53 protein-coding genes (1 of these 53 running past the window's edge) are annotated in these 57671 nt (G+C 62.0%); 22 read left to right on the top strand and 31 right to left on the bottom strand.

The window, feature by feature from the left end:
• A protein-coding gene (locus tag PHS32_RS08845) for a biotin synthase (protein WP_301078590.1) crosses the window boundary here: on the bottom strand, positions 1-506 show its 5' portion. It extends 382 nt beyond the left edge of the window; 506 of the gene's 888 nt are visible here — the first part of the coding sequence; its start codon is at positions 504-506; its stop codon lies beyond the left edge, outside the window.
• 40 nt (positions 507-546) lie between these two features.
• Between PHS32_RS08845 and PHS32_RS08840 the strand changes: the two genes are divergently transcribed.
• The 3 genes from PHS32_RS08840 (at position 547) to PHS32_RS08830 (ending at position 2711) form a co-directional block, all read left to right on the top strand.
• The gene (locus PHS32_RS08840) at positions 547-1242 is read left to right on the top strand and encodes a ComF family protein (protein WP_301078559.1); all 696 of its coding nucleotides are present in this window, start codon (positions 547-549) and stop codon (positions 1240-1242) included.
• Positions 1243-1249: 7 nt separating this feature from the next.
• A complete protein-coding gene (trmL, locus tag PHS32_RS08835; protein WP_301078558.1) occupies positions 1250-1711 on the top strand; it encodes a tRNA (uridine(34)/cytosine(34)/5-carboxymethylaminomethyluridine(34)-2'-O)-methyltransferase TrmL in 462 nt (153 codons plus the stop codon).
• A gap of 412 nt (positions 1712-2123) precedes the next feature.
• Positions 2124-2711 carry a hypothetical protein gene (locus tag PHS32_RS08830; protein WP_301078557.1) on the top strand — a complete coding sequence of 196 codons (588 nt, stop codon included), beginning with the start codon at positions 2124-2126 and terminating at the stop codon, positions 2709-2711.
• Between the two features lie 242 nt (positions 2712-2953).
• Here PHS32_RS08830 and PHS32_RS08825 read toward each other — a convergent pair whose 3' ends face one another.
• Both PHS32_RS08825 and PHS32_RS08820 read right to left on the bottom strand, forming a co-directional pair.
• Positions 2954-3409: a MaoC family dehydratase gene (locus tag PHS32_RS08825; RefSeq protein ID WP_301078556.1), complete on the bottom strand. Its 456-nt coding sequence runs from the start codon at positions 3407-3409 to the stop codon at positions 2954-2956.
• Between the two features lie 76 nt (positions 3410-3485).
• Positions 3486-4103, bottom strand: a complete 618-nt coding sequence (locus PHS32_RS08820) for a ParA family protein (RefSeq protein WP_301078555.1) — start codon at positions 4101-4103, stop codon at positions 3486-3488.
• Positions 4104-4144: 41 nt separating this feature from the next.
• Between PHS32_RS08820 and PHS32_RS08815 the strand changes: the two genes are divergently transcribed.
• On the top strand, positions 4145-4873 hold the full coding sequence (locus PHS32_RS08815) for an NAD(P)H-dependent oxidoreductase (protein WP_301078554.1): 729 nt from the start codon (positions 4145-4147) through the stop codon (positions 4871-4873).
• A 2-nt stretch (positions 4874-4875) separates the two neighbouring features.
• Entirely contained in the window at positions 4876-6696 is a 1821-nt protein-coding gene (kefC, locus tag PHS32_RS08810) for a glutathione-regulated potassium-efflux system protein KefC (RefSeq protein ID WP_301078553.1), read from the top strand.
• Between the two features lie 9 nt (positions 6697-6705).
• On the opposite strand, the gene PHS32_RS08805 is transcribed toward kefC, so the two are convergent.
• Together PHS32_RS08805 and pcaF are read right to left on the bottom strand one after the other, a co-directional pair.
• A complete protein-coding gene (locus PHS32_RS08805; protein ID WP_301078552.1) occupies positions 6706-7461 on the bottom strand; it encodes a sulfite exporter TauE/SafE family protein in 756 nt (251 codons plus the stop codon).
• 7 nt (positions 7462-7468) lie between these two features.
• Positions 7469-8671 (bottom strand): 3-oxoadipyl-CoA thiolase, encoded by a 1203-nt coding sequence (gene pcaF / locus PHS32_RS08800; RefSeq protein ID WP_301078551.1) that lies wholly within the window; start codon positions 8669-8671, stop codon positions 7469-7471.
• An 88-nt stretch (positions 8672-8759) separates the two neighbouring features.
• Here pcaF and PHS32_RS08795 point away from each other — a divergent pair, with 88 nt between their 5' ends.
• Positions 8760-9194, top strand: a complete 435-nt coding sequence (locus PHS32_RS08795; RefSeq protein ID WP_301078550.1) for a DUF1841 family protein — start codon at positions 8760-8762, stop codon at positions 9192-9194.
• 13 nt (positions 9195-9207) lie between these two features.
• Here the strand turns inward: PHS32_RS08795 and PHS32_RS08790 are convergent, their stop codons facing one another.
• The 5 genes from PHS32_RS08790 to PHS32_RS08770 are packed head-to-tail and all read right to left on the bottom strand — an operon-like array spanning position 9208 to position 13968.
• Positions 9208-9651 carry a heme-binding protein gene (locus PHS32_RS08790; RefSeq protein ID WP_301078549.1) on the bottom strand — a complete coding sequence of 148 codons (444 nt, stop codon included), beginning with the start codon at positions 9649-9651 and terminating at the stop codon, positions 9208-9210.
• Between the two features lie 16 nt (positions 9652-9667).
• Positions 9668-11185 carry a tripartite tricarboxylate transporter permease gene (locus PHS32_RS08785; protein WP_301078548.1) on the bottom strand — a complete coding sequence of 506 codons (1518 nt, stop codon included), beginning with the start codon at positions 11183-11185 and terminating at the stop codon, positions 9668-9670.
• Between the two features lie 24 nt (positions 11186-11209).
• Complete coding sequence (locus tag PHS32_RS08780; RefSeq protein ID WP_301078547.1) at positions 11210-11719, bottom strand: tripartite tricarboxylate transporter TctB family protein; 510 nt, start codon at positions 11717-11719, stop codon at positions 11210-11212.
• 31 nt (positions 11720-11750) lie between these two features.
• Positions 11751-12773, bottom strand: a complete 1023-nt coding sequence (locus PHS32_RS08775) for a tripartite tricarboxylate transporter substrate binding protein (RefSeq protein WP_301078546.1) — start codon at positions 12771-12773, stop codon at positions 11751-11753.
• Positions 12774-12783: 10 nt separating this feature from the next.
• Positions 12784-13968: an aminotransferase class V-fold PLP-dependent enzyme gene (locus PHS32_RS08770; RefSeq protein ID WP_301078545.1), complete on the bottom strand. Its 1185-nt coding sequence runs from the start codon at positions 13966-13968 to the stop codon at positions 12784-12786.
• 100 nt (positions 13969-14068) lie between these two features.
• On the opposite strand from PHS32_RS08770, the gene PHS32_RS08765 reads away from it, so the two are divergent.
• Entirely contained in the window at positions 14069-14809 is a 741-nt protein-coding gene (locus PHS32_RS08765; RefSeq protein ID WP_301078544.1) for a GntR family transcriptional regulator, read from the top strand.
• Positions 14810-15227: 418 nt separating this feature from the next.
• Positions 15228-16070 (top strand): ABC transporter ATP-binding protein, encoded by an 843-nt coding sequence (locus PHS32_RS08760; protein WP_301078589.1) that lies wholly within the window; start codon positions 15228-15230, stop codon positions 16068-16070.
• Between the two features lie 801 nt (positions 16071-16871).
• Here the strand turns inward: PHS32_RS08760 and PHS32_RS08755 are convergent.
• Positions 16872-17177: a hypothetical protein gene (locus tag PHS32_RS08755; RefSeq protein WP_301078543.1), complete on the bottom strand. Its 306-nt coding sequence runs from the start codon at positions 17175-17177 to the stop codon at positions 16872-16874.
• 521 nt (positions 17178-17698) lie between these two features.
• Between PHS32_RS08755 and PHS32_RS08750 the strand changes: the two genes are divergently transcribed.
• Positions 17699-18475, top strand: coding sequence for a hypothetical protein (locus PHS32_RS08750; RefSeq protein ID WP_301078542.1), 777 nt, complete (start codon positions 17699-17701; stop codon positions 18473-18475).
• 590 nt (positions 18476-19065) lie between these two features.
• On the opposite strand, the gene PHS32_RS08745 is transcribed toward PHS32_RS08750, so the two are convergent.
• From PHS32_RS08745 to PHS32_RS08730, 4 genes are all read right to left on the bottom strand, one after another.
• The gene (locus PHS32_RS08745) at positions 19066-19866 is read right to left on the bottom strand and encodes a hypothetical protein (protein ID WP_301078541.1); all 801 of its coding nucleotides are present in this window, start codon (positions 19864-19866) and stop codon (positions 19066-19068) included.
• 33 nt (positions 19867-19899) lie between these two features.
• Positions 19900-20436 (bottom strand): hypothetical protein, encoded by a 537-nt coding sequence (locus PHS32_RS08740; protein WP_301078540.1) that lies wholly within the window; start codon positions 20434-20436, stop codon positions 19900-19902.
• Positions 20437-21252: 816 nt separating this feature from the next.
• On the bottom strand, positions 21253-22467 hold the full coding sequence (locus PHS32_RS08735) for a fatty acid desaturase (protein WP_301078539.1): 1215 nt from the start codon (positions 22465-22467) through the stop codon (positions 21253-21255).
• A 112-nt stretch (positions 22468-22579) separates the two neighbouring features.
• On the bottom strand, positions 22580-23851 hold the full coding sequence (locus PHS32_RS08730) for an RsmB/NOP family class I SAM-dependent RNA methyltransferase (protein ID WP_301078538.1): 1272 nt from the start codon (positions 23849-23851) through the stop codon (positions 22580-22582).
• Between the two features lie 145 nt (positions 23852-23996).
• Between PHS32_RS08730 and PHS32_RS08725 the strand changes: the two genes are divergently transcribed.
• Positions 23997-25436, top strand: a complete 1440-nt coding sequence (locus PHS32_RS08725) for an ATP-binding protein (RefSeq protein ID WP_301078537.1) — start codon at positions 23997-23999, stop codon at positions 25434-25436.
• A 16-nt stretch (positions 25437-25452) separates the two neighbouring features.
• On the opposite strand, the gene PHS32_RS08720 is transcribed toward PHS32_RS08725, so the two are convergent.
• The 15 genes from PHS32_RS08720 to PHS32_RS08650 form a co-directional block, all read right to left on the bottom strand.
• Positions 25453-27519 (bottom strand): hypothetical protein, encoded by a 2067-nt coding sequence (locus PHS32_RS08720; RefSeq protein ID WP_301078536.1) that lies wholly within the window; start codon positions 27517-27519, stop codon positions 25453-25455.
• A 124-nt stretch (positions 27520-27643) separates the two neighbouring features.
• Entirely contained in the window at positions 27644-28981 is a 1338-nt protein-coding gene (locus PHS32_RS08715; protein ID WP_301078535.1) for a tetratricopeptide repeat protein, read from the bottom strand.
• Between the two features lie 18 nt (positions 28982-28999).
• The gene (locus PHS32_RS08710; protein WP_301078534.1) at positions 29000-29944 is read right to left on the bottom strand and encodes a type II secretion system F family protein; all 945 of its coding nucleotides are present in this window, start codon (positions 29942-29944) and stop codon (positions 29000-29002) included.
• 9 nt (positions 29945-29953) lie between these two features.
• Positions 29954-30928: a type II secretion system F family protein gene (locus tag PHS32_RS08705; RefSeq protein WP_301078533.1), complete on the bottom strand. Its 975-nt coding sequence runs from the start codon at positions 30926-30928 to the stop codon at positions 29954-29956.
• A 4-nt stretch (positions 30929-30932) separates the two neighbouring features.
• Positions 30933-32288, bottom strand: a complete 1356-nt coding sequence (locus tag PHS32_RS08700) for a CpaF family protein (protein WP_301078532.1) — start codon at positions 32286-32288, stop codon at positions 30933-30935.
• 41 nt (positions 32289-32329) lie between these two features.
• Complete coding sequence (locus tag PHS32_RS08695) at positions 32330-33478, bottom strand: AAA family ATPase (RefSeq protein ID WP_301078531.1); 1149 nt, start codon at positions 33476-33478, stop codon at positions 32330-32332.
• A gap of 39 nt (positions 33479-33517) precedes the next feature.
• Positions 33518-33952, bottom strand: a complete 435-nt coding sequence (locus PHS32_RS08690) for a TadE/TadG family type IV pilus assembly protein (protein ID WP_301078530.1) — start codon at positions 33950-33952, stop codon at positions 33518-33520.
• Between the two features lie 71 nt (positions 33953-34023).
• Positions 34024-34512, bottom strand: a complete 489-nt coding sequence (locus tag PHS32_RS08685) for a TadE/TadG family type IV pilus assembly protein (RefSeq protein ID WP_301078529.1) — start codon at positions 34510-34512, stop codon at positions 34024-34026.
• Positions 34513-34520: 8 nt separating this feature from the next.
• Positions 34521-35918, bottom strand: coding sequence for a TadE/TadG family type IV pilus assembly protein (locus PHS32_RS08680; protein WP_301078528.1), 1398 nt, complete (start codon positions 35916-35918; stop codon positions 34521-34523).
• 17 nt (positions 35919-35935) lie between these two features.
• Complete coding sequence (locus PHS32_RS08675) at positions 35936-36184, bottom strand: hypothetical protein (protein ID WP_301078527.1); 249 nt, start codon at positions 36182-36184, stop codon at positions 35936-35938.
• 22 nt (positions 36185-36206) lie between these two features.
• Positions 36207-37781 carry a type II and III secretion system protein family protein gene (locus tag PHS32_RS08670; protein ID WP_301078526.1) on the bottom strand — a complete coding sequence of 525 codons (1575 nt, stop codon included), beginning with the start codon at positions 37779-37781 and terminating at the stop codon, positions 36207-36209.
• Between the two features lie 17 nt (positions 37782-37798).
• Positions 37799-38671: a Flp pilus assembly protein CpaB gene (cpaB, locus tag PHS32_RS08665; RefSeq protein WP_301078525.1), complete on the bottom strand. Its 873-nt coding sequence runs from the start codon at positions 38669-38671 to the stop codon at positions 37799-37801.
• 176 nt (positions 38672-38847) lie between these two features.
• Positions 38848-39447 (bottom strand): A24 family peptidase, encoded by a 600-nt coding sequence (locus PHS32_RS08660; protein WP_301078524.1) that lies wholly within the window; start codon positions 39445-39447, stop codon positions 38848-38850.
• 30 nt (positions 39448-39477) lie between these two features.
• Positions 39478-39672, bottom strand: a complete 195-nt coding sequence (locus tag PHS32_RS08655) for a Flp family type IVb pilin (RefSeq protein ID WP_301078523.1) — start codon at positions 39670-39672, stop codon at positions 39478-39480.
• Positions 39673-39775: 103 nt separating this feature from the next.
• On the bottom strand, positions 39776-39970 hold the full coding sequence (locus tag PHS32_RS08650; RefSeq protein ID WP_301078522.1) for a Flp family type IVb pilin: 195 nt from the start codon (positions 39968-39970) through the stop codon (positions 39776-39778).
• Between the two features lie 314 nt (positions 39971-40284).
• On the opposite strand from PHS32_RS08650, the gene PHS32_RS08645 reads away from it, so the two are divergent.
• From PHS32_RS08645 to PHS32_RS08615, 7 genes are all read left to right on the top strand, one after another.
• Positions 40285-42339, top strand: coding sequence for a hypothetical protein (locus PHS32_RS08645; protein ID WP_301078521.1), 2055 nt, complete (start codon positions 40285-40287; stop codon positions 42337-42339).
• A 117-nt stretch (positions 42340-42456) separates the two neighbouring features.
• On the top strand, positions 42457-42915 hold the full coding sequence (locus PHS32_RS08640) for a GtrA family protein (RefSeq protein WP_301078520.1): 459 nt from the start codon (positions 42457-42459) through the stop codon (positions 42913-42915).
• Positions 42908-44434: an NAD(P)/FAD-dependent oxidoreductase gene (locus tag PHS32_RS08635; RefSeq protein WP_301078519.1), complete on the top strand. Its 1527-nt coding sequence runs from the start codon at positions 42908-42910 to the stop codon at positions 44432-44434. Before PHS32_RS08640 ends, PHS32_RS08635 begins: the two co-directional genes overlap by 8 nt.
• A gap of 399 nt (positions 44435-44833) precedes the next feature.
• On the top strand, positions 44834-46261 hold the full coding sequence (locus PHS32_RS08630) for an efflux transporter outer membrane subunit (RefSeq protein ID WP_301078518.1): 1428 nt from the start codon (positions 44834-44836) through the stop codon (positions 46259-46261).
• Between the two features lie 26 nt (positions 46262-46287).
• Positions 46288-47607 carry an efflux RND transporter periplasmic adaptor subunit gene (locus tag PHS32_RS08625; RefSeq protein ID WP_301078517.1) on the top strand — a complete coding sequence of 440 codons (1320 nt, stop codon included), beginning with the start codon at positions 46288-46290 and terminating at the stop codon, positions 47605-47607.
• The gene (locus tag PHS32_RS08620) at positions 47604-48365 is read left to right on the top strand and encodes an ABC transporter ATP-binding protein (protein ID WP_301078516.1); all 762 of its coding nucleotides are present in this window, start codon (positions 47604-47606) and stop codon (positions 48363-48365) included. Before PHS32_RS08625 ends, PHS32_RS08620 begins: the two co-directional genes overlap by 4 nt.
• Positions 48365-49570: an ABC transporter permease gene (locus tag PHS32_RS08615; protein WP_301078515.1), complete on the top strand. Its 1206-nt coding sequence runs from the start codon at positions 48365-48367 to the stop codon at positions 49568-49570. The genes PHS32_RS08620 and PHS32_RS08615 overlap by 1 nt, the downstream gene beginning before the upstream one ends.
• Before the next feature lie 88 nt (positions 49571-49658).
• Here PHS32_RS08615 and purN read toward each other — a convergent pair whose 3' ends face one another.
• Positions 49659-50252, bottom strand: a complete 594-nt coding sequence (purN, locus tag PHS32_RS08610; RefSeq protein WP_301078514.1) for a phosphoribosylglycinamide formyltransferase — start codon at positions 50250-50252, stop codon at positions 49659-49661.
• A gap of 13 nt (positions 50253-50265) precedes the next feature.
• Between purN and PHS32_RS08605 the strand changes: the two genes are divergently transcribed.
• From PHS32_RS08605 to PHS32_RS08585, 5 genes are all read left to right on the top strand, one after another.
• Positions 50266-50958, top strand: a complete 693-nt coding sequence (locus PHS32_RS08605) for a YceH family protein (RefSeq protein ID WP_301078513.1) — start codon at positions 50266-50268, stop codon at positions 50956-50958.
• A gap of 98 nt (positions 50959-51056) precedes the next feature.
• The gene (locus PHS32_RS08600; protein WP_301078512.1) at positions 51057-52235 is read left to right on the top strand and encodes an acyl-CoA dehydrogenase family protein; all 1179 of its coding nucleotides are present in this window, start codon (positions 51057-51059) and stop codon (positions 52233-52235) included.
• 132 nt (positions 52236-52367) lie between these two features.
• Entirely contained in the window at positions 52368-53480 is a 1113-nt protein-coding gene (locus PHS32_RS08595) for an acyl-CoA dehydrogenase family protein (protein ID WP_301078588.1), read from the top strand.
• 418 nt (positions 53481-53898) lie between these two features.
• Positions 53899-55581 carry a ShlB/FhaC/HecB family hemolysin secretion/activation protein gene (locus PHS32_RS08590; RefSeq protein ID WP_301078511.1) on the top strand — a complete coding sequence of 561 codons (1683 nt, stop codon included), beginning with the start codon at positions 53899-53901 and terminating at the stop codon, positions 55579-55581.
• A gap of 15 nt (positions 55582-55596) precedes the next feature.
• The coding region (locus PHS32_RS08585) for a filamentous hemagglutinin N-terminal domain-containing protein (RefSeq protein WP_301078510.1) at positions 55597-57671 on the top strand (2075 nt) is incomplete at its 3' end.

The following is a 57671-nucleotide window of genomic DNA, read 5'->3' as shown; positions in this document are numbered from 1 at the left end:
AGGCTCTGATAGAAACCGCGCAGTTCCTGCAAGGTATCCGGCCCGAGACAGGAGAACATCAGGAAACCGTCCACCGCCAGTGCGCCATGCCACTGCGCCAGCAAGCCCTGCGGGTCGGCCGTCATGTGCAGTGCCATGTTGGACCACAGCATGTCCACCGTGCCGGCGGCGGGCCTCTCGAAGCGCGTAGTCGCACCGACCCAGCGCGTTGGGCGCCACCACGGTTGGGCCAGCGCCTTGGCCGCGTAACGGGCTCGCTGGCTGGTCGATTCGGTCACGAAACAGCCGGCCCGCGGATAACGTTGCGCCAGCTTGGCATGCGCGTGCAGACCGCCCAGCACCGGCTCCCAATGCGCCCAGTTTTGCGGTTGCAGCTTGATCCACGGCAGCCGCTCCTGCATGCGACTGGCCACCTCCTCATGCAGCCAGGGCGAGGCGCTGGCCGGCATTTGCTGCCAGCGGCGGGCCGCCTGCGGGTCTATGGTGGGGGGGAGCTGGGTCGGCATGGTGTGGCGCGAGGTGAAGTCGCCAGAGTATATTGACTCCATGTTTACCGGATGGATCAGGGGGCTGCTGGAGGCCTTGCCAAGCCAGTGCATGGTCTGCCATGCCTGGCCGGGCCAAGGCGTTTGCGAGGCCTGCGTCAACCGCTTCGCACAGCCGCAGGACCGCTGTCGAAGCTGCGCGCTGGCAGTGCCGCCGGGTGTAGCGCAGTGCGGCCAGTGCATCAGGAATCCGCCGCCGCTGGACCGCTGCCTGACAGCGGTGTCGTATGCCTACCCCTGGTCGGACCTGATTGCGGGCTTCAAATTCCACCAGCATCCCGGGCGCGCCGGCGCCTTCGCCCTGCTGCTGCGCAGCGCGCCCTGGGTCGAGCCGGCGCTGGAGGCTGCCGACAAGGTGCTGCCGATGCCGCTGTCGAGCGCGCGCCTGCGCTGGCGTGGCTTCAACCAGGCCTTGCTGCTGGCGCGGCAGTTGGCGCCCGAGAAAACCGACCCGCACCTGCTGCTGCGCATCAAGGACACGGCGCCCCAGGTTTCGCTGCCCCGCTCCGAGCGGCTGAGCGGCCTGCACGACGCGTTCGCGGTCGATCCCCTGTTGGCGCGCCAGATCAGGGGCGCACGGCTGGTGCTGGTGGACGATGTCATGACCAGCGGCGCTTCGCTCTTTGCCGCCGCCAGGGTGCTGCGCGCCGCCGGTGCGGCCCACATCACGGGCCTCGTGATTGCTCGTACGGAATAATTGCCCCATGTTTCATATCGTTCTGGTCGAACCCGAAATCCCGCCCAACACCGGCAACATCATCCGGCTGGCGGCCAACACCGGCTGCACCTTGCACCTGATTGAGCCGCTGGGGTTTTCGATGGACGACAAGCACATGCGCCGCGCCGGCCTGGACTACCACGAGTACGCGCAAGTCAAACGCCATGCCGGTTGGCCGGCCTTTCTGGCGACGGAACAACCGCGCCCCGAGCGCATGTTTGCCCTCACCACCCGCGCCAGCCGCATCGTGCACGAGGTCCAGTTTGCGCCCGGCGACTGGCTGGTGTTTGGCGCTGAAACGCGCGGCCTGAGCGAGACGGTGCGGCAATCGTTTGCGCAGGCACAATGCCTGAAACTGCCCATGGTGGCCGGTCAGCGCAGCCTCAATCTGTCGAACGCCGTGGCCGTCACCGTGTTCGAAGCCTGGCGGCAAAACGATTTCAAATAGATAGCGCCCCCACGCTTGCCAATTCGTGTGCTGCGTAGCCCCCAGGGGCTGCGCAGGTGCCAAAGATAAATCGGCGCCGACCCATACCCCCAACCTCCGCTGGCGGCAACCTCGGTCGACCTGGCAATTTTGATACGTGAACGACAGGTCTGCAGCGTTGCAGTCATTCGAGACGAGCTCCCAATTGCTTCAGTCCGGCTTGATTGAAACGTAGAATGAACCGAAACGATCTGCGGGGTTTGTCGGGATTTCTATACCTGTACAGAATCCCAAGAGAATCGCTGAAACAAAGGCTGCAAGCCATCTTCAGGAGGATTCAATGTCCAGTTTATCGAGCAGCGCCCAGTATCACGAGCAGGTTTTGCTCTGGACATTACATTAGGCGTCACAAACCAACCACGTCTGCCATCACATGGAAGAGCTGAAGGCCATCACCGAGATCGTCGAGCCAGATGAACGACAGCGCCTGTTTGTGATGTTTGACCAGTCCACTGGCAACCAACGGCCGCTGGAGTTGAGCGACATATACAACCGCGCCGCACACGTCGCTTTGCACGATGGTGTTCCTGTGACCATTCGCTCACACTTCGCCACGGCGCAAAACCTTCTCGCTTACTCCTGGTTCTGCTATCCGTTCAATGTTGTTGCAGAACTGCACGGGTACATCTCGGTCGAGTTCGCCCTTCGTGCCCGTTTCCCCGACCAACCGAGGGCCAACTTCAAGGATCTACTCGATAGAGCCGTTCGCGAAGGGCTACTACGCGCCGAGGGCTTCACATACGGCCGGAATCCGGAGCGGGTTCTATACCCGCCCGAGATGCGCGCCCCGCCGGAGATCCCCGATGTACGCGACTACGTGCGCGACGTCGCCGACGCCATGCGAACGCTACGCAACTCGCTCGCGCACGGCAGCAGCACACTGCACATGGAAGGCGGGACGGCATTGCTGGTGTGCTCAGAAATCATCAACCAACTGTTCCCCCGCGCGAGTGACGCCTAGCCCTTCGCTCGAGCCGACTCGCACCGGCATGGCGCTCGCGGCTCAACTCCAACATTGAGCGTCTCCTCTCTGGAAATCTGAATGTCGGCAATGTCTGAAACGGCAGTCGGCACCGCTGTCCCAATGGCCTGCCAAATCGGATCGGGCAGCAACGCAAGGCGGGGACGGGGCGGACGCCGGGGGCGATTTCAAAGACTCAACACCAACTCAGTAGGTGCTGCGCGCGGCCTTGCGGCCGCGGTTCAGGGGTAGTAGCGCGCTATCGACTCGGCGACACAGGCCGGTTTGGACACGCCTTCGCGCTCGATCGCAACTTCCCAGGTCAATTGGAAGCCGCCCTGGTCGATCGCATCGCTCTTGAGCAGTTTCATGCGCGCCCGCAAACGGCTGCCGACCGGCACCGGCGCCATGAAGCGCACCTTGTTCAGCCCGTAATTGACGCCCATGCGGGTCTCCACCACTTTGATGGAAGACTGAAAAAACTGCGGCAACAGCGACAGCGTCAGGTAGCCGTGGGCGATCGGGCCGCCAAACGGCCCGGTCTTGGCTTTCTCGACATCGACATGAATCCACTGGTGGTCGCCGGTGGCTTGCGCAAACAGGTTGACCTGTTCTTGCGTAATGCTGATCCAGTCGCTGACCGTGATTTCCTGGCCAACCAGACTCGACAGCTCGGAGAGGGTTTGAAATGTTTTCATGCCGCTACTGTAGCCAGAGGCGCTGGCGTCGCTTGTCAGGTAAGCGACAAGACCGGCTGGCCCTGACTTGCACTCGTCAGGCATCCAGCCAGTCGCAGATAGACTGCCACTGTGCCAGGTCTTTTTCGACCCGGCCGGGCGTCACGTCGAACAGCGTCAGGCCGCGCGCCGCCAGATGAATGTAGTTTTGCGTGTCGCGCAGATAGCCCAGCACCGGCAAGCCCAGGGTCGCCACAAATTCATGCAGCTTGTCGGCGGCGATGGTGCGCGCATCGACCCGCATGCCGACGACGCCGATCTGCAGCTTGTCGTAGTGCTTGTTCTTCATCAATTGATCCAGAAAGGCCTTGGTCGCAAAGATGTCGAACACGCTGGGCTGCAGCGGCACGATCACCTTGTGCGCCATCTTCATCACGTCATTGAAGCGCCAGCCGTGCAGACCGGCCGGCGTGTCCAGCACCACATGGGTGGTGCCCTTGGGGGCCTTGGCAATCATGTCGGCATTCACGTCCCAGGTGGCAATCGGCCGCGCGGCGGGTGGGCGCAGCCCCAGCCACAGGCGGGAGGACTGCTGGCGATCGGCATCGCCCAGCATCACGGCATGCCCTTGCGCCGCGAAATAACCGGCGATATTGGTCGACAAGGTGGACTTGCCGACACCGCCTTTTGGATTGGCAACAACGACCACTGGCATGGCTGACTCCTGGGAATTGAACTTTGCGCTATGTTAGCGGTATGGACCCAACAAACCTGACAACACCAGAGCGGCCCTCCGGCCAGCCCATCTACCTCATCGCCGCCCACCCCAACTGGCGCGACTCGCGCGTCAACCGGCGCCTGCTGGCGAGTACGCGCACAGTGGACGGCGTCGACATCAACGACTTGTACTCCCGCTACCCGGACTACTGCATTGACGTCGCCGCCGAGCAGGCCCGGCTGGCCGCCGCGCAATTGATCGTTCTGCTGCACCCGATTCACTGGTATTCGATGCCGGCCCTGCAAAAACTCTGGCTCGACGATGTGCTCAGCTACGGCTGGGCTTACGGAGCCGGCGGCCAGGCCTTGCGCGGCAAGGACCTGTGGCTGGTGGCCAGCACCGGTGGCGCGGAAGACTCCTACCACCCGCAAGGCTACAACCGCTACTTTTTTGACGCCTTTTTGCCGCCTTACGAGCAGACCGCGGCGCTGTGCGGGATGCGCTTTTTACCGCCCATGCTGCTGCACGGCGCCAACAGCGTATCGGAGCAGGAAATCGGGCAGCACGCAGAGACTTTCAGGCAACGCCTGCAAAGCTACCCACTTTGGAGCGAGCTTGACGAACTGGACAAGTGCCCGGACTGCCAGGTACCCGCTGCCGATCGGCCGGACGACTTGCACGCCGGCGCGCCGGGCCACGCGCAGCAAAGTTGGGCCACCGCAGTGGGTAACACAACACACGAAATGTTCGGCCCGGAGACACGATAGCCATGGAACATGCACCCGCCTGGCTGATCAACAGCTTCATCTACCTGAGCGCGGCGGTCATTGCCGTGCCCTTGAGCAAAGCCCTGGGCCTGGGCTCCATCATCGGATATCTGGCCGCCGGCATGGCCATCGGACCCTGGGGGCTGGGCCTGGTGACCAATGTGGAAGACATCCTGCACTTCGCCGAATTTGGCGTCGTGTTGATGCTGTTTCTGGTCGGGCTGGAACTCGAACCCAGACGCCTGTGGAGCCTGCGCCGCCCGATCTTTGGTTGGGGCACGGCGCAGGTGTTGGGTTGTGCCCTGCTGCTGACCGGCGTCGCCATCGGCTTCGGGATCGGTTGGCGCATCGCCCTGGTGGCCGGCCTGGGGTTGGCGCTCTCCAGTACCGCCATTGCGTTACAGGCCATGAGGGAGCGCAACCTGCTGCCCACCGGCAGCGGGCAGGCCGCATTTTCAATTCTGCTGTTTCAGGATGTGGCGGCCATTCCGATCCTGGCCTTGCTGCCGCTGCTGGGCCTGGTTTCGGCACAGAACGAGGTCCAGCCCGCCGCCAACCATGCCTTGGAGGCCCTGAAAATAGTCGCTGTCGTCGCCGCCATCATCCTGGGCGGCAGACTGTTGATGCGACCGCTGTTTCGCTGGATCGCCCGTTCCAACACGCCCGAGATCTTTACCGCTAGCGCGCTGCTGCTGGTGGTGGGCATCGCCGCGCTGATGCAAGGCGTCGGGCTGTCGATGGCGCTGGGCGCTTTTCTGGCCGGCGTGCTGTTGGCGGAGAGCGAGTACCGGCGCGAGCTGGAAACCGATATCGAACCGTTCAAGGGTTTGCTGCTGGGCCTGTTCTTCATCGCCGTCGGCATGAGCATCGACTTTGCCGTACTGCGCCAATCGCCCGGGCTGATGGCGCTCATCGTGCTGGGGTTCTTGACTGTCAAAGGGCTGCTGATTTATGCGCTGGCGCGGCTGATGAAGTTGCCGTTTCAGGAACGGCCCGTTTTCACCCTGCTGCTGGCGCAAGGCGGTGAATTCGCCTTTGTCGTGTTTCAGTCCGCCGCCGTTGGCCATGTGTTGCCGGCGCCCACCGCCTCGCTGCTGATCGGCGCGGTCGCCGTGTCGATGCTGCTCAGCCCGCTGCTGCTGGTGGCAATCGACAAACTGCTGTTGCCGCGCTGGGCCAGGCGGGGCAAGGTCCGGTTAGAAGAAATATCGGAGCCGCAAGAGGCGCCCATCGTGATTGCCGGCTTCGGTCGCTACGGGCAGATCATTGCGCGCCTGATGCTGGCCCAGGGCATCCCCTGCACCGTGCTGGACCACGACGCCGAGATGATAGAGGCGGCGCGCCGCTTTGGTTACCGCGTCTTTTATGGTGATGCGTCACGACTCGACTTGCTGCGCACGGCGGGCGCCGCCAGCGCCAGGGTTTTGGTGGTGGCGGTGGACGATGTGGAGCAGTCGCTGAAAATCGTGGACCTGGCGCATCAACACTTTCCCGCTCTGCAGATCGTGGCGCGGGCGCGTGATGTGACCCACTGGAACCAGTTGCGCGACCGCGGCGTGATGCAGGTGGAGCGCGAGATGTTCGACTCCAGCCTGCGCAGTGCCCGCAGCGTGCTGGAACTGCTGGGCCACGGCGCCCATGAAGCGCGCCAGACCGCCATGCGCTTTCGCCAGCACAACTTGGAATTGTTCGAAAAAATGTACCCGCACCACCAGGACCGGGCCAAGCTGATTGCCGTGGTCAAGCAGGGGCGCCAGCAGCTCGAAGAGCAGATGGCGCAGGAACGCGCGCAGCGGCAACGGCCGCAGGGCTGGGACCGCTGAGAAGCGCAGTCAGCGCAACGCATCCCACACCAGCTTGACGCCGGTGAGGAACATGCCCAGGTACACCAGGCGGTAAAACAGCACCTGGTTGATGCGCCGCGCCAGCCAGACGCCCAACCAGACGCCTATCGGTGCGATGGGCAACAGCAGCAGCGAGGTCATCAGATTGCGCAGGTCCAGCAGGCCCAGCCAGGCGTAGGGAATCCATTTGGACAGGTTGATGACGAAGAAAAAGAAGGCCATGGTGGCGGTGAACTTGACCGGCGACAGGCGCATCGGAATCACGTAGGCACTGATTGGCGGGCCGCCGGCGTGGGCAATGAAACTGGTAAAGCCGGCCGTAGCGGTGAGAATGGCGCCCAGCCATTTGGGCGGCGCCGCACTGTCCGCTTTCGGCGGGAACAACAGCCGCTGGGCCAGAAACGCCAGCGTGAAGGCGCCCACGATACCGGCCACCGTGCTGGCATTGAGCAGCTTGAACAGCAGCGCCCCGATGACGGTGCCGACCAGGCCGCAGGGAATCAGGAACTTCAGCAAGGGGATGTCGAAATCCTTGCGAAACGCGGCCATGCCCAGGATGTCCATCAGCAGCAGCAAGGGCATCAGGATAGCGGCCGCCTGCGGCACCGTCACGACCAGCGCCATCAGGGGCACCGCCAGCGAGCCGAAGCCGGCACCGAAGCCGCTTTTGCTGACCCCCAGCAGCAGCACCGCCGGAACAGCGATGGCGTAAAACCCGGGATCGGTGATGACGGGAACAGTCATCCGGCCATCAGACCCGTTCCAGAATGACGGCAATGCCCTGCCCGACGCCTATGCACATGGTGCACAAGGCGTAGCGGCCGCCGCTCTGTTGCAACTGGTTGACGGCGGTGGTGGCCAGCCGCGCACCGGAGGCGCCTAGCGGATGGCCTAGCGCAATGGCGCCGCCCCAGCGATTGACGCGCGCGTCGTCGTCTCTCAGGCCCAAGGTTCGCAGCACCGCCAGGCCTTGCGCGGCAAAGGCTTCGTTGAGTTCGATCACGTCCATCTGTTCTATCTTCAGACCGGTCAGCGCCAGCACCTTCAGGGTAGCCGGCGCCGGTCCCATGCCCATGATGCGCGGCGCCACACCGGCAGTGGCCATGCCCACCACGCGCGCTCTGGGTGTCAAGCCGTTCCGGGCGGCGGTTTTCTCGTCGGCCAGCAGCAAGGCGCAGGCGCCGTCGTTGACGCCGCTGGCATTGCCGGCGGTAACCGTGCCGTCGGGGCGCACAATCGGTTTGAGTTTGGCCAGCGCCTCCAGGCTGGTGGCGCGCGGGTGTTCGTCTTTGTCGACGACGATGGCGTCGCCTTTCTTCTGGGCAATGCTGACCGGCGTGATCTCGCGCGCCAGGTGACCGGCTCGTTGCGCCGCCACCGCTTTCGTCTGACTGGCCAGCGCCATCTGGTCCTGCGCCGCACGCTCTATTTTGTACTCGGTGGCGACGTTCTCGGCGGTCTCGGGCATGCTGTCGACGCCGTATTTTTCTTTCATCAGCTTGTTGATGAAGCGCCAGCCTATGGTGGTGTCGTAGACCGCATTGCTGCGGCCGAAAGCAGTCTCCATCTTGGGCATGACGAAAGGCGCGCGGCTCATGCTCTCGACGCCACCGGCAATCATCAGCGTCGCTTCGCCGCACTTGATGGCGCGTGCCGCCGTGCCCAGGGCGTCCAGCCCCGAGCCGCACAAGCGGTTCATAGTGGCACCGGGCACTTCCTGCGGCAGCCCGGCCAACAGGGACGCCATGTGGGCGACGTTGCGGTTGTCTTCGCCGGCCTGATTGGCGCAACCAAAGATCACATCGCTGACGGCCTGCCAGTCAACACCGGGGTTGCGTGCCATCAAGGCCTTGATCGGGAGCGCCGCCAGGTCGTCGGTGCGCACGCTGGAGAGGGCGCCGCCGTAGCGGCCGAAGGGGGTGCGGATGGCGTCGCAGATGAAGGCTTGGTTCATGGCAGTGGTCCCGAGGAAAAGATTGCATTTTCGCTGCAACAAAGGCTTGCCGGCTGCAGCGTGCGCGACAGCCAGCGACAATAGACTTATGTTTTCTCCCTCGCAAGCCGACGTCAGGCGCTATTTCTGCGCTGTTTATGCCAAGACCCGCTCCGGACAAGCCCTGGAAGCCCTGGAGACCATCGCCAGTCTGTGGATAGACGAGCATCCCGAGTACCACGCGGCTCTGGCGGACGTCGATCTGGCCCTGGCCGCCATGCAGCAGGCCGAGGACGGCAAGAGCAACCCGTTCCTGCACCTGTCCATGCACTTGTCGATCAGCGAGCAGTGCAGCATCGACCAGCCGCGCGGCATCCGTCAGGCGGTGGAGTTGTTGACGCACCGCCGCGATTCCCTGCACCTGGCGCACCACGAGGCGATGGAATGCCTGGGCCAGATGCTGTGGGAGAGCCAGCGCGCCGGGCGACCGCCCGATGGCGCTGCCTACATCGCCTGCGTACAGCGCCGCGCCACCCAGGATTGAAACGGGCCGCCGCTTATCGGCCCAGCAGTTGCGCCAGCTGGTTGGCGCCGGCCAGCGCGATCTGCTCGTCCTGCGTCGGCAGCACACCCGAGACACCGATGGCACCGATGATCTCGCCGTCGTAAAAAATCGGCACCGCGCCTTGCAATGGCGTGATCCCGGCGACCGCCACCAAGGATGTTCGACCGCCGTTGACCGCCTCTTCCAGTGCCTTGCTGGGACGCTTGTAGCGCATCGCGGTGCGGGCCTTGCCCAGCGCCACCTCGGCGCTGGCGATTTGCGCTCCATCGAGCCGTTCCAGGTAAAGCAGGTTGGCCCCGTCATCGACGATGGCGATGCTCACTTTCCAGTGGTTGTGCAAGGCTTCGGCTTCGGCCGCAAGGGCCATCGCCTTGACCAGTTCCAGGGTCAGGCAACGCTTGCTGACCAGTCGCAGAGTTGGGTGCGTTTCGCTCATGTTGGTTCTCCCGTAGCTAGGCCGCGGTGCCGGGGCCGGCACGCAGCATTTGACGCAATTTGGTCCAGGCAAATGCCAGCATCGGCCAGAACAGCATGAGCAGTGCCAGGGTGGTGATGCTGCCGACCAGCGAGTTGGACCAGAACACGCCCAGGCCGCCTTTGGAGCCCATCATGGTCTGGCGAAACGCCGCTTCGGCGCGGTCGCCCAGCACCAGCGACAGCACCAGCGGCGCCAGCGGATAGTCCAGCTTCTTCAAGACGTAACCCACGATGCCGAACAACAGCATGAACCAGATGTCCAGCATGGCGCTGTGCACCGAATAAGCACCGATGGCACAGACCACAATGATGACCGGCGCAATGATGGCAAACGGAATGCGCAGGATCGCGGCGAACAGGGGCACCGTGCTCAGGACAATGATCAGGCCGGCGATATTGGACAGGTACATGCTGGCGATCAGACCCCAGACAAAGTCTTTTTGCTCGACGAACAGCAGCGGCCCCGGCTGCAAGCCCCACACCATCAACCCACCCAACAACACGGCCGCAGTGGCGGAGCCCGGAATGCCCAGCGCCAGCATCGGCAGCAAGGCGGCGGTGCCGGAGGCATGGGCGGCGGTCTCGGGGGCGATCACGCCTTCCAACTGGCCGGTGCCGAACTTGTCGCCATTTTTCGAAAACCGCTTGGCGATGCCATAGCCCATGAACGAGGCGGCAGTGGCGCCGCCGGGCGTGATGCCCATCCAGCAGCCGATGGCCGCGCTGCGGATCAAGGTGAGCCAGTACTTGGGCAGTTGCTTCCAGGTTTCCAGCACCACTTTCATGTTGATCTTGGCGCTCTTGCCCTCGAAGGCCAGGCCCTCCTCCATGCTGATCAGGATTTCACCGATGCCGAACAGACCGATCACCACAATCAGGAAATCGATGCCGCGCAGCAGTTCCGACCAGCCGAAAGTCATGCGCAACTCGCCGCTGACGGTGTCCATGCCCACCGCCGCCAGGCCAAAGCCCAGCATCATCGAAATGATGGTCTTGAAAGGATCTTTGCCAGTCCCGACAAAGCTGCAGAAGGTCAGCAGATAGACGGCGAAGAATTCGGGCGGACCGAACTTCAGGGCGAACTTGGCCACCAGCGGCGCCAGGAAAGTGATCAACAGCACCGCCACCAGCGCGCCGAAGAAGGAGCCGGTGAAGGATGCGGTGAGCGCCTCACCGGCGCGCCCTTGCTGGGCCAGCGGATAGCCGTCGAAGGTGGTGGCCACCGAGTGCGTCTCGCCCGGGATATTGAACAGCACCGAGGTGATGGCGCCGGCGAACAGGGAGCCCCAGTAGATGCACGACAGCATGATGATGGCCGAGGTGGGCGCCATGGTGAAGGTCAGCGGCAGCAGGATGGCGACGCCGTTGGGGCCGCCCAGGCCGGGCAGCACGCCGATCACGACACCCAGCACGATGCCGATCGCCATCATGCCGATGTTGTACCAGCTCAGCGCCAGCGCGAAGCCCTGGAAGAGTGCGTCAAGTTCGTTCACTGAGGAGTACTCCGGTAGCGGGTTTCAGTAGCCGAACCAGGCTTCAAGAGGGCCTTTCGGCAGCGGCACCTTGAACTGTATTTCGAACATCCAGAACAGCAGCACACTGACGCCCAGACTGACCAGCAAGGTCTTCAACCAACTGCTTTTGTCCATCACCCGCATGAAGGCCGCGATGAACAGCGTGGAGGCGACATAGATGCCCAGAAACTGGATCGCCAGCACATAGACGGCGGTCGGCAGCAACACCAGCAACACCGGCTTGAAGCGTTCCCGGGAGACAAAAATCTCCAACTTGCGCTGCTTGCCCAGCAGCGACCGGAGCGCCACCACCAAGCTGGCAAAACAAAGAATGGCGCCGATGCGAAACGGGAAATAACCCGACTCGGGGCCGTCACTGGCCCAGCCGGCGCCGATCTTGTAGTTGTCGACCATCATCACCACGCCGACGGCAAAGATGACGACCGCCGCGATCGCATCGACAGCGCTGAAAGACCAGCCAGTGGGCTGCGGATTTGGCTGCTTTTGTTCCATCTGTCACCTCGCTGATGGCACCGCTGCGCGCCTATTTGTGGGCGAAGCCGGCTTCCTTCATCAGCTTGTTGTGGAAGGCCTCGTCCTTCTCCAGGAACTTGACGAACTCGGGCCCGGTCAGGAACACATCCTTGAGCGCCTGCTTGTTCAGGTAGTCCTTCCACTCCTGCGTGGCCGCCACCTTCTTCAGCAGGTCGACGTAGAACGCGACCTGCTCCTTGCTGGTGCCGGACGGGATGAAAAAGCCGCGCAGCATCTGGTATTCGACGTCGACGCCGGACTCCTTGCAGGTCGGAATATCGGCCCACGACAGGTCTTTGGTGACCTTGTCCTTGTAGACCATGCGTTGCGCCGAGAAGACGCACAGGGCACGCACCTGGTCGGCGCGCCACTGGGCAATGTTTTCGCTGGGATTGTTGACGTTGGAGTCGATGTGCTTGCCGACCAGCTGGGTCGCCGCCTCGCCGCCGCTCTTGTACGGGATGTAGGTGAATTTGGTGCCCGCCACCTTGTCCAGCATGACGCTGATGATGTGGTCCTCGCGCTTCGAGCCGGTGCCACCCATCTTGAAGGTTCCGGGCGCGGCGGCCTTGACGGCGGCGAGGTATTCCTTGGGCGTCTTGTAAGGCGTCTCGCTATTCACCCAGAGCAAAAATTCGTCCAGCGCGATCAAGGCCACGGGATTGAGGTCGCGCCAGTTGAACGGCAGGTTGACGGCCACCGGCAAGGTGTAGATGGCGGAGAACGCCGTCATCAGCTTGTGCGGGTCGCCCTTGGCGTCTTTCACGTCCATGATGCCCTCGGCACCGCTGGCGCCCGACTTGTTCATGACCATGATCGGCTGCTTCATCAACTGGTGCTTGACGACGATGCCCTGGATCATGCGCGCCATCTGGTCGGCGGCGCCGCCGGCGCCGGCCGGCACAATGATCTCGACCGTCTTGGTCGGCTGCCACTGGGCCAGTGCCGGTGCCGCCAGGGCGCAGGCCAGCAGTGCGCCGGCCAGCGGACGCAGGGAAGTGGTGTTGAATAATTTACCAAGCTGCAATTTCATGCTGTTCTCCTCATTGAAGTTTTGAAGTCAGATAGTCCATGGCGGCTGCGACGCCACCCGGCTGGTGCGGCACACCGGCCAGTTTCAAACCCATCTCGACGCCGGCCAGTGTGCCCATCAGCGTCAATTCATTGAAGTCGCCCAGGTGGCCGATGCGAAACACCTTGCCGGCCAGTTTGGCCAGGCCGACGCCCAGCGACATGTCGAAGTTGTCGAGCACGATTCTGCGGAATTTGTCGGCATCGTGACCCTCGGGCATCAACACCGCAGTCAGCGAGGAACTGAGGGCCGCCGGATTGGCGCAGAACACTTCCAGGCCCCAGGCCCGCACCGCGCAGCGGGTCGTTTCGGCAAAGCGCGTGTGGCGGGCAAAAACATTGGGCAGGCCCTCTTCCAGCAGCATGTCGCAGGCTTCGGACAGACCGTACAGCAAGTTGGTGGACGGTGTGTAAGGCCAGAAGCCGTTCTTGTTGGCTTCCAGAATGTCGGCCCAGGCCCAGTAGGACTTGGGCAGGCCCGAGGTTTTGGACGCGGCCAGCGCTTTCTCGCTGACGGCATTGAAGGACAGGCCCGGCGGCAACATCAAGCCTTTCTGCGAGCCGGCCACGGTGACGTCGACGCCCCACTGGCCGTGCCGGTAATCGATCGAGGCCAGCGAGGAGATGGTGTCCACCATCAGCAAGGCCGGATGCCCGGTGCCATCGATGGCGCGGCGCACTGCCGCAATGTCCGAGGTGACGCCGGTGGAGGTCTCGTTGTGCACCACGCAGACCGCCTTGATCTGCTGCTGCCGGTCTTCTGCCAGACGCTGCGCGATGCGCTCGGCATCAACCCCTTGGCGCCAGTCGCCGGGGATAAATTCAGCGTCCAGGCCCAGGCGCTGGGCCATCTTCTTCCACAGAGTCGCAAAGTGGCCTGTTTCGTACATCAGGATTTTGTCGCCGGCCGACAAGGTGTTGACCAGGGCGGCCTCCCAGGCACCGGTGCCCGAGGCGCCGTAGATGACTACCGGACCTTCGGTCTGGAATATTTTTTGGATGTCGGAGAGCAGCTTCTTGCCGATGACCTGGAACTCCGGGCCGCGGTGGTCTATGGTTGGGTTGTCGATCGCCCGGAGCACACGCTCGGGGACGTTGGTGGGGCCTGGAATCTGCAGGAAGTGGCGGCCGCTGGCCTTGTGCGTGAGCTTCAACATCTGGCTTGCTCCATGATTTTGTATGCAAAACACATGGTATTCGAGATCTACTGCCAGCGCAAGCGGTTGGAACAAGGCAATGAATGTTAAGCTTGTTTGTATGCAAAAACAAATTTCGACCGGAATGGAAGAAAGCCTGGACAAGGCTTCCCTGCACCTCAAAGTGGCCGCCATCCTGCGCGACAAGATCACTTACGGAGCGCTGGCGCCGGGCCTGCGGCTGAACGAAAGAGTGTTGTGCGAAGAGCTGAAGGTGTCGCGCACGCCCTTGCGCGAGGCACTGAAGACGCTGGCCAGCGAGGGTCTGGTGGCGCTGCTACCGAATCGCGGCGCCATGGTGACGCCCATGACGCTGGCCGATACGGCGCAGACCTTTCAGGTGCTGCGGGTGCTGGAGGGCCTGGCCGGTGAACTGGCCTGCGCGCACGCCGATGCTGGCGCGCTGGCAAGACTGCGCGAGCTGCACGAACGCATGCGGCTGTGTCACAAAAAGGGCGACCGCGAGCACTACTTCGAACTCAACCAGGCGATCCACGCCCAGCTCTTTTTGCTGTCCGGCAATCCGGTGCTCGCGGCAACGCACGACAAACTCAACCTGCGTCTGCGCCGGGCACGCTATTTCGCCAACGTCAGCCAGACGCGCTGGGATCATGCCATGCAGGAACACGAGCAAATGATGGAAGCCCTGGAGAGCAAAAACGGCAAGCGCTTGCGCACGCTGCTGGAGGAACACCTCAGCAACAAGTGCGACGCCGTCATCGCGGCGCTGCTCTCCAGCGGCGCCGTCAGCGCCATCGGGACGCCCAATGGCAGTGGGCGGCGGGATAAGTTGAAGTCTTGAAAGACCGGGACTGAGCTTGTCGGGTTATGCGCCCGGCAGGGCATGCAGGCCGGGTCTCGCCCCAGCGGGTGGGTTGGTGTCGGGATATGCGCCCGACTGCGCACTCACTTTTCTTGCTTCGCCAAGAAAAGTAAGCAAAAGAAGGCGAGCCGGATTCGTCGGCCCTGCGGGCACGCTGCGTTGCTCGGCTTCAGCGGGGTGCGCGCAAACTCGCTACGCTCAAACATGCGCGCCCCTGATCCGCCGATGCCTGCGCTACTCGCCTCCTCATAACGGCGAGGGAGCCAAGACAGCCACTGCCGCGTCGATCAAGCGTTTCATCCGATGGCACGGATTGGAGTATTCACGCCACGTGCGCGACTGCCTGTCCCGGATGCCCTATCATTTGGCTGCCCAGCTCTGTCCGGTTCCAGTATTTATGCCAGCTACCCTTAACCCCTCACTTGTCGAATTGCGTAACCTGAGCTTTGGCTACGGGGAGAGCGCCGTTCTGCATGACGTTTCCCTTTGCATACCACGGGGCAAGGTCACGGCACTGATCGGTCCGATGGGCGGCGGCAAGACGACCACGCTGCGCCTGATGGGCGGCCAGAACCGCGCCTGGTCGGGGCAAATGCTGTTTGATGGGCAAGATATTGGCCTGATGGATCAGCAGCAGCTCTTTGCCGTCAGGCGTCGCATGGGGATATTGTTTCAGTTCGCCGCCTTGTTTGCTGACATGAGCGTGTATGAGAACGTGGCCTTCCCGCTGCGTGAACATACCGATTTGCCCGAATCGCTGATCCGCGACATCGTCCTGATGAAGCTCAACGCGGTGGGCCTGCGCAACGCGCGTGACCTGATGCCCAGCGAAGTGTCGGGCGGCATGGCCAAGCGCATCGGCATCGCGCGCGCGATTGCACTGGACCCGGATTTTCTGATGTACGACGAGCCTTTTTCCGGTCTCGATCCGATTTCACTGCTGGTCGCCGCGCGCCTGATTCGTCAGCTCAACGATTCCATGGGACTGACCAGTATTTTTGTCTCGCATGAAGTGACGCACACCCTTGAGATCGCCGACCATGTAGTCATTCTCGACAGCGGCAAGGTGGCGTTCCAGGGGACGGTGGAGCAGGCGCGCAAAAGTACCGATCCGCTGGTGTACCAGTATGTCAACGGACTGCCGGATGGCCCGGTGCGGTTTCATTACCCGGCCGTCACCATTGATCAGGATTTTGGCATCCCCATCCATGCCGCACCCGCGCCCGCCGATTCACCATGACTCGCCCGCCGGGTGCGAGCCCCCGCGGGCGACTTACTTTCTCTTGCAACGCCCAAGAGAAAGTAAGCAAAGAGAAGGCGAGCCGGATTCGTCGGCCCTGCGGGCACGCTGCGTTGCTCGGCTTCAGCGGGGTGCGCGCAAACTCGCTACGCTCAAACATGCGCGCCCCTGATCCGCCGAAGCCTGCGCTACTCGCCTCCTCATAACGGCGAGGGAGTCAAAACAGCCGCTGCCGCGTGCCTTTGCAGCTAACAACTGGTAGCCAACCTTGATATTTATGCAATCACCTGAGCGCCGGGCTCGACCGTCTCAAAGAGACACAATCCCGACTTTTACGCGGTGCTGTCAGAAGTCAAGTACGCAGCGGTTCCTGACATAGGCCTGCCCGAAATGCTCGCTCCAGACCCGACATTCACCCCAGTTGCCTGACCGTCAGCAATATGGCATCGATTTCGAGGATTGCTGCACCCGCCAACGACCATGACCCGACGGCCAAGTTTGTCTTCGATAGCGGTCGTAGACTTGATGCAAAAAAACACCAGCAGTCATTCGACGAACGAAAAGGAAATTTCCCTCTGTGGGGCTCTTGTGCAGCGTTACCCGACGGCCACCAGCGGCAGGTTACGGGAAGTCCAACTCAATGAGAGGTCAACCCATACGTTTACTTCACACTGATTTGTGGATGAGTTTATGAACATGAGCAGCCCCAAAAATGGAGGGTTCTAAGCATGGTTTTGGAGTGTCAACAAATCGACTGATTAACGTACAGCAGAATGAGCTTGTGTGGAGCCTATGGTCGCTCTAGTCTGACCAGAGGTTCGCTGGTGCAGGTGCCTGACTTGAACCGAGACTGCTGGATATAGCAATCATGTTCCCCGTGCGTTTCCAGCAAACGACATTGGTCATGCCTGTCCCAGGCATTCCTGGCTTTCTAATTTCAATCGCATTCCATCCAGTACACGCACCACCAATAGTAGACGGGACATCAAGCGCCGCATATTCGGTACCAGCGTCAATCTTAAAAACACCGGTATAGGCTTTTTCGCTCTCTTGTACTGAACAGCTAGAACACAGAATATCCAAAACCAGGGTGGTGATGATGCGCATTTTCTTGGTCTCTCCATCTTTTGTGGGGGCTACCGCAGTTGTGGATGCTAGCATGGGTTGCGTCAGCGTTTAACGTTTGCCATCGGTGGCATGAACAAGCAAACGAAGCGCTGCGTGTCGCCATATCCCCGGCACGCGGGCCACCATTGTGGGACGACGGTGATGCGCAGATGGATGACGGCGTGCAAATCGAGCCCGACTGGGCAACTGACTGGGATGGGGCGGCGCAAGCGGCACCGGACTTTGAGGTGGACCAGCGCATCAATTGGTGAACAGGGCGAAACTGGTCGATGTCAACTATCCTGACACGCCAAGGTAATTGGCGTCAACCACGAAACGGCGATTCGGATGCGCTGCGGGGTCGCCGTGCGTGTGTCATGCGCGGCGCAGCGGAAATCGCCCTACCCGAAGTGCATTCATCCGGTGGCCATTGACCAAGAGCTTGGGACTTGAGCACTTGGATTTCTAATGATTGTCTATACTGGCACAAAATCAATCAGAAAATAACCAGGAGCGGGGAAGTGGATATCAAACGAGCACTCAGGGTTTTTCTTTCTTTGTTCGTTGCAGTAGTGCTTTCGGCGCTCGCAGGCTGCGGAAAAGGGGCAGAAGAACGTTCTACTTCAACTGCTGTTAACCTTGCAACTCCCCCGCTTTCTCAGACATCAAAAGCCACACCTGATGACTGGAAAAATGCCCTTGAAGCTTCTTTTGTGATGACAGACGTGAAGGATGGCGGTGAAGGAGTTACTGAATTTTCAGCATGCTTTAAGCGGGTCGGGAAAAATTGCGATGCATTTGCATTCGGTTCACGTGATGCCTTTAGAAAACTACGATTTTTTACGGCAGGGACTTCTTCTGCAATGGATGTCTTTACCTATGTGCCAATTTACATTTCGCTCCGTGACAATGAACGACCAAGTTTGTTTCTAGCACCATATTTTTTCAGTAAAGGTGGATGGATATTTTTGAACAAAATCGCCATCATGCTGGATGGAGATGTCGTTTTAGAGCAAGATTTTGAAGGGTCTGCCGTCAAACGAAATCCTGAAGCTGCCGGGGTCGCAGAGAAAGTGCATTTCATCGCGTCAGAACAGCAGATTGCTTCGCTCAGAAAAATCAAACCAGAAAGCACTTTGTTGATACGCTTTACAGGCCAAAATGGTCACATTAGTTTGGATAAAGAACGCATTGAATACTTCAAAAGTGAAATAGCCAATGCCCTGTTCATATACGACACGATCAATCACGCCTTGGACGGAAAAGTTCCAACTGAAGTTGGAACTGGGCCAAAATGAAATTGCAGCTAGAGCACAGCAAGGGTCGGTTGCCGTGGTCGAAATGACGGATAGATGCTATGGATGCCTTCCTCAAGTGAACGACAGCTTTCGAGATTCGGGGACCGGAAAATGCCAAAACTGGATCAGCAGCGCGAATGACCGGTCTGGAGAAATCGACGGAAATTTCTGACTCACGATGACCGACTGCTGCGTTGGAGTCAGTGGCCGACCCTTCCAAAATCGCCGCCTGACTTGACATAACCCCGACGTGCCTACCAAAGACCGCAGAATCGTAGCACCCCAATGCCGGCAATCTGGTGAGCTAGTCGAAAATTTGAATGTCAGCCGTGTGTCTTTTGCGGCTGTAGAACATGAAAACTGATTGACGCAGTCGCCACGGTCAAGACACATTGCCGACTTTCCCGCCGCTCCAAAGCGGTCGTTACGCCTAGCCAAAGGGCACAAATGGAGCGCGGCGGAATTTGCTCCCATTTTGAGCGTCGTGTTAGGGCTGTGCTGATTAAGTCCAACTCATGAAACCTGACCCTTCGTAAATCAATGACTTACAAAGGCCATTTCCGAAATTCAGGTACTTGTTCAGCATAGCCTTAAGTGCATTTCAGCAGAAACTCCGCCGCAAACAACTCGGCTGACTTTAAAATCAAGTGACCGATACCCCACTCCATTTGCTCTTTTTCAATCCACCTTATCATCGCATCAATATCTGATGGTGAATATTTGTTTGCTTGCCTAGTCGCGACAATTGAGTCGCGAATATTAGGGATGAAAAACACCGTGTAATCAAAGTCCACGACTCCACCTGGGCCATTCCATGATGCGGGCCTGCTTGTTTTGTCAATTGTGCACGCCGATAAATGAACATTTGCGTGTCTTAATAGCCTCACAGTATGTAGCCGTGCGTCATCAAGAGACAATATTCCTGACGAACCGGATACTGAACCTTGTGGGCAATCAATTTTCGCAGCATCTTCTAACGATACGAACTCCGCCAATGCGGCTCTTAAATATTTTCTTCTTTGGTCAATCTCGTCACTTTGATGCCCCTGTCCTATCTGGTGACAAAATGCAACACAGCCTTTGATACGCTCATGCACTTCTGGAAATACTTCGATCTCTTTCTCAACCTCTGGCGATATTTTTGTAAATACTCCAGGGGCGAGGTAGGGTTTGAGTTTTTCTAGATTTACATCGCGATATTGCATCACTGCACCTAGCGAGGCTGTAAGAAGACACGTTGCAGCGGGCCATGTTTTGAGAGAAACAATTGTGACAAATCGCAAACGTTTCTGGCAGCACAAGCGATGACCGGAATTGCCTTTAGGCGAGGTTTTTTCACAGCCGCAACGCCCTAGCTCAAGCGCGGATTTGCCGTAGCGAAGCGGAGGCAAATATGTCGCCTGGATCGCCGGGTTGGGCGTGACCTACAGCGCATCATCTTCCATTGCAGCAATCTCTGCTTCGGCCTTGGTCGCATTCTCAAACGAATACTCGATCATGATGTACCCGCTGGATGTGTCGTAAACACCTGCAATAAGAGCGACCGATGTTAAAGAGTCACTGAGCGTGGCGGCCGCATCTTTTCTCCACTCAGACATGAGGACGCGCTCTTTGCTTAGAACCGCCTGCATCCAGTCCCTAGGTTCATTCCAAATGCTTTCATGCATCAAGAAATCAAGTCTCGTTTGCTTCCCATAGGTGGTGGCAAGCTTCTGTTCCATGCTCTCGAATGCCGACTTCAGTTCGACACCATAGCCGCTGGTCTCTATTGTTTTTCCAACAGCCTTGATCCACGACAGCCCCAGCTTCGGAGTGATCTGGCACACATACCTCTCAAATGCTGAGTGTGGTTTCGGTACTGTCGGAATCTGAAACTTGCACGGCGCAATCTCGTCTAATGGCGCACCAAAGTCATGGACCGTCATTCCCACCCAAAGCCCGAACGGACCTTTCCTACTCATTGCTTTCCCCTTCTTTGAGTTGAAACCCTTTACCCCCAACGTAGTGTGTAGGGTGAGGCCTGCTCTATAAACTGGGGGCTGCTCGACAAACTGGACATGAAATCCTTCGTAGAACTACTTGCCGCCTTGATTTCAGCGACTTTGTTGAATCTTCATACAGGTACAAAAATTCCGACAAACCCCGTAGATTGTTTGGGTCCATTCTACGTTTCAATCCAGCCGACCCCAAAAATTGGGATCGCCTCTTGAATGACTGGAATCGCTGCACAAGAGCCCGCCAGTTCAACGAAAACGAACCCGCAATTCGTGTGGCTGCTTTGGCTTCCCGAACCAAGGCCGCGAACGGCCGGTCCTCAGTTTCATCACGGGCGGCTTTGGGCACGTTGAAGTCCGCCACGAAAGGCTTTTGATGGGCAATGAATTGTGCAACCCGTAAGCCGACTGTCATGACCGGCTGCAATCAGCCCTCTGGAGTCATTCCCGGCCGAAACTCCAATGACCCCTGACGCTGCACTGCGGTCCGTGACATCCAAGTGACGGGTCACTGCTTTGGCCGCGTTGCAACTCGGCAGGTTGTCCCGGTTCGGCTGTTGGCTGTTCTGACTCCCCCGCCGTTATGAGGAGGCGAGTAGCGCAGGCTTCGGCGGATCAGGGGCGCGCATGTTTGAGCGTAGCGAGTTTGCGCGCACCCCGGCGAAGCTGAGCAACGCAGCGTGCCCGCAGGGCCGACGAATCCGGCTCGCCTTTTCTTTGGTGACTTTCTTTTGGCGAAGCAAAAGAAAGTTACTGCGCAGTCGGGCGCACCACCCGACAAACTCAGGCCCGGGCCGCCCGCAACCGCATCGAGAACTCCTGCAGCGCCGCAATGCCACTGGCCTCGGCCTGATGGCACCAGGCTTGCAGATCGGCCGCCAACTGCTCACGGGTGTGCTGGCGGTTGAGCCATAGTTGACGCAGTTCTTCCCGCATCACCACCATTTTGTCCAGCACCGGCGAGGCGGCCCGGGCCAGCGCCAGTTGCGGCACCACACCGGCCGGCACGTTCTGCGCATCGCGATGCAGCCAGCGCCGCGCCGCCTGTACCACAGCGGCATCGGCACTGGCCGCCTTCACGGCCGCCAGTTCGTCCTTCAAGGCACGCCGCATGCTCTTGGCGTAACCGGCCATGATTTCATAGCGATTGGCAACCAGGGCTTCCAGGGTCTTCTCATCGGCCACCGGCCGCACAGCGCCGAAAGCCAGTTTCGGCGGCGTCTTCTTGACCGTGGCCAAGCCGGCTTTTTGCAGCAGGCTGATGTAGAGCCAGCCGATGTCAAACTCATACGGCTTGACCGACAGCTTGGCGGAGGTCGGATAAGTGTGGTGGTTGTTGTGCAGTTCCTCGCCGGCAATGATCAGGCCCCAGGGCGAGATATTGGTGCTGGCATCGAGGGTCTCGAAGTTGCGATAGCCCCAGTAGTGCGCCGCGCCATTGACGATGCCGGCCGCCATGACCGGGGTCCAGGCCATCTGCACCGCCCAGACGGTCAGACCCAGCGCACCGAACAGGCACAGGTCAATCATCAGCATCAACGCCACGCCGTGCCAGGAAAACCGGGTGTAGAGCTTGCGCTCCAGCCAGTCAGCCGGGGTGCCATGACCAAAGCGCTCCAGCGTTTCCTGCTTTACGGCCTCGGCCCGGTACAACTCGTAGCCACGCAGCAGCACGGTCTTGATACCATACACATGCGGGCTGTGCGGGTCCTCGGCCTGCTCGCACTTGGCGTGGTGCTTGCGGTGGATGGCGGTCCACTCCTTGGTCACCTGGCCGGTGGTCAACCACAGCCAGAAGCGGAAAAAATGCGCCGCCAGCGGGTGCAGGTCCAGCGCTCGATGTGCCTGGTGCCGGTGCAGGAACACCGTCACGCTGATCATGGTGACATGCGTCAGCGCCAGCGTGAAGAACACGATTTGCCACCAGGCCAATTGCCAGAAACCGTGCGCCAGCCAATCCAGCAGCGCATTCGATGTTGCCCATTCAGGTAAAAACATATTTATCAAATTTTCCAACGATGTAGTAATAAAAGATCCGGCAAGCGCAAACGGCTACCGGGTCCAATAGGCACCTAGATGCGGCCCAAAACGGCAAATGCCAGCGGGGCTGTCAATTTTTTTGCCAGACAGCGGCAAAAAAGCCATCGGTCTGATGGCGGTGCGGCCACAGGCGCAGATAGCGGCGCCCGTCTTCGCCACCACTGCACAGACTGGCGGCAGCCTCCACTTTCAGCCCGGACAGGACTTCAGCCACCTCCAGCGGGGTGAAGTCCGGGTTGGCTTGGGAGAAGGCCTGGGCCACGGCTTCGTTTTCCTGCTGCAACATGCTGCAGGTGGCGTAGACCAGGCGGCCGCCGGGTTTGAGCAACCGCGCGGCGCTCTGCAAAATGGCGCTCTGGGTCAGCGCCATCTGCTCCACCTGCGCCAGCGTTTGCCGCCACTTCAGGTCCGGGTTGCGGCGCAGGGTGCCGAGCCCGGAACAGGGTGCATCCACCAGCACCCGGTCGATCTTGCCGGACAGGCGCTTGATGCGTTCATCGCGTTCATGGGCGATGGCCGCCGGATGCACATTGGACAGGCCGCTGCGCGCCAGCCGCGGTTTCAAGGCATCGAGTCGATGGGCCGAGGTATCGAAGGCGTACAGGCGCCCGGTGTTGCGCATGGCCGCACCAATGGCCAGCGTCTTGCCGCCGGCGCCGGCGCAAAAATCCACCACCATCTCGCCGCGTTTGGCGTCCAGCAGCAGGGCCAGCAATTGCGAGCCCTCGTCCTGCACCTCGAAGGCGCCACGCGTGAAGGCGTCGACCTGGTTCAGGGCCGGCTTGCCGGCGATGCGCAGGCCCCAGGGCGAATAAGCTGTCGGCACTGCCTTGATGCCGGCCTGGGCCAATTCCTTTTGCACCTCGGCGCGCTTGGCGCTGAGCGCATTGACGCGCAGATCGAGTCCGGCGCCCTGGTTCAAACTCTCCACCAGGGGCCAGAATTCGGCGCCCAACTGGTCTTTCAGCGGCTGCACCAGCCACTCCGGCAGGTTGTGCCGATGGCGCTCCATCAGATCGGCCGGATTGATTTTTTCGCACTGATCGAGCCAGCTCTTTTCCTGCTCGCTCAAGGCGCTGCGCAAAAAATCGCCGGGGCCGTAAAACCCCAGAATCGCCAGCCGCCGCTCCTTCGGACCACTGCCCGACGGTGCGCAATGGTCGAACAGCAGTTTCTTGCGCAAGACGGTGTAGACGGTGCCCGAAAGAGTAGCCCGTTCACGCGGCCCCAGACCCCGGTTGTCGCGGAAGAACTTGGCAACAATGGCGTCGCTGGGATGGTCGAATTTGAGAGCCAGCCGGACGAGTTCGGAACAGGCCTCAAGCAGGGCTTTTGGATGCATAGCCGGCTATTTTCCCATGATTGACGAAATATTGCCCACTCGGACCCCAAGCGGCACTGGCCGATGGCGCCGTTCAGGGGAATGCGCTATATCATTGCGGATGGGCCTCGGGGCTCTTGCCGCCCCCGCCACGGAGGGTCAACAAATGAGTGTCTCACTGGGTGAACTGCTGGTCAGGGAGCGGCTGATTACGGCCGAACAACTCAACGCCGCGCTGACGCGCCAAAGAACCCGCGGCGGACGTCTCGGCGACGCGCTGGTTGCGCTGGGCGCCATCAGCGCCGACGATCTCAACCGGCTGTTCCACAGCGTGCCTCCGGTGCCGCGAAAAGTGGTCGAAACCGGCTTGTCCGATACCTTCCTGGTCGATCTGATGCTGAAGATCGTCTACTTCGAAGGCGGCGTGTTCTCGCTGAAGGATTTGTCGCACAAGATTTGCCTGCCGCTGGGGGTCGTCGATGAACTGGCGGAGCTGGCCAAGACCGACCACTTGATCGCCGTGCGCTCGGGTGGCAGCTACAGCCGGCTCAGCTATGTCTTTGAACTGACCGCCCAGGGCCGGGAAAGATCGGAAAAAGCACTGCAACAATCGCAGTACACCGGGCCGGCTCCGGTGCCGCTGCGGCCCTACTGCCTGATGGTGGCGCATCAAACGGTCAGGCAAATCGAGGTCGACGCCGACTGGGTCAAGCAGGCCATGAGCCAGCTGGTCATCAGCAAGACACTGCTGGAGCAGTTGGGGACGGCTTTCAATTCGGGCCGCTCGATCTTTCTCTACGGCCCCGCCGGTACCGGCAAATCATCGATCTCGGAAGCGCTGGGCCGGGCGCTTGCCGGAGACATCTACATTCCCCATGCGATCGAAGTCGATGGCCAGATCATCCGCGTCTTCGATCCGGCCATCCACATGACCGTCGACGGGGACAAGCGCGATGCCAATGCGCCGCTCGACCTGGAATCCGATTTCAAGCACGACCCCCGCTGGTGCCTGTGCCATCGCCCGGTGGTGATGGTGGGTGGCGAACTGACGCTGGACGGCCTGAATCTGGAGTACGACCCGATCAGCAAGTTCTACGAATGCCCGGCGCACATGAAGGCCGCCAACGGCGTCTTCATCCTGGACGACTTCGGCCGGCAACAAGTCCCGCCGCGCCAGTTGCTCAATCGCTGGATGGTCCCGCTGGAGCGGGGAACCGATTTCCTGCAACTCCATAACGGCAAGAAGCTGGAAGTCCCGTTCGATCAGATCACCATCTTCTGTACCAACCTGAGCCCCGGCGAACTGGTTGATCAAGCCTTCTTGCGGCGCATCCGCCACAAGATCCAGGTACCGCATCAGACCGAGGACGAGTTTCTGGAAATTCTCCGGCGCGTCTGCGAGATTCAAGGTCTGCACTATGTGCCGCGGGCGGCCGACTATCTGGTGAAAACCTATTACCGCGCCAAGGGGCGGCCCTTTGTCGGCAGCCACCCCCGGGATCTGATGGAGCACATCATCGACCGCGCCCGCTTCATGCACCAGGTGCCGGACCTGAGCAACGAAGCGATCGACGCCGCTGCCGCCAGCTATTTCGTCGATCTCTGAAAACCCCGGCCGCGTCCTAATTGATTGGCACGCTGGCAGTGGTTTCAATCTTTCTTGGCGTGGTGACCGTGACAAACAGTTTCCCGCTACCGGCACAGGCCAGCGTCACCGGATAGACCGGGACCGGCAGTGTTTCGCCCACGGCAAGAGGAACGTTGCGGACCGTAACGCCGGCGGGGAACACGCCCGCCGTGGCGACCCCGCCGCCAAAGACCGTGTTGAAAGCGATGGTCGTGCCGGCCGGCATGATATTGCCAATCTGGTCGGTAACGCTCACCTGAACATCCACCGTGCTGCCCACCGTGCACAGCAGCGGCGACGGATTGAAGCTTATGTTGGCAAAGCTGCCGGAAAATATCTGCACCAGTTGGCCTGAAACATACAAGGTCTGTGCGCTGGGCAGTTGCGGATTGCGCAGCACCCCGTTGTAGATACCATCGCCAGGCGTGCTGCAACTGCTGTTGCTGTTGGGTCCGATGCACGGCTCGCCGGCGGTCCAGGCGCCGTTTTCATTGTCGTCCCGGAAGATGTCGGGGCTCTTGTCGGTGAAGCTATCGCCGCTGTCGTACACATTGTTGCCGTTGGCATCGAAAAGATTTTCCTCGCCCAAAGCATAGGCAAGAACCGTGACGCGCCCGTTCGCCGACCGTGGGTTGCTCGACCTCAGCACAACACTGCAGCTGCCCGAACCCGGGCCGACTTTGGAGTTGGTGGTCTGACCGGTCGGCGTGACGGCGGCGGAGCCTGTGATGCACGAGGCATCGATGACACCCCCTTCGGCGCTGAAGTTCACCGCCGTCCCATCCGGCACAGGGTTGCCAAAATGATCGCCCAAAGTCGCCGTGACGATGCTGCAGGCCTGGTCGAAGTCCCGGCCTTCGCAGTTTCCGGTTTCGGTGGCCAGCGAGAAGTGCCGCTGATCCGGCACGCCGGTGGAAATCACCAGGATATTGGACAGGGTTGTCAGCGTCGTGCCATGCACCGTGGCGACGACGCGCACCGAGGTCGGTATCGTTCCCGCCGTAACCAGCGTCGTCACCGTGCCGTCGGCAGCGGACGTGGCGGAGCTGGGATTGAGTGTCAGGCCACCCACCGTCGACGCAGCGTTGGAGTCGGAGAACACGAAGTCCACCAGCTTGCCAGCCACCTTGTTCCCGGTATTGTCGGAAACCTCGAACTTGAGGGTCGAGAACTGCTGGCGTCCGAAGCCACCGGCTCCCTTGAGCGCAATGTTGGTCGTGTCCGCGGATACGAATTTGATGGAACCGGCGGTTGCCGGAAGCACCGTGAGGGTTCCCGTTCGTGTCACGCTGACACCACCCAGCGCCACGGAAGCGGTAATGACATCGGCCACGCCACAGCCCTTGTCGGTGTAGCTGGCGGTCGCCACCCCGCTTTGCGTCAGCACCGGTGAGCCGATGCTGGCCTTGCCGGCCGTGATGCAGGGCGAGGTAAAGGCGACCGACAGCGGCGGCGCATAGGGCGATGAATCACTCAACACCGTGACACTGATGCTGGCGTTGCCGCCCGCGGATAGCGTCGCCGGCGCGATGCCCAGCGCACTCAGCGTGAGCGTCGGAAACGTCACCGTATAGCCGACCGTTCCCATGGCCGTCGTGCTGCCGCCGGCAGCGTTGGCCGTGGCGGTGAAGGCGCCGGCTTGCGTGCCTGCCGGCAGGCCCACGCGCGCCACGCCGCTGGCGTCGGTCAGGGCGGTGCCGGAGGCTGGCACAAATGTGCCCGTCTTGTCAGTGCTGGTAAAGGTGACCGCGACATTCGGCGCGGCGGCGCCCCGGCTGTTTTTCACCAGGGCCTGCAGTGTTCCCGCATGCTCGGGAGAAACCGCCGTGATGGCCGCGCCCGACGCGTCGGTCAACGACAGTGTGAGCGACGCCAGCGCAGTGGCAGCAGCCCCCGTGGGGGTGGTGCTGGAAGCGCAGCCGCCCGGGTCCAGCAAGGTATTCACTTTGGCAATGCCGCTGCCACAGACGGCGAGATCACCGCCGCCACCGCAGCCGCCAAGGAGGCCCACTGCGATCAGGAGCGCGGAGGTGCTGAGAAGTTTTATCGCATATGTTTTCACGATTGTTCCTTACATAAGATCTCGGTGGAAACCGCGCCGCCACAGCCCGGAATCAAAGACTCGTCAAGCAGTAGGCTAGTATTTTCAAAAACAAGGCGATTGCGATTTCTCAATTTCGAACCAATCAACCGGCCGATTCAAAGAGCCAGCCCAAAGCCGGGTTGGCGCTGAAGCGCCAGCCGTCGGCGCCAGCCAGTGCCACTGGGGTCTGGCTGCCGGAGTCGAGCCAGGCAACAAGGGTTTTGCCGACCAGATCGTGACCCAGCACCAGCCGCATCTGAAGGTTTCTGACCAGACCGCCGCAGGCCACCGTTCTGACGCTCACCGGCAGTTGCGCCGACAGCGCCTGTGCCGCCTCTTTTTGTCCGGCCACAAACTGGATTTCGGTTGTCGCCTGCCGGAAGCGCGGTTGATTGGTCAAACGCGCCGTCACCCAGCCCGTTTGCGCCAGCCGCTCCGCCGTGCGCCGGGCCAGATAGCGGATACCGACACCGTTGGAGACCTCGATCCGGACACCTTGCAGGGAAGTGCCGGGGGCCAGTTCCTTGACCGTCGCTGCCACCTGCATGGGCGCTGCCACTGGTATGGACACTGCGGCCTGCATGGGCATCGCGACCGGCGTGGACACCGCTACCCGCATGGGCGCTGCCACCGGTAGGGGTGCCACCACGGGCGTCGGCACTGCAACCTGCATGGGCGCCGCGACCGGCATGGACACTGCCACCTGCATGGGCGCCGCGACCGGCATGGACACTGCCACCTGCATGGGCACTGCCACCGGCGTGGATACTGCGACCGGCGTCGGCACTGCCACCTGCATGGGCACTGCGACCGGCATGGGCGCCGCAGCCTGCATGGGCACTGGCCGCGCCGCCGGCGCATCACGCAATTCATAGACGTTCTTGGCCACCGCCACCAATTGCGGGCCTGGCGCAGCAGCCTCGGTGGCACGGGCCAGCAACTCAAGATTCTGGCGCGATTGGGCACTCGACGGATTCAACTCATACGCGCGGGCCAGTTCCGATCCGGCCTCGGCCAGTCGGCCGGCCAGCAACAAGGCGTAGCCCAGGTTGTTGTGCACGTAGGCGGCTTGCGGATCAAGTTCCAACGCCCGTTTGAAGAATTCAAGCGCCTGGTCGCTGCGCTGCGTCTGCGCGTAAATCACGGCCATCGAGTTGAGGGCGCCAAGGTGCGAAGGCTGCATGGCCAGAACCTGCGTGTACCACTGTTCCGCCAGTACCAGGTCACCGGCATTGTGGGCCGAGCGGCCCAGGGCAAAAAGCCCTTCCACAGCCGACACCGGGCGCGCGCCGTTGGCGAGCGGCTGCGCGCCAGGCAGCGCTGGCGTGCCGGCAGCCGGGCCGGCTACTGGCGCCCCCAGCGTGGGGGCCAACGACAACTGGGAACAAGCCAGCAGCGAGGCGGTCGACAGGGCCGATAAGACTTTGACGCAAGGCTTCATGACATCCTCCAAACAGTTTCAATGAACACCGGTCATGGTTGGCAGCAAGACCCGGTAAATGCTGATCACGGCGGGTCCCATCAAGACCACAAACAAGGACGGAAATATGAGAAATATCAAAGGGAACAAAAGCTTCAGCGGAATCTTGGCCGCCCGCTCCTCGGCGCGCACCTGGCGCTGCACCCGCATGGTGTCGGAGAGGATCCTCAGGGACTCGGCCACATTGGTGCCAAAGTGTTCCGACTGAAGCAAGATGGTGACGAAGGTGGCCACATCGTCCACCCCGGTGCGCAAGGCGAAATTCTGCAGGGCACGCTCGCGCGTCGAGCCGACCCGCAGGTCCAGCGCCACCAGCCTGAGTTCGTCGCCCAAGGCGTGGCTGCGCAAATCCATTTCCTCGCCGGCACGGTTCATCGCGGCATCCAGCCCCAGCCCGGCTTCCACGCAGACCCGCATCAGGTCCACGGCATCGGGCAACGCTTCCTGCAACTCACGTTGTCGCCCGTGAATCCTCAACATCAAGGCCAGGTTGGGCAAGTAATAACCCAGCCCCGCCAGCAGCAACAGGGTAGCCACGGTGAATTGGGTTGCGGAGGTCGCACCGACCATGCCGCGATAGGCCAGGTACAGGCCCGGCACGGCCAGCGTGAGGAATGTTTTCAGACCGAAGAAGATTACCGGCCAGCCCGGTCCGCGCAGACCGGCATGCATGAAGCGGACGCGGAAATTGGATGACTCCCAGCCCTCTTTGGGTATCGACAGCCAGGCCATCGGCGCCGCGATCTTGGCCACCTTGGCGCGCCACTCTTCGCCTGCCTGCACCGTATTGTCAAGAGAGGTGGCGTGGTCCTTGAGATCTTCCAGGCGCCGACCCAAGGCCTGATCGCGGGTCAGCCACAGGCCTATCCCGAGCACCAGTCCCACCGTTGACAGGAAGACGATGGCGAGAATGAAGGTTTGCATGTGTGCTCCTTAGACGCGAATATCGATAATTCGCCACATCACAATAATCCCCAAAATCATCATCACCAGGGCCGTGATCACCAGGCGGATTCCCACCGAGTCGACAAACAAGACGCTCAGGTAGCCGGGGTTGACGATCTGGATCATTCCGGCCACGCAAAAGGGCAGCGCGGTAAGGATGTAGGCGGACAACTTTCCTTCCGCTGCCAGCACCCGAATCCGGCCAAACAACTTGAACCGTTCGCGCATCAAGTTGGCCAGCATGCTCAGCAGTTCCGCCAGATTGCCACCGGTCTCAAGCTGGATCACCACCGCCAGCACAAAGTAGCGCAGGTCGGGGATCGGAACCCGCAGCGCCAGATTCTTCAATGCGGCCTGGGTCGAAAGGCCGAAGTTGATCTCGTCGAAGGTAGCCTTGAACTCGCTGGCAATCGGTTCCTGCGCCTGCTCTCCCACCATCGACAGTGCCGCCGGGAAGGCATGACCGGCGCGCAAGGCGCGGCTGATCATGTCCAGCGCATCGGGCAGCTGAGCGCCAATTTGGTTGACCCGACGGGCGCGCAGCCACAGCAGACGCAGCACCGGCAGCACGGCCAGCAGCAACGCCGCCAACAGCATCAAGGGCCAGGCCCAGCTCAGCGTCACGCCCAGCAGGATGCCGCCGAAGGCCAGCAACAGACAGGCAGTCAACAAGCGCGCGACCGTGGCGGTGGAGCCGGTCTGCAGCAGCAAACGATCGAGTTGCTGGGTTTTCGGCAAACGCACAAGCAAGGCCTGAAGTCGCGGCGAGGCACTCAACAAACGTTGTTTCAGCAGGGTCACGTCGGAGGCGCGATGGTGGCCCACGGTCATCATGCGCAGGCGCTGGCGGATGCGTTTCACCTCCGGGCTGGTGGTGTCGGTCCACAACATGAAGACACCCTCGATCAACAGCACCACGGCCAGAAATCCGAGGACCACAAAGACAGCGTAACTCCGTGTCATGGCATTACTCGTAGGTGCGGGATTGATCGAAGGTCTCGTCGGCCACGCTGATGCCGTAGGCCCGCAGCCGGCCCATGAACCTGGGTCGCACTCCGGTGGCGCCAAAATGGCCCAGCACCGTGCCATCGGCGGCAACGCCGGTCTGCGTGAAACCGTAGATTTCCTGCATGGTGATGATGTCGCCCTCCATGCCGGCGATTTCCTGCAGGCTGATCAGCTTGCGCCGGCCGTCGGTCAGACGGGAGATCTGGATCACGGCCATGATGGCGGAACTGATCTGCTGGCGCATCGCCTTGGGAGGAATGGTCATGCCGCCCATGCCGGCCATGTTTTCCAGCCGGGTCAGGGAGTCGCGCGGAGAGTTGGCGTGCACCGTGGTCATGGAGCCTTCATGGCCCGTGTTCATGGCCTGCAACATGTCCACCACCTCGACGCCGCGCACCTCGCCCACGATGATGCGGTCGGGGCGCATGCGCAAACTGTTGCGCACCAGGGCGCGCTGATTGACTTCGCCCTTGCCTTCGATGTTGGCCGGCCGCGTCTCCAGCCGGACCACATGCGGCTGCTGCAATTGCAGTTCGGCCGCATCCTCGATCGTGACGATGCGTTCATTGGCCGGAATGGCAGCGGACAGTACGTTGAGCAAGGTGGTCTTGCCGCTGCCGGTACCGCCTGAAATCAGGATGTTCATCTTGGCGCGCACCATGCCGACCAGCAACTGCCCGAGTTCCGGCGTCAGGGATTTGTTCAGGACCAGATCTTCCAGGCGCAGCGGCACGACGGCAAAGCGGCGAATCGAAAGCAGCGGGCCATCGAGTGCCAGCGGCGGAATGATGGCATTCACGCGCGAACCGTCCGGCAGACGGGCATCCACCATGGGGCTTGACTCGTCGATGCGGCGTCCGATGCGCGAGACAATCTTGTCGATGATTTTCATCAGGTGATTGGCATCGGAAAAAACAACGTCCGTCAACTCGATGCGACCATGCCGCTCCACATACACCTTGCCGGGGCCATTGACCAGAATATCGGACACGCTGGCATCCGCCAGCAAGGGCTCCAGTGGGCCCAAACCCATCACTTCATTCTGGATGTCCTGGATCATCTTGGCGTGGTCCGTCGCGTTCAGCGCAACGCCGGACTCCGACAGCAACTTCTCGACCAGGGTACCCAGTTCCTCGCGCAGCCTCTCCGGCGCCATGTTGCCCAGCACCTCGAGGTCGATGCGGCCCAGCAGTTGACCGTGCAACTTGGCCTTGAGTTGATAGTATTCCGGCGTCGCGGACAAACGCGATTCGGTGCCGAAATCAACCGGCTTCGAAACGCTCCTGGGGTCTGGTTTCCGATCTCGCAAGCTCATGATGTTTGCTCTTTCATTGTTTTGCTAAATGGATGGCGCGTTCATGACGAAGGGCTCATCAGTTGTTGCCACCAGCCCTTGTTCGGCTCCACCGCGCCCGGCGCAAGCTCCTGCGCCCAGGCCAGCAAGGCCCGGGTCACCGGATCGCGCGGCGCCATCTGGAGTATCGGAATGCCCTGATTGACCGACGCACTGGCCGCGATGTGGCTGTTCGGAATGGTCCGGCCAATCTTCAGCAGGGTGGCCGTTTCCACATCCCCCAGACTGATCGTGTCGCCCTTCTCATAGCGATTCACGATGACGCTCAATTTTTCGCTGGAATAGCCCAGTTGCCGGAACACCGCGGCCATGTCCTTGGCGGCACGAACAAAGGGCAGATTGAGTTGCAGCGTCAGGTAGATGGTGTCGGCCATATCCAGTGCCTTGATGGCGATCTGATCCAGCGTGGCGCTGACGTCCAGCAGCACGAAGTCGTAGCTGCAACGGGCCAGCTCGATGATTCTTTCGACCGCCGCGGTCGAAACCTCGCTGGCATCCTCCGGCGATTCGGAGGCACCCAGCAAATGCAGACTTTCGCTCACCTTGATCATGCTGGAGTTGAGCAGGGAAGAGTCCAGGCGCTGCGACTGGCGTGCCAGATCGACCAGGCTGGAGACGACTTTCTTGTCGCCCAGGAATATGGCCGCATCGCCAAAGTACAGGTTGAGATCGAGCACCGCCACGCGCTTACCCTGTCTGGACAAGGCGTAGGCCAGGTTGGTGGCAAGAAAGGTGGCCCCGGCGCCGCCTTTGGCCGGAACCATGGCCAGCACCTTGCCCAACAACTCCCGATGAAGGTTGGCGATCGACTGCCGCACAATCTTCGGCGTCAGGGGCGCGGGCACCACTTCACGCACCCCGGCGCGCATGGCGCGCTTCATGAATTCCACCGAGCGGTCCGGGCTGACCAGCACAATGTGCGCGCCCGGTTCCTTGATCAGGGCCACTTCGATCAACTCCATCGCCTGCTCGTCAGCCTCCGGGAGTTCCAGCAGCGCCACATCGGGGTGGTCCCTCAGCAGCACGCTGGCCAGCGTGTGCACCGAGCCGGTTTGGGCGGTGAACACCATTCCGGTGCGCGCCGGATCGGGGGCATCCAGCGCGGCAAGAGTTGCCTCGGAGCTGCAGATGGCTGTTACTTTGATGGTCATGGTGCGGTTCTTTGTGCTTGCTGAAGTGGTTCCCGGCCGTCACGGGCACACCGGGTTGCCGGCGCTCTTCATGAATTCACGCGTCAAGGTGGTGGTAAATGGCGGTATCTGGAGCGGCACGCCAAAATACGGAATCAGCGGCTTGAAAGTCGCGCCATTCAATTCAACGCTGACGCTTTCGCAGCGATTGGCGGCATCGGCTGTCCAGTCGGTGTTGCAGCCCGCGCCCCCATCGGGCAGGTAGGTGATGCTGATCTGGTCACTGCGCACGGTACCGACAAAAAAACGCATTCTTTCCTTGATCCTGGCAATGTCAGTGGCGGAGTTGCCGCACACCACGGCCAGCCGCGCTCCCACGCGCGTCGCCTCGGCGGCGGCATTCAAGGTAAAAAGCCAGCGGCCAAATTCCATGATTCCCAGCAACAGCGGAAAAAATACCAGCAGCGCCACCAAGGCAAATTCGACTATCGCCATGCCGCCTTGTCGCCGCCGCGGTGAGCGGCTTGAGCAGAGTGGAAATGAAGGCGTGCGCATGATGAGCCCGGCTAGTTGTAGCGCGACGCCATGGTCGTTTTGATGGCGGAGAAGCTGACGTCGGGCACCACCCAGGGCATCAGCGAGGTGAATCGGAAGGCCTGGACGTCGCTGCCACCTATCGTGACGCTCACCAGGTCCACCGAGCCCTGCCCGGTCAGGACGCTCTTGTGGGTGGCGGCACAGGTCAGGTAGTCGCACAGGCTGACCTTGCTGGTGCTCAGGCCGGGGGCCAGGGGCTGCTTGCTGCCGCACGCCAGGGCGCCGCAGACGGCCAGCGCCTTGGTTCTGTCGTAAACCACGCCGCGATCCCCGGCCGAAAGATTGGCCAGATCCTGTTGCGCCAGGTAGCGCACGGCGCCGCGCGTGGCCTTGACCAGTGCGTTGTACTGGTAAAGCGCGCGGCCCAGTTCGGTGATGCCAAAAACCAGGATCAGCATGGGGCCGATGATCAGCGCCAACTCGACCGCCGCGACGCCTCTTTGTTTGCCGGGTTTCATGCTGGTTCTCATTGCGTCAGTACCGGTGCGACGGTATACGCCGCCCCGCCGGAACAGGGGTTGCCGGAGCCGCTGGCCAAGCCAAGGAACTCCAGTTTGGCGGTGTCCGATCCCGCTTCCGAATAATGCGGCAGGGCATGCCCTATCGGGCTCAGCATCAGCACGCAAGCCCAACCCAGTATGGGCGAACTTTGACCCGGAGACGAGTTCCATAGACCGCAATCCACCACCGGGGCGGCGACCATCCGGCGATCGGCGCGGCCCAGTGTGTTGAGATCGGTCGCGCTGTCTATGATGTATTTGAACTGGTGCACATCGATGCCGATCGGAACCGAAAGATCCGGGTTATTGACCGGCTGATAGGGCCTATTCACGGCGCGCGCTTCAACGAAGTTGAGCTGACCCGGAACCGAGGAACTGCCGGAGTAGGCATCACGTCCGCTGGGCCAATTGCCGCCACCGGCAGTACCATCGGCCTTGGTGTTGGAGTAGGCGAAGCCGGTCTTGTCGGGCGGCGCCTCAACGGTGGTGTAGTGCCCGCCCGTCCCGCTTTCGTTCCAGTACAGGCCAAAGCGGGAATTCCACGCCTCCTGCAGTGTGTCCAGGTTGCCGTTCTGGCCCACCGGATCCCCGATCTGGGCGATATTGCACTGTTTATTGCCGGCCAGAATGGCTTTGACCTCGGCAGCGCCACCCGCAGGGGGATTGAAATCAATCCAGCCGAAGTGTCCGGTGATATAGGGCGTGCCGTCGTACGCCGTGATCCAATCGCCAACGTTGTAGCCAAAGTTATTGGAGGCACTGCCTCCGGCGGCGGAGCAGGCGGCAACGGGGATGCAGGATGCCAGGGGCGCTTCACGGGTCGCCACCGCCATGGCGCTGACAGTCTGGGTGGTGAACGGACCCAGCCCCAGGAGGTTGAGGACCTGCATGAAGTAGATCGGCAAGCCGGACAAGGGGTAATTGCACTTAACGAATTGCACCGCTTTCGGATCGGCGTCGGTCGCGCTCTTGTAGTTGCTGTTGTCATTGGGACCATTGCTGGTGCCAAAGGTGATCTCGAGAAGATTGGGGTCCAGCACCCGGCTCTGGAAATTGGCCTTGTTTTTGATGACCTCGATATTGCCGGTGCCGCCGGTCGAAAAAACCCGACCGTAGGCCAGCGCCCGGGTCACCGCATTGCTGTCGTTGTTCAACTGCGACGCCGCCGACAGGGCACAGGCATCCACTGCATTTTGCAGCTCGGTCTTGACGACAAAGAAGCGCCCCAGATCCAGCGCCACGCCGGCAAAGGCGATCAGTATCACCAGCGTCAGGCCGAACACCAGCACCACCGCACCGCGCTGGCGCTGCTGGCCGTACGGAGGATGGCGCTGCTTCATGATGTGCGCTCGAATCGTCGGCAAGGTGTCAAACCACGGCCCTACTGAGTGCCGGTCGTGTTGATGACTTCAAACGTTTTGGGCGGCGCCTTGAAGGAATCCTGGTAGCGTTCCTGGGCGCTGACCGCGGCCTTGCCGTCCAGCCCCAGCACCGGGTCCTGGTTGGCCGGCGTCGCCGGATTCAAGGTTTGGGCCTGCCGGGCGGAGCGCACGGCGTCGCCAAATTTGGCTTCGTAATTCGGAGCCACCGACGCGCAACCGGCCATCACGCCGAGAAGCAATGTGAGCATGATCTTGTTCATCATTTTTCCTTTACTGTTTTGCGGCAGGTGCCGCTGCCGAACCTTCCACATTGCCGTAGAGGAAGACATCGGTCCGGTTCGGTTCAACATGGTTGCCGGTGGGCAAAAGCGGGACTTGCGCCAACGGTCTGACCAGACGCGGCGTGATCACGAAAAGCAATTCGGTCTGATCCTTCTGAAATTCGCTGCTGCGGAACAAGGCGCCCAGCACCGGCACTTCGCCCAGACCCGGGAAACGCTTGATCGCCGTCGTCGAATTGTTCTTGATCAGTCCCGCGATGACGAAGCTTTGGCCGTCATTGAGTTGCACCGTGGTATCGGCCCGGCGCACTGTGAGAGAAGGAAGAATGGACGTCGTGCCGTTGACCGAAGTGAAGGGCGAGCCGACTTGCGACAGGTCGGACACCTCGGACAGCAGTTTGAGATTGATGCGTGTGCCGTCCAGCACGGTAGGCGTGAAACGCACGCCGATACCGAACTCCTTCTCTTCCAGTGTGATGGCGGATCCGCCGACACCGGCGGCCGTGGACTGGGACACCGGGATGTAGATTTTTCCACCCGAAAGGAAGCTGGCGGACTGACCGCTGACCGCCATGATGTTGGGCTCGGCCAGTATGCGCACCAGGCCATCGTCGTTCTGGCCATCCACATTCAAGGCAGTTTTCCCGACATTCAGGGCTTCCATCAAACCGCCACCCTTGCTCAGGAAGTCGGACAACAGGGAGAACACGTTTTCACCGCCGTTGCCAGTGCGCCGGATGGCCACGCTGGCGCCCAATTTGTCGATCAAGGTCTTGCTGACTTCGGCGATCTTCACCTCCAGCATGACTTGCTGCGCCTGCGCCACCTGCAACAGGTTGACCACCTTGGCGCCACCCTCGCCCCCGCCTCCACCGCCCGCTCCCACCGAAAGGGTGGTTCCTGGTTTGGCCTTGGCATCCCCGGCGGTGACCGGCAGAATCAGGTTTTTGTTGATGTCACGCACAAAGGCATTGGCGATGTCTTCGGCATTCTTGGCCTTCATGGCACTGGAAACCACGCCGGTCAGGATCACCGAGTCGGCGGCCGGGCGAACCCGGATGCCTTTTTCATCCGGCAGCAAGTCGCGCAGCTTTTTTTCCATCCGTTCGGCGTCGATGCTGACGTTGACATCGATCGCTGTGGTGGCCCCGCCCTTGCGCCAGATCACCAGATTGGTCGAACCGGAGTTCTTGCCCAACAGGTAGATCTCGACCGGGCTGATCAGCGATACATCGGCAATGCTGGGGTTACCGACCGAAATGCGCTCGATCGGGGACGGAATGCGCATCAGCGTGGATTTGCCGATGGTCAGTTCCAGCGCGGTGCCGACAGTGGCAAACTCGGTGCTGGTGACAGGGGCGACAGGACCGGTCACGGCACTGGTGCCCTTGATGACCGTTGCCTTTGGCGCCTGGCTTTGCGCCTGCGCCGGGGCCGCCAAGCCCAGACCCACACTGGCGGCCAGCAGGCAGGCGCTGGCCAGCATTTCGACACGCCAGCCAACGGAGCGGGCTTGGCGACGCGGGGTCACGGTGGCGTGGCGGGTTTGTGATGCTGTATTCATTTTGGCTTCCTTCGAAATCAGAATTCGGAATTGGCTTTTTGCACACCGCGGATCACCTCGACGTTGACGGTGGCGGGGGGCACCGGACGCGACGCGGCTGCGACTGGCGGGCGGGCCTTGATGACGCGGCGCGGCGCTGTTGATGCTGCTGGCGCCGATGCCACGCTCGATACTGCGGCCGCCACGACCGGCACCACCGCTTCCTTGCCCAGCAAGTCCTCACGCTGCACGCCGACGGTCAGCGTCTCCTTGCTGTCGATCGGATTGCGCAGCACCAGGGATAAGGCGCCAATGCTGCGCGCCAGGTCGATTTTTTCGGCCTGCTCGGGCGTTACCTCCAGCGTGACGGCATTGACCACCTTGGGCTTGGTCTCGTCACGGTTGGCCTCCTGCGCCACCGCCAGTACCAGGATCCGGTTCAGCACGATCTTCGACACCGGCTTGTTTCTGTTGTCCGAGATATGGACCATGACATCGACAAAGCTGCCGGGCAGGGCGAAACCGGCGACGCCGACGACTTCATTGACCTTGACGCTGATGGCCCGTTTGCCATTTTGAATAAGGGACGGCAGGCCGCCCTTGGTGCCCAGCGGCGCCAGTTTGGGCTCCAGCACAGGCTCACCCTTGAACACCTGGGACAAAACCACCCGGCCTTCGAGTTTTTTCAGATCCACGAAAGCGCCGGCCGGTACCGCGCTGGCTGGCCAGGGGGCCTGCTGCAGCATCACCGCCGTCAGCGGTACGCCGGGTTCAAGATCGTTCGACGCGACAACGACCGGAGTCGTGTTTTGAGCGGCTTGCTGTCCAACCCAGCGCGCGGCCAGAATGACCGCCGCGACCCCTGCTACCAGAGATAACAGGATCATGACAATTGCACGTGTGCTTCTCATTTTTCACACTCCTAAGTTCCGTTGTTCCGAACAACTTTTTGCGGCGCATCGCCGACGCCAAAATAAATCTTCCACGCCCACTCGATGCGAACCGGCGCTGCCGGACGAGGCGCGATGCGAAACAGTGTTGGTTCGGCTTGCATGGCAGTGGGCTGGTTTTTTTGTGAAGGTCAAAATCAGTAGCCGATGAACGCTGCGCCACCGGTCAGGCGCCAATAGCTGTAGAGCGCCAAACCGCTGGCAAAGGCCAGGGCGTAAGGCATGCGGTCGGCAGACTGGGTAGCCGGATCAAAACCTGGCGCGGCGCCACGCCCCAGACTGCCAAGTGCCAGTCTGACGTTACTCAGGACCAGGCGGGACTTGCCGCTCCACAGCATGCGTGCCACTGCCAGCACGCCGCCCATGACCAGAATGCTCAGGGCCAGATTGAGTGCCTCCATGGGGCCGACAAAACTGCCCACGGCGGCCATCAGCTTGACATCGCCCGCCCCCATGGCACGCAGCCCATACAGAGGCAAGAATGCGAGCAGGCCGATGGCGGCGCCCAGCACGGCACCGCTCAGCCCCAAGGCCCCGGGGAAATGGCTGAACAGACCGGCACGGCCGTTGTCCGGTCCCAGCACATTGAGGGTCACACCGGCACCCAGCATCAGCAGCACCAGCACGTTGGGGATGCGCCGCTCGCGGGTATCGGCCTCCACTGCGATCAGCATGGCCAGGGCAAGTAGCGCAAGGCACCACAGTTGCCAGGTTGCCGGGGTGATGTCGGGATGCACTTGGAAACTCCTTGCTGGCCGGTGATGGTGTCAAGTTCGGCAACTCGCGGGGGCGTCGAAGCACTGTTTGAGTTCCAGAAAGAAGGCATGCACCTGTTGCCCGAGCAGTAACACGGTGACCGTGACGGCCACCGCGATGATGGCGGCAATCAGGGCGTACTCGATGGCCGTCACGCCATCTTCGTCACGCAGAAATCCGCAGGCGACAGAAAAAACCTGATTCATGATGCACACCAAGCCTCGCACAAGAACCGACGTTCAAGAACCTGCAACAACCCTGCCCGCAAGGGGCAAGGTCGCTGCCGGACCAGTCAAGCGCGCGACCGCGTCACGAACCGCAACTCGCCGGCGTCGTGAGACAGGTCTTGATTTTTTTGAACACCGAATCCAGTTCCTGTCCCACCAGGTAAACCGTGGCGATGACGGCGACCGCGATCAACGCGGCGATCAGGCCATACTCGATGGCGGTTACGCCCTCTTCGTCGCCCAGGAATTTGCGGGTTGCAAGAAAAGCCTTGTTCATGATGAATCTCCAGTCCAGTTGACAAACCAGCCACCCCCTTGGGCAACTGACCGATAAGCAGAAGCCGGTGATACCCGACCAAGCGACCGACCGGGTACCTGTACAGAAGAATCAAACTTGCTTCGGTTAAAGGGACACGAACCCGTCTCTGCTTGGGAGGCATCGTGCATCGCACCACCCCATGCGCTGTTGATAACAATCAACATCGGCATCGATTTGCTTTTGCGGCACAGTCGCGCGCTTGGGTCGGGCAATTCGGTCCTGTGCGCTGCGGCCTCGGGCAACACCTTCCTGGTCGCAGCGCATCGACTACCATGACAGCTGTCTCAACCGTCCAGGGGGCACAACGTGACGACCAAGTATCGGCAGTGCGCCATGTCGAAACCGATGGCGGGCAGGCCATGAATGCAGCCCGGCCGGAAACGCGGCAGCCAGCTGTCGGGACGGTGCAGCGGGCTGTTCTGGTCAGTCTTCTGCTGCTCGGAATATGGCTGTTTTCCCATCCCTGGGAAGGCATCTGGCACGACGGCCGGCTGTATGCGCTGCAGGCGCTTTCGCGGCTGCGCCCGGATGCGTATGCCAAGGACCTCTTTTTCTTCTCCGGCTCGCAGGACGACTACACTTTTTTCAGTCCGCTCTACGCAGCGCTGATTTCTCTGATGGGCCTGCACGCGGCGGCCATTACCCTGCAGCTCGCCGCCTACCTGCTGTGGCTGGGCGCGGCGGCATGGCTGCTGGGCAGCCTGCTGCAAGGCTTCCCGTTCTGGCTCGGGCTGACCCTGATTGTGGCCATGCCGCGCGGCTATGGCGGCTCTGCCGACCTGTTGCGCTATGCCGAGTCTTTTCTCACGCCAAGGCTGATTGCGGAAGGCCTGACGCTGTTGTCGCTGGCCATGATGCTCAGGGGAAAACGACTGGCCGCGCTGGCGACGCTGAGTGCCGCTTTTGCGATGCACCCCCTGATGGCACTGGCCGGTGCCGGCTGGGTCGGTTTTCATGCTGCCATGAAACGCCCCAGGGTGGTATTGGGTGCTGCCGCGGTCGGACTCGCCTTGCTGTCTGGCCTGGTATTTCTCGCCGTTGCACCCTTCGACCGGCTGCTGCTGGGCATGGACCCACAGTGGTTTGAACAGGCGTTTGCCAGGTCACCGTTTGTTTTCTGGGACGGCTGGAGGCCCGAGGACTGGCTGAACCGGGTTCTGCTTTCCTTCAGTCTGCTGGCCACCGCGGGCCTCGCGACCCAGGACGCGCAGCGGCGCGTCTTCCTGGCCGGTCTGCTGGTCGGCGGCAGCGCCCTGCTGCTGACCTGGCTTGGCACATCGCTGTTGCACAATGCCCTGCTGATCCAACTCCAGCCATGGCGCTCGCTTTGGCTGGTCCAGCTGTTTTCCTATATCGCCGCCGCCGGGCTGGTGGCCCGGTTTTGGCAGCGCGGCGAGGTCTATCGCGTTCTTCTGTTGGGCTTTCTCGCCGCCAGCGTGACCCTCGATAGCGCCGGTGGCGTGCTGGCCCTGCTGTGCGCCGCCCTGTTCATCCGGCAGGCGCGCTCAGGCAAGGAAATAGCCTTCTCAGGAACCGCCATCCGGCTGCTGTACCTGATGGCGCTGCTGCTTGCGGTTTTGTGGCTGGCCAACGCAGGGCTGGTCGCCGCTACCGAGCCGGCGACGCTGACCGGCCCGCGCAATCACCTGGTCGGCCTTGCGTTCCACTGGATCAGGGAATTGCTGGCGGGTGGCGGCAGCGCAGTCCTCGCGATCGGACTCTTCCTGGCCGTCTGGCGGTATGCGCCCGATCAGCGGAAATTTGTTCATCTTGGCGCGCTGGCGGGCGTCTTGTTCCTGTTGTTCCTGTCGATGGCGATGTGGTACCGGCCCAACCCGCGGCAACGCTATTACGAGCAGCGGGCGCTACAGGATCCGATCCCGTCGTTTACCCGGCAGATCCCGATCGATGCCCTGGTGTACTGGGAAAACGATGTCACCATGAGCTGGTTTGCGCTGGCTCGCGCCAATTACGCCTCGACCCTGCAAACGGCCGGCACCGTGTTTTCACGCCGCACCGCCATCGAGGGGAAAAGGCGCATGGACCGGCTGCGCGCACTGGGTCCGCAAGACAGCATGTTCGACTGGTGGGGCCATGCGTCGGGGCTGCCCGTGGCAAGTGTCGGGGGATTGCTGCATCTGTGCCACGACCCGCTGCTGGACTACGCCGTCCTGTCGCAGGATTTCGGAGCCGGCGTGATGGAACAGTACTTCGACCCGCTCGCGTCGCAACGCTTCTATCTGTACGACTGCGCCTGGCTGCGGCAAAACTTCGCTGACACCTGGACAAGCCTTGGTTCCGGCAGAAAAAGTGGTGCGGCGCCTTAAGAACTTGACGCTCTTTGATATTTCTCATCTCGAAAGCGGCAATCCCTGAATTTAATCGTCCGCAACGGGTACGCAGTGGAGGGCCAGTTTGGTCCCGGCGTGCCGCAGGACGATTTCGTGAATTCAGCCCGCTCCATCACTCTCACAACGGACAGCCTGCTGGCGCAGTTTGGCCGCTACTTTCTGGTCGGCGGCGGGGCCTTTATCAACGACTTTGCGCTGCTCTACGTGCTGACGGAATTCGGTCATCTGCATTACCTGCTGTCCGCTTCCCTGGCCTTCCTGGCCGGTACTGCCGTCAATTACTCGTTGTCGGTGAGCTGGGTATTCGAGCACCGCAGCGTCGACAACCGGATGCACGAGTTCGCGCTATTTGCCCTTATCGGAATTCTCGGCCTGGTCTTCAACGCCGCGCTGATCTGGGTTTTCACGGAGCTGGCCCAACTGCATTACCTGGGCTCCAAGATGATCGCCGCGACATTGATCCTGCTGTTCAATTTCGGTGCCCGCAAGGCATTGCTTTTCTCAGCCGGGCCTGGCGCCAAAAGATCGGCGCTGAAACAGTCCAATGCCTGAGCAGACCGCCCTCATCATCGGCGCCGGGCCGGCCGGTCTTACCGCCGCGCTGGAAATGCTCAGACGCACCGGCATCAAGCCGATCGTTCTGGAACACAGTGTGGACGTCGGCGGCATTTCAAAAACCGTCGCCTACAAGGGCAATCGCATGGACATCGGCGGCCACCGCTTCTTTTCCAAGTCGGACTGGGTGACGCAGTGGTGGCAGGAGATTCTTCCCGTCGAGCCCGATCCGGCCCAGCCCGACCGGCAACTGCTGAGCCGCTCGCGGCTGTCGCGAATCTATTTCCTGCGCCGCTTCTTCGACTACCCGATCAAGCTCAATCCCCGCACCGTTCACAATCTGGGCGCCGCCCGGCTCCTGAAAATCGCCGCCAGTTACGGCTACGTCTCGCTCTTTCCGCGCACGCCTGAACGCAACCTGGAAGACTTCATCGTCAACCGCTTCGGGCGGGAACTCTACCTTACCTTTTTCAAGGACTACACGGAAAAAGTATGGGGCGTGCCGTGCGACAGGATCAGCCCGGAATGGGGTGCGCAACGCATCAAGGGGATTTCGATCTGGGCCGCCTTGCGGCATGCGGCAAGAAAAATAGTTGACGGCAGCGCCGCTGCCGCGCGCCAGCAGGAAACCCAGACCAGTTTGATTGAACGCTTCCACTATCCCAAGTTCGGACCGGGGCAAATGTGGCAGACGGTGGCCGACCGAGTGACGCTGGGCGGCGGCGAGATCCGCTTTCAGCACCGCGTCACCGGCATCGCCCTGGAGAGCGGCCGGGCCGTGTCCGTCTGCGGCGTGAATCAGAACAGCGGAGAACCTTTTTGCATTCCTTGCGACTATTTGTTCTCCACCATGCCGGTGCGGGATCTGGTTGCCGGCATGACGCCGGCGCCGCCGCAAGAGGTGCTGCGGGTCGCCAACGGCCTGCAGTACCGTGATTTTCTGACCGTCGGCCTGCTGCTGAAAAAAATGAAATCCCATCCGCATGCGCAGTCCGACTCGGCCAACCATCTGCCGCCCGACAACTGGATTTACGTGCAGGAAAAAGACGTTCGTATCGGCCGCTTGCAGGTCTTCAACAATTGGAGTCCCTATCTGGTCAAGGACCCGTCCAGCATCTGGCTGGGGCTGGAATATTTCTGCAACGAGGGCGACGACTTGTGGCAGATGGCGGACGACGACCTGGTGCGCTTGGGCGCCGCCGAGCTTGCCAAAATCGACCTGATCGATACCCAGGATGCAATCGATGGCGTGGTGGTGCGCATGCCCAAGGCCTACCCGGCCTATTTCGGTACCTATGACGAGTTCAAGCACGTCAAGGATTACGCCGACTCGATTGAAAACCTGTTCCTGATCGGCCGCAACGGCATGCACCGCTACAACAACCAGGACCATTCCATGCTCACCGCCAGGCTGGCCGTGGAGAACCTCGTCAACGGCGTCAAGTCGAAGCAGAATATCTGGGACGTCAACATCGACGACGAGTACCATGAGGAAGATTGCCGCGCTTCTGGATGACGCGGCCATCGGCCGCGGACCGGCAGGTCCGGCGCCGGCTTTACCTGACCTTCACGGAGCTGCGCCATTAAGAACTTGTCCGTAAATAACTGGGGGTCGCGCAAATGGATTTTCGGGATGGGATGCGAGGCGCAAAATCCAAGCCAAGGCTGCTTGCCTTGGCTGATTTTGTAACGAAGCAGACCGCCCGAAAATCCTTTTGCCCACAGGGTTGGGTCGAAATCGGGCGATTTGCCCACCAAATTCCTTGCATGGGCAGGCAGCCCATGCTGCGAAATGTTGGCGGACAACTCATCCCGATTGCGTCCCAACGCGGCCCTCAGTTATTTACGGACAAGTTCTAATTCATTTGTCTGGATCACAATGGCAACTCCAACGCACTCTGAATTGCAGGAACCGATGGCCTCACAACAACCCGAATCACCGTGGCCCCGCAGCCGGCCGTCCGCCAGTGCGACGCATGCCGCGCTGGCCACGGTACTCGCCATCGCCTTGTGCGGCTGCTCGTCCTGGTCACCCACGACCCCGCCGGTGCCCGACATCGCAGTCCCGGCAGCCTGGTCCGGCAGCAACGCCAGCGTTTTGCCCGCGACGTCACTGGCGCAGTGGTGGCAGCGCTTCAACGACCCCTTGCTGAGTTCGCTGGTGACCCAGGCCTTGCAGGCCAACACCAGCATCCAGTCGGCACGGGCGGCGCTGCAACAGTCGCGCGCCCTGCGCGACGTCAAGGGGGCCGCCCTGCTGCCCGGTGTGGCGGGCTCCGCTTCGGCCCAGCGCAGCAAGTCCGGCGAGCAGGACGCCAGCAACAGTTTCCGGGTCGGTCTGGATGCCAGTTGGGAAATCGATGTCTTTGGCGGCAATCGCAGCGCCCTGAGCGCCGCCGAGGCCGACACCCAGGCGGCCGCCGCAACGCTGGCCGACACGCAGGTATCGGTGGCTGCCGAGGTGGCGCTGGCCTACCTCCAGCTGCGCGGTCAGCAGGCACGCTTGCAGATCGCCCGCGACAACCTGACGAGCCAGCATGAAACCCTGCAAATCACCGACTGGCGCGCGCAGGCTGGGCTGATCACTTCGCTGGAGGTGGAGCAGGCGCGCGCCGCCAGCGAACAGACCGGCGCCCAGATTCCCGCACTGGAGACCAGCATCGCCACCAGCCGGCACAGCCTGGCGGTGTTGACCGGCCAGCCCCCGGCGGCGCTGGAATTGTTGTTGACGCCGGCGCAGCCGGTGCCCCATGCGGCGCCAGATCTGGCCCTGAGCATTCCGGCGCAAACCCTGCGCCAGCGAGCCGACGTGCGCGCGGCCGAACACCGCATCAGCGCGGCGCTGGCACGGGTCTCGGCCGCTGACGCGGCGCGCTTCCCCGGCTTTTCGATCGGCGGCTCACTGGGCCTCAATGCCCTGACGCTGGGTACGCTGACCAACAGTGCCTCGGTGGTCAGCGCCTTGATGGGCAGTGTCTCGATTCCCCTGTTTGATGGCGGTGCCGCGCGGGCTCAGGTGCAGGCCCAGGAAGCGGCGCTGGAGCAGGCGCGCGCCGGCTACCAGGCAGTCGTCCTGACGGCCCTGAAAGATGTGGAAGACGCACTGGTGGCGCTGGCCGGCGACCGCACGCGATGGGGCCACCTGCAAAACGCCGCCACGGCGGCGGCCAACGCCGCCTTGCTGGCGCAGAACCGCTACAGCAGCGGCCTGATCGACTTCCAGACCGTGCTGCAGACCCAGCGCACGCTGCTGACGGCACAAGACAGCGTGGCCAGTGCCAGCACCGACATCAGCACCGACCATGTGCGCCTGTACAAGGCGCTGGGCGGCGGCTGGAATTGATACAACCTGAATTTCTGGAAACCATCATGACAAGCGAAGCCGCCACCAGCAAACCTGGGACCCCCACCGATCTGCAAGCCGTTCTGGATGAGGCGCCGCCGCAGGTCTGGTGGCGCCGCGGCATGGTCTGGGTTACGGCGGGACTGGTGCTGCTGGCGGCAGCGGGCATCTATTTCTGGCAAGCGAGCGCCAGGAACAATGCGGCGCCGGTCTTTGTGACCGAAGCGGTGGGGCGCGGCAACCTCACCTTGACCGTGGCCGCCAACGGCACGATACAGCCCACCACCTCGGTCAGCATTGGCAGCGAGCTCTCGGGCACCGTGCTGCGCGTGCTGGTGGATGTGAACGACAAGATCAAAAAAGGCCAGGTGCTGGTGGAACTCGATACCGCCAAGCTGAACGATCAGGTGGCGCGCTCGCGCGCCGCACTGGCCTCCGCGCTGGCCAAGGTGACACAAACCGAGGCCACGGTCAAAGAGGCGCAGAGCAACCTGGCGCGACTGGAAGAAGTGGCGCGCCTGTCAGGTGGCAAAGTGCCGTCCAAGGCCGAACTCGACACCGGCCGGGCCACCCTGGAACGCGCGCGGGCCGACGAGTTGAGCGCCCGTGCCAGCGTGGCCGACGCCCGCGCGGCAGCGTCGACCGATGAAACCAATCTGTCCAAAGCTTCGATCCGTTCTCCCATCGACGGTGTCATCCTGACCCGCACGGTGGACCCCGGCAATGCGGTGGCCGCCTCGCTGCAGGCGGTCACCCTGTTTACCGTGGCCGGGGATCTGGCCAAGGTCAGGCTGCAGGTGAATGTGGACGAAGCCGATGTCGGATCGGTCAAAGCGGGGCAAAAGGCCAGCTTCACCGTCAGTGCCTACCCGTCCCGCAAATACCCGGCCACCGTCACCCGCGTGGCGTATGGCTCCACCACCACCGACAACGTGGTGACCTATGTGACCTACCTCGACGTTGACAACACCGACCTGTCGTTGCGTCCCGGCATGACGGCCTCGGCCACGATCACGTCGACCGAACGGCAAGATGTGCTGCTGGTGCCCAACACGGCACTGCGCTTCACGCCAACGCAGACCGCTGGCAAATCGGGTGCCGCCAAGTCCAGTGGCGGCATTGTGTCCAGCCTGATCCCGCGCATGCCGCGTGGCGGGGCTGCCAAAACCGCCTCCGGCAGTGGCGTGGCGGCACGACAGGTATGGGTACTGCAGGGTGGCGCGGCGGTGGCTGTCAGTGTGACCCCCGGCATCAGCGACGGCCGCATGACCGAGATCACCGCCGGCGAATTGCAGGCCGGCATGCAGGTGATCACCGACCAGCGCAGCGCCGGGACGGCACCATGAGTGAAGTCCCGCTGATCCAGCTCAAGCGGGTGATTAAGGTCTATGGCCAGGGGGCCACGGCATTGCAGGCGCTCAAGGGCGTCGACCTGCAAATCGAAGCCGGTGACTTTGTCGCCATCATGGGCCCCAGCGGCTCGGGCAAGTCCACCGCGATGAATGTGCTGGGTTGTCTGGACACCCCCACGACCGGCGAATACCTGTTTCGCGGCATGCATGTCGAGACCCTGTCACGCGACCAACGGGCGCGCTTGCGCCGGCGCTTTCTGGGTTTTGTTTTCCAGGGCTTCAACCTGCTGGCGCGCACCTCGGCGCAGGAAAACGTGGAACTACCCCTGCTCTACCGGGGCGAATCGGCCAAGGCGCGCCACGCGGCCGCCAGCAAGGCGCTGGCCTCCGTCGGCCTGACCGGCTGGGAACACCACACGCCGGCCGAGTTGTCGGGCGGACAGCAGCAGCGGGTGGCGATTGCCCGCGCCATCGTCACCGAGCCGGCGGTGCTGCTGGCCGATGAGCCGACCGGCAACCTCGACACCCAGCGCAGCCGCGAAATCATGGAACTGCTGTGGGGTCTGAACGTGAATCTGGGCATCACCGTGCTGATGGTGACGCACGAGGCTGACATGGCGGCCTACGCCAAACGCATCGTGCATTTTGTCGACGGTGTGGTGGACAACGACCAGCCCAATCCACACCCGGCCGGGCTGCATCAGGTGTCACTCGCCACGCCAGCGGCGCCAGCGCCGACGGAGGTCGCCTGATGCTGCTCAACACCTTGCTATTGGCCCTGCGCTCGATCCGGCGCAACCTGCTGCGCTCGTTTCTGACGATCCTGGGCATCGTGATCGGCGTCAGTGCCGTCATCACCATGGTCACCTTGGGCAACGGCGCCACCCTGGCGGTGCAGAACCAGATCTCCAGCCTGGGCACCAACCTGCTGCAGGTGCGTCCCGGCCAGCGCATGATGGGCCCGGGCGGCGGCGGCGCACCGGCCTTCAAGGACGTGGATGCCGAAGCCATCGCCAGCCAGATTGGCGGCATCGCTGCCGTGGCGCCCGAGGCGCGCACTGGCGCCACCCTGGTGGCCTACGGCCGCAACTGGACCAGCAGCGTCATCGGCAGCAGCAACGCCTGGCTGATCACCGGCAACTGGAAGCTGGAAGACGGACGCGAATTTTCGGACGACGAACTGCGCGCCGGCTCGGCCGTCTGCCTGATTGGCGCAACGGTGCGGCGCGAACTCTATGGCACGCGGCCGGTCGTCGGAGAACAACTGCGCGTGAAGCAGATCTCCTGCGCCATCGTAGGCGTGCTGGCCTCCAAGGGCCAGGGCAGCTTCGGCAACGACCAGGACGATGTGGTGCTGGTGCCGCTCAAGACGCTGCAACGCCGCATCACCGGCAATACGCGCGTCAACACCTTGCTGGTGTCGATGATGGACGGCAGCGACGCCAACCGCGTCAAGGCCAGCATCACCCAGCTGCTGCGTGAGCGGCGCAAGCTGGCCGACAGCGATGAGGACAACTTCAATGTGCTCGACACCAAGCAACTGGCCGACACCTTGTCCGGCACCACCAAGGTGATGACCATGCTGCTGGGCGCGGTGGCGGCGGTGAGCCTGCTGGTGGGCGGCATCGGCATCATGAACATCATGCTGGTCAGTGTCACCGAGCGCACGCGCGAGATCGGGCTGCGCCTGGCCATTGGCGCGTTGGAGCGCGAGGTGTTGTTGCAGTTCCTGATCGAGGCGGTGGTACTGGCGTCGCTGGGCGGCCTGATCGGCATCGTGCTGGCTACCATCGCGTCGATCGTGCTGGCCGGTGTGATGCAGGTGCCCTACCTCTTCAACCCGACCATCAACCTGCTGTCGTTCCTGTTCTCGGCCGGCATCGGCGTGCTGTTCGGCTTCTTCCCGGCCCGCCGCGCCGCCCGGCTGGACCCGATCGAGGCGCTGCGGCACGAGTGACCAACTTTGTCATCCCGGCGCAGGCCGGGATCCAGTACGCCGAGGCATGGATCCCGGATCAGGTCCGGGATGACAGCCAAAATTCAAGCTATCTTTCTTCCAGTAACCTGGCAATCGCCTGCGGATAGATCAGGTGCTCCTGCGTCAGCACGCGCGCCGCCAGCGTCTCCGGCGAGTCGCCGGGCAGCAGCGGCACGGCGGCTTGCGCCAGGATCGCGCCGCAGTCCACTTCGGCCGTCACCTGATGCACCGTGGCGCCGGCCAACTTGCAGCCCGCTTCGATGGCGCGACGGTGCGTGTGCAAGCCCGGAAAAGCCGGCAGCAGCGAGGGATGGATGTTGATCAGGCGGCCGGCGTAATGGTTGACGAAGCCCGGCGTCAAAATGCGCATGAAGCCGGCCAGCACCACCAGGGCCGGTTGCCCCGGTTCGTCGTAGCGGTCGATGAGCTGGGACAGCGCCGCGTCGAAAGCCTGCCGGCTGTCAAAGCTCTGGTGCTCCAGCACGGCGGTGGCAATGCCCTGCCGGGCCGCAAAAACCAGGCCTTGGGCCTGCGCCTTGTTGCTGATGACGGCCGCCACGCGGGCGCCCCATTTTTCCTGCCAGCACTCACGCTGCGCGGCATTCACGATGGCTGCCATGTTGGAGCCGCCGCCAGAGATCAAAATAACGATGTTTTTCATACCTGACCGAATTATGACCTTGACCACTTCCGAGACGCCCGCCACGGCACCCCCAACGCCCCTGCTCAGCCCGACCGAGGCGCGCGTGCTGGGCACCCTGATGGAGAAAGCCCGCACCGTGCCCGACAGCTATCCGCTGACGCTCAATTCGCTGCTGCTGGGCTGCAACCAGAAATCCAGCCGCGAACCCCTGATGGAGCTCGATGAATCCGAGGTCGCCGAGGCGCTGGACCGCTTGAAGAGCGCCGGCCTGGTGCGCGAAAGCAGCGGCGGCCGCACGACGCGCTACGAGCACAATTTTCAGCGCGGCATCGGCGTGCCCGAGCAGTCGGCCGTGCTGCTGGGACTGCTGATGCTGCGCGGTCCGCAAACCGCCGGTGAGCTGCGCCTGAACACCGAACGCTGGTACAAATTTGCCGACATCTCCTCGGTCGAGGGCTTCCTGGAAGAGTTGCAGGAGCGCGCAGCTGAGAAAGGCGGCCCCCTGGTGCTCAAGCTGGCACGCGCGCCGGGCACCCGCGAGCAACGCTGGGCGCACCTGCTGTGCGGACCGGTGGATGCCACCCAGAGTGGCGGGCCAACCGGCTCCGCCAGCGGCGGCACCAGCGAGCGCCTGGCGCAGCTCGAAGCACAAGTGGCGCACCTGACCGAAACAGTGCAGAAACTGTGCACGGAACTGGGCCTGTCACCCCCCGGACAGACATAATCGAACGACCGTGCTAAAACGCACATTCAGTGACGACCCAGTTGCAGCAAGTTGGGTCGCAGCGAGGAAAAGTACGTACCCTGACTGGAGAGCGATCTATGGATTTGGCATTTACCCCTGAAGAGCAGAAGTTTCGCGCCGACATTCGCGCCTGGGTGCGCGAGAACCTGCCGGCCGACATTTCACACAAAGTCCACAACGCCTTGCGCCTGAGCCGTGACGACATGCAACGCTGGGGCAAGATTCTGGGCAAAAAAGGCTGGCTTGGGCACGCCTGGCCGAAGGCCTTTGGCGGCCCCGGCTGGAGCGCGGTCGAGAAGCATTTGTTCGAGGAAGAATGCGCCCTGGCCGGCGCCCCGCGCGTGGTCCCGTTCGGCCCGGTGATGGTGGCGCCCGTCATCATGGCCTTTGGCAACGCCCAGCAGCAGCAGCGCTTTCTGCCGGGCATCGCCAGTGGCGAAGTTTGGTGGAGCCAGGGTTACAGCGAACCGGGTTCCGGCTCGGATCTGGCCTCGGTCAAGACCAAAGCGGAGCGTCAGGGCAACAAGTACGTCGTCAACGGCCAGAAGGCCTGGACCACGCTGGGCCAGTACGGCGAATGGATCTTCTGCCTGGTGCGCACCAGCAACGAGGGCAAGCCCCAGACCGGCATCAGCTTCCTGCTGATCGACATGAAGTCGCCCGGCGTGACGGTGCGCCCGGTGGTCCTGCTGGACGGCGAGGCCGAGGTCAACGAAGTCTTTTTCGACAACGTGGAAGTGCCGCTGGAGAACCTGATCGGCGAGGAGAACAAGGGCTGGACCTACGCCAAGCACCTGCTCAGCCACGAGCGCACCAACATTGCCGACGTCAACCGCGCCAAGCGCGAGCTGGAGCGCCTGAAACGCATCGCCAAGGCCGAGGGCGTTTATTCCGACACCCGTTTTCGCGACGAAATCGCCAAGCTGGAGGTCGACGTGGTGGCGCTGGAAATGCTGGTGCTGCGGGTGCTTTCGGCCGAGAAATCGGGCAAGCAGTCGCTCGACATTGCCGGCTTGCTGAAGATCCGCGGCAGCGAAATCCAGCAGCGCTACAGCGAACTGATGATGCTGGCGGCCGGCCCCTACGCCCTGCCGCTGATTTACGAGGCGATGGAAGCCGGCTGGCAGGGCGATGCCATTGGCGCTGCCTACTGCGCGCCGCTGGCCTCCACTTACTTCAACCTGCGCAAGACCACCATTTACGGTGGCAGCAATGAAGTGCAACGCAACATCGTTTCCCAGGTGGTACTGGGCTAGAACACGGGCTTTGTCATTGCGGGTAGAGCCTGTCCTGAACTTGATTCAGGAACCCGCAATCCATGGGCACCGGATCGGGCCCGCCCCGGACTCCGATCCGGGGTCCGGGATGACGCAAAAAAGGAGAGCATGATGGATTTCAATTTTTCTGACGATCAAGAACAACTGCGCGACGCGGTTCGCAAATGGGTTGACAAGGGCTACGGCTTCGAGCGCTACCGCGCTACGGTGAAAGCCGGCGGCTTTTCACGCGCCGCCTACGGCGAGTTGGCCGAACTGGGACTGTGTGGCCTGTACGTGCCGGAAGCCCACGATGGCATGGGCATGGGGCCGGTCGAAGGCATGGTGGTGATGGAGGAGCTGGGACGCGGCATGGTGCTGGAGCCGCTCAAGCAGAGCCTGATCGCCGGGGCCGTGCTGGCCGGCTATGCGCCGGATGCGGTCCAGACCCAGTGGCTGCCCAAAATCGCCAGTGGCGAGGCCTTGCTGGTGCTGGCCTACCAGGAGCGCGCCGCGCGCTACCGGCTCGATGTCTGCACTACCCAAGCGACGCAGACGGCGGACGGCTGGAAACTGAGCGGTGCCAAAAGCCTGGTGCCGGCCGGCGACCAAGCGGAAGCGTTTATTGTTCCCGCCACGGTGGATGGCAAACTGGCCTTGTTCTTGGCAGCACGCACTGATGGCGTCGCCAGCCGCGGCTACGGCACGCAGGACGGCAGCCGGGCGGCGGAGTTGACCTTGCAACAGGCCAGCGCCAGTCTGATCACGCTGGACGGTTTGACGGCACTGGAACACGCGGTCGACATCGGCATTGCCGCCAGTTGCGCCGAAGCCATCGGCGTGATGGACAAGACCATGGCCATTACCGCCGAGTACCTGAACACGCGCAAACAGTTTGGCGTCTTCATCAGCAGCTTCCAGGCCTTGCGCCATCGCGCCGCCGACATGAAGATGCAGCTCGAACTGGCGCGCTCCATGAGCTACTACGCCGCGCTCAAACTCAATGCGCCGACAGCCGAGCGCCGGGCCGCCATGGCCCGGGCCAAATTCCAGTTGGGAAATTCGATGCGCTTTGTCGGCCAGCAGGCGGTGCAATTGCACGGCGGCATCGGCGTCACCGACGAATACATCGTCAGTCACTACTTCAAGAAACTGACCCAGTTGGAGATGACTTTCGGCGATACCTTGCATCACCTGGGCGAGGTCTCCAGCCGGATGCAGGACACGGCCGGCGTCTTTGCCTGAAGCACCGGGAGGCCAGGCGTCCCCAGGGCACCCCGGGGGCGTGGGCCTGACCAAAAGCCTGGGCCGGCGCCGTAAGAGCCCTTCTTGCACGGCGATTTCAATGGGCCGGCCAGAGCCCATGGCTGATCATCAAAGTAAAGCCGACCACCTGTACTTCCTTTGATTTAAATCAGCAAGCACTGCACCGGCCCAAGAGACTATTCGCCTTGGAATAGTTCGCCAAATTGCAAAGCAGATGGCGTTGCTTACTCATTCGACTGTTGCGGGCAGCCTTCACGTCACTTGCGTGCAGATGATGGTGGTCGAGTCACTGTGAATACAGCGCAGTTTCTCGCCTATCAAATCGATTGCTTCGAACGGGGCACGGGTAAACCACCCATTGCATGGCACAACCTATGGCAAGGGAGGGGCTGTGAGATTGAATCAGATTTCGGTGCTGGCGCTGCTCATTTTTTCCACCGGCCTGGCGCTAGGTCAGTCGGTACCGGATGCGGGGAGTTTGCGCCAACAGATTGAACAAGGCCGGGAACCCCCCTTGCCGCGCAAGGCGCTTCCCGCCAAACCCGCCGAACCGGCTGCGATGCGAGCACTGGCAGGCGTTGTCGTCACGGTGAAATCCTTCCGCTTCAGCGGCAACACCCTGCTTACTGATGCGCAGCTGGCACCGGTCGTAGCCGACTATCTCAACCGTCCGGTCGATTTTGCACAGCTTCAGGCAGCGGCGGCGGCGGTCGCCAACGCTTATCGCGAAGCCGGCTGGATCGTGCGCGCCTACCTGCCGGCACAGGATATCAAGGACAACGTTGTCACGATACAGATCGTTGAATCCGTCTTCGGCAGCGTGCACCTCGACGGCGCAGTGCCGCCGCGCATTCAGCGTTCCACTGTTCTCGACCTGTTTGATGCGCGGCAGAAAGCTGGGCAACCCCTCGATGCCGCAGCCCTTGACCGGGCACTTCTGCTGGCCGACGACCTGCCCGGCGTGACCGTTTCCGGCCTGCTGCGAGAAGGTGCCGGAGCCCGCGAAACTGACCTTGTCTTGAAACTCGCCGCTGAACCCCTGGTCGCCGGCGAAGCCGCCATCGACAATGCCGGCGCCCGCTCCACCGGCAGCGACCGTGTCACCGCCAACCTCACGCTCAACAGCCCTTTTAGTCTGGCTGACCTGGCGGCAGTCAATGCCATCCACACGCAGGGCAGTGACTATGTCCGTCTTGGCTACACGTTCCCGGTGGGTAGCGATGGCTGGCGCACGGGCGCCAATCTCTCGGCCTTGAACTACCGGCTGGTCGCCCCCGAATTCACCGCACTCGATGCCCGGGGCAGATCCGGCACGGCCGGCTGGGAAGCCAGCTACCCGATCATCCGTTCGCGTCTCAAGAATCTCTATTTCAACACCAGCTTCGACCACAAGACCTTCGACAACCAATCGGGCGGCGCAACCACGACGCAGTACCAGAGCAACTCGCTGACCCTCGGCCTGGCTGGCAACCTGTTCGACAAGTTGGGCGGAGGGGCGGCCAACAGTGCCAGTCTGGCGCTCATCGAAGGGTCTCTCAATCTGGACGGCTCGCCCAGTCAGGCCGCCGATGCCAGCACGGCGCAGACCGCCGGCCGGTTCGCGAAACTGCGCTTCGCCGCCAGCCGCCAGCAGACGATCACCGACACCCTCTCCTTGTTTGCCGCGCTGTCGGGCCAACGCAGCAGCAAGAATCTCGACTCCTCGGAGAAGTTTTATCTTGGGGGAATGACCGGCGTGCGCGCTTATCCGGCCGACGAAGCCGCCGGTGCCGAAGGCGAACTGCTTAATCTCGAACTGCGCTGGCGACTGCCGCAAGGGTTCAATGTGGCGTGCTTCTATGACCATGGCCACGTCACCATCAACCACAACAACAACTTTGTCGGCGCCGCCGCGCTGAACGACTATCGCCTCAAGGGGGCCGGCCTGTCGCTGGCCTGGCAGTCCAGCAGCGGACCCAGCCTGAAAGGTACCTGGGCCCGGCGCATCGGCGACAACCCGAATCTCACGGCCACCGGCAACGACCAGGATGGCTCACTGCGCAAGAACCGATTCTGGCTGACCGCCAGCCTGCCGTTCTGATTCCGGAGCACGCTCATGAACACATGCTATCGACTGATCTGGAACGAGGTCGCCCGGACCTGGGTGGCTGTCTCCGAAATTGCCAAGACCAGAAGCAAGCGCGCCGCGGTGGCCCTTCTGCTTGCGGCCACCGGGGTCGCCGTGGCCGCACCGCCGAACCCGCCGGCGCCGACACGCCTGCCGACCGGTGGACAGGTCGTCGCCGGAACGGCCAGCATCGCGCAAAGCGGCGCGCTGATGAACATCAACCAGAGTAGCCAGCGCGCCGCCATCGACTGGCAGACCTTCAACGTCGGCAGTGCCGCGCAGCTCAATTTCAATCAGCCGGGCACCGGCAGCGTCACTCTCAACCGCGTGCTCGACAGCAATCCGAGCCAGATTTTCGGCAAGATCAGCGCGCCGGGTCAGGTCTTTCTGACCAATCCCGGCGGTGTCTATTTCGCGCCCGGGGCGAGCGTCGATGTGGGTGCTCTGGTGGCGACGACGCACAGCCTCTCCAATAACGACTTCATGGCCGGAAACTACACCTTCAGCCGCCATGGGGCGACCGGCAGCATCGTCAATGAAGGCAATTTGACCGCCTCGCCGGGCGCTTACATCGCGCTGCTGGCGCCCGAAGTCAGGAACCGCGGCGTGATCGTCGCGCAGCTGGGCACGGTGGCCCTCGCGGCCGGCGAAACGTACCAGTTGCAGTTCGACTCCAGCAACACCCTGGCCAACATCCTGGTCACAGCGGCGACGATGCGGGCGCTGGTGGAAAACGGCCATGCCGTGCAAGCACCCGGCGGCCTCGTCATTCTGTCGGCGCAGGCGGCGGACCAGTTGCAGGGCAGCGTGGTCAATAACAGCGGCGCCATCGTGGCGCAAGGCATGACCAGCAACGGTGGCGTCATCCGCCTTGACGCCGGCAATGGCCAGACTGGCGTTACCGGTACCCTGGACGCTTCCTCGACTGTTGGAACGGGTGGGCGCATCGTCGTCACCGGCGAAGCGGTTCACATAGGGGACGCGGCCCACCTCACCGCCAGCGGCAAGTCCGGCGGCGGCGAGGTGCTGGTCGGCGGCTCGTGGCAGAACACCGATGCCGCCGTTCGGCAGGCCATAACCACCACCGTGGCGAAGACCGCGTTGCTGGAGGCCAGCGCCACCGAAGTCGGCGCCGGCGGCACGCTGACCGTCTGGTCGGATGTAGCCAACCCCAACTCGGCAACCCGCGCCTATGGCACCTTGCTGGCCAAGGGCGGCGACAACGGCGGAGACGGCGGCCGGATCGAGACATCGGGGCATTCCGTGGATACGGCTGGGGCCAGCGTCAGCGCCGCCGCCCCCAGGGGCAAAGGTGGCCTGTGGCTGATTGACCCGCCAGGCTCCACCACCATTACCCAGGCGGTTGCCGATGTCTATGTGGCGACACTCAACACGGGGACCAGCGTCCTCGACAACGTGGCCGGCAGCATCACCACGGACAGCAACGTCAGCATCGCCAAGACCCTTGGTGGCAACGCAACGCTGACATTGAAGTCGACCGGTTCCATTTCGTTCGGTTCAGGAACCAGCATCAGTTCCACATCCGGCCAACTGGATACGATTCTGTCGGGTAACGGCGGCATCACCCTCAACTCCGGCAGCAGCATCAACACGGGCGGCGGCGCCATCGTCATGGGCGGTGGGACTTGCAGCACTGCCGGTTGTTCGGCGGCGGCAAAAGGCACGGGACTCGGCGAAACGGGCGGCATCTACCTCTATGGCACCAGTGGCGGCCGGGTGACACTCAACTCGGGTGGCGGTGCCATCAAGATGTGGGGAGAGGGGCCCAACAATGGCGGTTCCGGAATCTTGTTCGGCTATACCAGCGTGGATAGCGGCGCAACCGGTTCAGTCTGGCTGAAGGGAGACGGCTATTACAACAATACTGCCGCCTATTCCAACGGCCACGGCATTTGGCTGGGAGACGGAGCAAGCACGATCAGGGGCGGCAGTGGCGGCATGACGCTGATCGGCAGTGCCAATACAAACGGTTGGGGTCAGTGGTCTTATGCGATACGGTTAACGTCCGGGTCGGCGGCCTATACCACCAACGGCGGGTTGCT

Origin of the sequence: Rhodoferax sp., from assembly GCF_028714215.1 — a bacterium.
Lineage (GTDB): Bacteria > Pseudomonadota > Gammaproteobacteria > Burkholderiales > Burkholderiaceae_C > Rhodoferax.
This window is presented reverse-complemented; position numbering and strand designations above follow the sequence as displayed.

What these genes read in the sequence shown, in the direction of transcription:
- PHS32_RS08840 (WP_301078559.1), top strand. Translation starts at nt 547, where the DNA reads ATGTTTACCGGATGGATCAGGGGGCTGCTGGAGGCCTTGCCAAGCCAG.
- trmL (WP_301078558.1), top strand. Translation starts at nt 1,250, where the DNA reads ATGTTTCATATCGTTCTGGTCGAACCCGAAATCCCGCCCAACACCGGC.
- PHS32_RS08830 (WP_301078557.1), top strand. Translation starts at nt 2,124, where the DNA reads ATGGAAGAGCTGAAGGCCATCACCGAGATCGTCGAGCCAGATGAACGA.
- PHS32_RS08825 (WP_301078556.1), bottom strand. Translation starts at nt 3,409, where the DNA reads ATGAAAACATTTCAAACCCTCTCCGAGCTGTCGAGTCTGGTTGGCCAG.
- PHS32_RS08820 (WP_301078555.1), bottom strand. Translation starts at nt 4,103, where the DNA reads ATGCCAGTGGTCGTTGTTGCCAATCCAAAAGGCGGTGTCGGCAAGTCC.
- PHS32_RS08815 (WP_301078554.1), top strand. Translation starts at nt 4,145, where the DNA reads ATGGACCCAACAAACCTGACAACACCAGAGCGGCCCTCCGGCCAGCCC.
- kefC (WP_301078553.1), top strand. Translation starts at nt 4,876, where the DNA reads ATGGAACATGCACCCGCCTGGCTGATCAACAGCTTCATCTACCTGAGC.
- PHS32_RS08805 (WP_301078552.1), bottom strand. Translation starts at nt 7,461, where the DNA reads ATGACTGTTCCCGTCATCACCGATCCCGGGTTTTACGCCATCGCTGTT.
- pcaF (WP_301078551.1), bottom strand. Translation starts at nt 8,671, where the DNA reads ATGAACCAAGCCTTCATCTGCGACGCCATCCGCACCCCCTTCGGCCGC.
- PHS32_RS08795 (WP_301078550.1), top strand. Translation starts at nt 8,760, where the DNA reads ATGTTTTCTCCCTCGCAAGCCGACGTCAGGCGCTATTTCTGCGCTGTT.
- PHS32_RS08790 (WP_301078549.1), bottom strand. Translation starts at nt 9,651, where the DNA reads ATGAGCGAAACGCACCCAACTCTGCGACTGGTCAGCAAGCGTTGCCTG.
- PHS32_RS08780 (WP_301078547.1), bottom strand. Translation starts at nt 11,719, where the DNA reads ATGGAACAAAAGCAGCCAAATCCGCAGCCCACTGGCTGGTCTTTCAGC.
- PHS32_RS08775 (WP_301078546.1), bottom strand. Translation starts at nt 12,773, where the DNA reads ATGAAATTGCAGCTTGGTAAATTATTCAACACCACTTCCCTGCGTCCG.
- PHS32_RS08770 (WP_301078545.1), bottom strand. Translation starts at nt 13,968, where the DNA reads ATGTTGAAGCTCACGCACAAGGCCAGCGGCCGCCACTTCCTGCAGATT.
- PHS32_RS08765 (WP_301078544.1), top strand. Translation starts at nt 14,069, where the DNA reads ATGCAAAAACAAATTTCGACCGGAATGGAAGAAAGCCTGGACAAGGCT.
- PHS32_RS08760 (WP_301078589.1), top strand. Translation starts at nt 15,228, where the DNA reads ATGCCAGCTACCCTTAACCCCTCACTTGTCGAATTGCGTAACCTGAGC.
- PHS32_RS08755 (WP_301078543.1), bottom strand. Translation starts at nt 17,177, where the DNA reads ATGCGCATCATCACCACCCTGGTTTTGGATATTCTGTGTTCTAGCTGT.
- PHS32_RS08740 (WP_301078540.1), bottom strand. Translation starts at nt 20,436, where the DNA reads ATGAGTAGGAAAGGTCCGTTCGGGCTTTGGGTGGGAATGACGGTCCAT.
- PHS32_RS08735 (WP_301078539.1), bottom strand. Translation starts at nt 22,467, where the DNA reads ATGTTTTTACCTGAATGGGCAACATCGAATGCGCTGCTGGATTGGCTG.
- PHS32_RS08730 (WP_301078538.1), bottom strand. Translation starts at nt 23,851, where the DNA reads ATGCATCCAAAAGCCCTGCTTGAGGCCTGTTCCGAACTCGTCCGGCTG.
- PHS32_RS08725 (WP_301078537.1), top strand. Translation starts at nt 23,997, where the DNA reads ATGAGTGTCTCACTGGGTGAACTGCTGGTCAGGGAGCGGCTGATTACG.
- PHS32_RS08715 (WP_301078535.1), bottom strand. Translation starts at nt 28,981, where the DNA reads ATGAAGCCTTGCGTCAAAGTCTTATCGGCCCTGTCGACCGCCTCGCTG.
- PHS32_RS08710 (WP_301078534.1), bottom strand. Translation starts at nt 29,944, where the DNA reads ATGCAAACCTTCATTCTCGCCATCGTCTTCCTGTCAACGGTGGGACTG.
- PHS32_RS08705 (WP_301078533.1), bottom strand. Translation starts at nt 30,928, where the DNA reads ATGACACGGAGTTACGCTGTCTTTGTGGTCCTCGGATTTCTGGCCGTG.
- PHS32_RS08700 (WP_301078532.1), bottom strand. Translation starts at nt 32,288, where the DNA reads ATGAGCTTGCGAGATCGGAAACCAGACCCCAGGAGCGTTTCGAAGCCG.
- PHS32_RS08695 (WP_301078531.1), bottom strand. Translation starts at nt 33,478, where the DNA reads ATGACCATCAAAGTAACAGCCATCTGCAGCTCCGAGGCAACTCTTGCC.
- PHS32_RS08690 (WP_301078530.1), bottom strand. Translation starts at nt 33,952, where the DNA reads ATGGCGATAGTCGAATTTGCCTTGGTGGCGCTGCTGGTATTTTTTCCG.
- PHS32_RS08685 (WP_301078529.1), bottom strand. Translation starts at nt 34,512, where the DNA reads ATGAAACCCGGCAAACAAAGAGGCGTCGCGGCGGTCGAGTTGGCGCTG.
- PHS32_RS08675 (WP_301078527.1), bottom strand. Translation starts at nt 36,184, where the DNA reads ATGCTCACATTGCTTCTCGGCGTGATGGCCGGTTGCGCGTCGGTGGCT.
- PHS32_RS08670 (WP_301078526.1), bottom strand. Translation starts at nt 37,781, where the DNA reads ATGAATACAGCATCACAAACCCGCCACGCCACCGTGACCCCGCGTCGC.
- cpaB (WP_301078525.1), bottom strand. Translation starts at nt 38,671, where the DNA reads ATGAGAAGCACACGTGCAATTGTCATGATCCTGTTATCTCTGGTAGCA.
- PHS32_RS08655 (WP_301078523.1), bottom strand. Translation starts at nt 39,672, where the DNA reads ATGAATCAGGTTTTTTCTGTCGCCTGCGGATTTCTGCGTGACGAAGAT.
- PHS32_RS08650 (WP_301078522.1), bottom strand. Translation starts at nt 39,970, where the DNA reads ATGAACAAGGCTTTTCTTGCAACCCGCAAATTCCTGGGCGACGAAGAG.
- PHS32_RS08645 (WP_301078521.1), top strand. Translation starts at nt 40,285, where the DNA reads ATGACAGCTGTCTCAACCGTCCAGGGGGCACAACGTGACGACCAAGTA.
- PHS32_RS08635 (WP_301078519.1), top strand. Translation starts at nt 42,908, where the DNA reads ATGCCTGAGCAGACCGCCCTCATCATCGGCGCCGGGCCGGCCGGTCTT.
- PHS32_RS08630 (WP_301078518.1), top strand. Translation starts at nt 44,834, where the DNA reads ATGGCCTCACAACAACCCGAATCACCGTGGCCCCGCAGCCGGCCGTCC.
- PHS32_RS08625 (WP_301078517.1), top strand. Translation starts at nt 46,288, where the DNA reads ATGACAAGCGAAGCCGCCACCAGCAAACCTGGGACCCCCACCGATCTG.
- PHS32_RS08620 (WP_301078516.1), top strand. Translation starts at nt 47,604, where the DNA reads ATGAGTGAAGTCCCGCTGATCCAGCTCAAGCGGGTGATTAAGGTCTAT.
- PHS32_RS08615 (WP_301078515.1), top strand. Translation starts at nt 48,365, where the DNA reads ATGCTGCTCAACACCTTGCTATTGGCCCTGCGCTCGATCCGGCGCAAC.
- purN (WP_301078514.1), bottom strand. Translation starts at nt 50,252, where the DNA reads ATGAAAAACATCGTTATTTTGATCTCTGGCGGCGGCTCCAACATGGCA.
- PHS32_RS08605 (WP_301078513.1), top strand. Translation starts at nt 50,266, where the DNA reads ATGACCTTGACCACTTCCGAGACGCCCGCCACGGCACCCCCAACGCCC.
- PHS32_RS08600 (WP_301078512.1), top strand. Translation starts at nt 51,057, where the DNA reads ATGGATTTGGCATTTACCCCTGAAGAGCAGAAGTTTCGCGCCGACATT.
- PHS32_RS08595 (WP_301078588.1), top strand. Translation starts at nt 52,368, where the DNA reads ATGGATTTCAATTTTTCTGACGATCAAGAACAACTGCGCGACGCGGTT.